The sequence below is a fragment of the Ruminococcus sp. AF17-12 genome, from assembly GCF_003479245.1.
GTDB lineage: Bacteria > Bacillota > Clostridia > Lachnospirales > Lachnospiraceae > Blautia_A > Blautia_A fusiformis.
Genome location: NZ_QUGY01000006.1, coordinates 57,003 through 114,673 on the forward strand (window position 1 = coordinate 57,003; position 57,671 = coordinate 114,673).

Consider the following 57,671-nt stretch of genomic DNA (forward strand, 5'->3'; position numbering starts at 1 on the left):
TATCTGTTTACAGGGGTTAAAATAAGTAAAGGAGAATAGAGATAATGAAGAAAATGTTAGTTGTATATTATTCCTGGTCAAATGGAAACACGAAAAGAATTGCAGAGCAGCTGACTAATGGGACAGGTGCAGATATTGCGAGAATCGAAACAACAGAGCCATACAGCGGCAGTCATGAAGATGTGGTTGAACAGGGAAAAAGAGAGGTAGAGGCAGGCTTTATGCCTCAGATCAATCCGATATCTGTAAATCTTGCTGATTATGATGTGATTGCTATCGGAACTCCAACGTGGTGGTATACGATGGCACCTGCAGTGCTTACATTTTTGACAACAAATGATTTTACAGGAAAGACAGTGATTCCATTTATGACAAATGGTGGATGGCCGGGGCATGTTATAAAAGATATGAAGGAAAATTGCAAAGGAGCTGCCTTTGCACATGAAATGCAGATTCAGTTTGATTCCAAAGGAAAAGATCATCTGGAAACTTCAGAAGAGGTGATTACAGAATGGATTGGGCAGATAAATACTGATATAAACAAATAACCATAAGGAGAGATAAAACAATGAGAATAAATTTTGGAGCAAAGCCATTTTTATATCCACAGCCGGTTATGATTCTGGGAACCTATGATGAAAATGGAAAGGCAAATGCAATGAACGCTGCATGGGGCGGAATTGTAGGTGCAAATGAGATTATTGTAGATTTGTCTGCCCATAAGACAACAGACAATATTATAAAAAATAAGGCTTTTACAGTAGGGGTGGCAGATCTTGAACATCTGGTTGCCTGCGATTATGTGGGAATTGTTTCTGCAAATAAAGAAGCAGATAAGATGAAAAAAGCAGGCTTTACTACAACGAAAGGTGAATTTGTAAATGCACCAATCATCAATGAACTTCCATTGACTCTTGAGTGTGAACTTGTAAAAGTTATTGATGGCAGCAAGTATCTTGCGGAAATTAAAAATGTAAGTGCAGATGAGAAATATCTCGGTGATGACGGAGAAATTGATCTTAGTAAGTTTACACCAATTACATATGATCCGGTACATCACGGATATTACAGACTTGGAGAACGTGTGGGAAATGCTTTTAAGGATGGAGCAAAGTTAAAATAAGGACAGGTGATTAAAGTGAAAAAAATTGTACAGACAGCAAGAAGAAACGCACTGAATGAATTTGCACCACAGTTTGCACATTTTAATGATGATGTTTTGTTTGGAGAAAACTGGAATAATCAGGATATTGATGTAAAGACAAGATGTATTATAACAGTCACAGCACTTATCGCTTCAGGAATGATTAATACATCTTTAGTACATCATTTTGAAAATGCAAAAGCTCATGGAGTGACTCAGAAAGAAATTGCAGCCGTGATTACCCATATAGCATTTTATGCAGGGTGGCCAAAAGGATGGGCGGCATTCAATCTTGCAAAAGATGTCTGGAGTATAGACGAAGGTGATCTTTCATATGAAGATGAAGCAATGAGAGCTCATGCTAAAAAGATGATATTCCCGATTGGAGAGCCAAATGATAAATTTGCACAATATTTTACAGGGAAAAGTTTTTTGGCTCCTGTGTCTACGTCACAGGTTGGAATTTTCAATGTGACTTTTGAACCTGGTTGCAGGAATAACTGGCATATTCATCATGCAAAAAGCGGAGGCGGACAGATTCTTATCTGCATTGCAGGACGTGGATACTATCAGGAAGAAGGAAAAGAAGCAGTAGAAATGAAACCTGGAGATTGTGTCAATATTCCGGCAGAAGTAAAACACTGGCATGGAGCAGCACCAGATGAATGGTTTTCACATCTGGCAATTGAAGTACCGGGAGAAAAAACATCATCCGAATGGTGTGAAACAGTAACGGATGAGATATATGGAAAATAAACTTGATGCAGTCCAGTACTATCAGGATCACAAAGATCTCGGAGTACGTGGATGTGCAGAAAATCTTGGCATCGGATACAGCACATTAACAAAATGGCTAAAAGACTTCCGGGAATCAGGTGATATTCCTGTTCGTGGTTCTGGTAATTATGCATCTGATGAGCAGAAGGAAATTGCCCGTCTCAGACGTGAATTACGTGATGCCCAAGATGCACTTGATGTGTTAAAAAAAGCAATCAACATTCTGGGAAAATGACGGAAGTCATTTATCTTGAAGTGTCTGAGAAGACGGAAGCTGCCAAAAAGGCTGGACGCCGGGTTTCCGTCTCCGGGATGTTGAAATTTTTAGGTGTCTCTCGCTCAGGATTACATGTAAGTATAGATGATGTTTGGGATGCAACATGATAGAAGAGCTGTAAGATTTTGAAAAGAAAATCTTATGGCTTTTTTTGCAAACAAATAGAAGAGGAAAATAGCGCTAAAATGTAAAAAAATATTTTACAATAATAAAAAAGAAAAATGCTGATGAGGTATCAATTACGATTTAATCTGAGCTAATATCATGGTATTACCCTGAAACAAAGACACTGACTATATATTCTCAAGAGGGTAATACATTGTACAAGATTCCAATATACTAAAAAAGTTATTGACATACACCACAAATATAGTTATAATTCCAAATGTTTGAATTATAACTATTTATATGATAAAAGAAGGAGCTAAATAATAAATGGATGATTCATTTCACTACCTGTCTATGATAAACCATATGACTGTCCAGAAAAAACTAATGGAACAGCTGGCAGACACAGGCCTTACCTTGGGACAGCCCAAAGTATTGGATTACCTGAAAGATCGCGATGGTGCCAGCCAGAAAGAGATTGCGGCAGGATGCCTCATCGAGGCAGGATCTTTAACGTCCATTTTGAACCGTATGGAAGAAAAAGGTCTGATCGAAAGAAAAATGCTCAATGGAAACCGTCGTACTTTTCATATTTTTATGACAGAATCCGGAAAGAAAAATCAGAAGCTTGTGGAGGAGGCTTTTAAGAAAATAGAAAAAACTGCATTAAATGGTATTTCCGAAGAAGAGCAGAAGTTGTTTATGGATATTTTTTGCCGGATCTATCGAAATCTTGCAGATATGAAATGAGGAGGAAATAAAAAATGGAGAAACGAAAACGATATTTAATATTTCTGGTGGGATTGTTTGTAAACTCCCTGGGAGTCAGTCTGATCACAAAGGCAAACCTAGGAACATCCCCGATTTCATCAATTCCTTACGTATTAAGTCTTAATTTTCCATTTACACTTGGAAATTTTACCATCTTTTTCAGTATCTTTCTGATCGTACTGCAGTTGATCATCCTGAGAAAGAACTTTAAATTGGAGCACATCCTTCAGATTCCGGTATCCATCATATTTGGATATTTTATTGATCTTACCATGATTCTTTTTTCCTGGGTCAATCCGGAAGCGTACATCATGAAGATTGTATATCTTCTCATCGGATGTCTGATTCTTGGCGTAGGTGTATATATGGAGGTCTTGGCAGACGTTGTCATGCTTCCGGGAGAATCTTTTGTCCGTGCTATTGTTCTTACATGGAAAACAAATTTCGGAACAACCAAGATCTGTTTTGATGTATCCATGTCAGTGATCGCTGCTGTACTTTCTTTCGTATTTGCAGGAAGACTGGCTGGTGTAAGAGAAGGTACCGTTATTGCTGCCCTTCTGGTAGGCTTTATCGCCAGACTCATCGGTAAGAAACTTGTATTCCTGAAAGATATGATTTTCCCGGAAAGCGTATCTGCAGAAAACGAGAACGAAGCAAAAGAACAGACAGCAGGAACCTATGGAAAAAATGTTATCGCCATTGGAAGACAGTTTGGAAGTGGCGGCCACGATATTGGCAAGATTCTTGCAGAAAAGTTGGGATATGATTTTTATGATGCGGAGATTATCCAGATGACAGCAGGAACCACCGGATACACACCGGAATTCATCAAGAAAAACGAAGAGATCATGACAAACAGTCTCATCTATGATCTGGTTAATCAGATGTATCTGAATGCGGATATGCAGGATGAAGCACCGAAGGATAAGATTTTCGAGGCAGAATGTCAGGTTGTACGTAATCTTGCGAAAAAAGGCAACTGCGTGATAGTAGGCCGTTGTGCAGATTACGTTCTCAGAAATTCCGGAAACTGTCTGAAAGTATTTTTTTCAGCGCCTCTTGTGAGCAGAATTAGAAGAGTGGCACAGAGACAGAATATCTCCGAGGGAGAAGCCAAAGCTACGGTTCAGAAAAATGAAAAACTCCGTGCAGATAACTACCGTTATTACACCCGCCGTATGTGGGGTGCAGCCGGAAACTTTGATCTCAGCCTGAATACAGATTTGGGAGAAGAATATATTGAGAACTGCATCCGCAGTGCTATGAAACTGTAAAAATATATAAAGCCTTATAATATTTGTCGTAAATGATATAGCCCCTTAAGGAACAGTCAATCTAAAAATCATATTTGAGGGACATATCATTTGCAGTAATATTATAAGGCTTTTTCTTTTCTACTGTATACAGATAAGACATATACAGGACTTATAAAGTATTTCGGTATTCCGCTGGTGTCATATGGAACTTTTTCTCAAAAATTTTATAAAAATGCGTAATGTTGGAATAACCGATCTCTTCCATGACAGCAGTAACAGAACGATCAGGCTGCTTTAACATTTTCGCCGCTCTGGACAGACGGATATTCTGGATAAGAGAAGAAAAAGTCTGTCCCGTATAATTTTTTAGGATAAAAAGCAGGAATCCTCGGCAATTCAATTACCGAGATGAAAGCGTAAACTGTGCATGTCTACACTCATAATAAATGAAAGATTGCAGAAAAGTACAACACAACACCAGAAGAGGTACGCAGAGAAATGCAGATAGCCATAGATGCAGGATTTGATAATCCTGATCCGGCTGTGCGAAGTATTTATGGGAAACCTGAATCCGGTCATAAGGAAGGTGAACCGGATGTAGTAGGAACATTTTCCGTAAATCGGGATGAAAATTTAACCGTGATGGCTAACCGGGGAGATATTGAGGATTGATGTTCGCTGATAATAGGTATCTATGATATCCTGTAAAGTAATCGTATTCATTTTTTCTTCAGCAGTTTTTTGGATTTCATTATAGAATTCCTGTAAAGACAACTGAATATTAATGCCAACGCCGCAATCAGGGTTGGTATGAGTATCTAAATGGAGCAGCGGCTTCTCACCTTCAACTGCTTTATAAATATCCAGCAATGTAATCTGATCCGCAGGTTTTGAAAGAGAAGGACGAGCATGTCCGGCTACACTGGTCATAAGTCCGGCTTTTTTTAGTTTTAACATAAGCTGGCGTACAAAGCCGGGATTTGTATGGACACTTTCTGCAATTGAGGCACTGGAGAGAGATTTTTCCTGGTTGATAGCAATCAGAACCATCACATGAACAGTATCGCTTAATTTTGTTGAATATTTCATGATAAGAAACTCCTTATAGTATGATATAATGATTTTTTTCACATTTTTGAGACAAAAATATTTCTGGTTTGTCTAAAATATTTCAAGTTCTCAACAGTTCTTTTTAATGTGTTGAGAAACTGTGCATATTTATTATTTTGATGATTGTAAATAATATAATTACAACTATAATGAAATTTAAAGGAAAAGTCAACACAGTAATGAAACTTACGGCAAAGGAGAGCTTATGGAATACAAAAATCAAACAGAAAATCGTGCATTTCAGGAAATGTTGCAGGCAGCAGTAAAACGGTTGCAAAATCGTTCCGGAGAGGATCTTGCTGCAAAAAGTGGGGCTGTTTTTCATAGCAGTCGAAATGTGCTTGAAGTACTGAGTTTTTATGAAACGATTGAAATTCAACTCCCTGAGTTTCGTATTAACTCAAACATGGACGAATGGCATTATCTGACATTGCTGCATTATCTGGATATGGCCGATGGAACAGATGGTTCACAGAAGCTCATTACTTTTGGTAACCTGAAAGATGGATTGATTCGAGGAACCAAGTTTGACCGGACTGCAGAGCAGAAACTGGAAAAGCTTTTGCAGGATAAAGATCCTGAGAAAATTCAGAAAGCATGTAAAAACCTGGGTGCAGAATTCACAGAGACAAAGGCGGATTTGTGTGCTGTTTTTCCAGTCCTGCCAAGATATCCGGTAACTTTAAAGATATGGTTTGCAGATGAAGAATTTCCTGCATCTGGCAAAATATTTCTTCAGGATCATGCCGATCATTATCTGAGTGTAGAAGATGCGGTAACAGTTGGAGAAATTTTGCTGCAAAAATTATCGGAAGCATTTTCTTCCCTCTGATCATGGATCAGAAAACTTTCCAGTCCGGCTTTGATAAATTTGTCAATTGTTGTCTGAATCTGTTTCCAGTCATTACAGTGATTGCGTAGCATCAGTCTGTTGATGGAAAGGCAGCCATTCATTTGAAAATAAAAAACCGATTCTGCCTGCTCAAAGGTCAGGAGGCTGTGTGACATAAGCCAGGTCACATAGCCTTCTTTTGTATTTTCTGCTAATTTTTCCAGAAGAATGGGGGCAATTGCATCATCCAGAAACAGTGCCCTGTATTGTGATTCCATCTGTATTTTCTGACAGAACGGATAAGAACAGCTTTTTTGATTTAGACAGAATAAATGATCTACAGTTGTTAACATATCCTGAGTCATATCATTAAAAATATCTGATAATACATCATGGATATCGTAGTAATGAAGATAAAAAGTGCCACGGTTGATTTCAGCATTTTTACAGATCTCTGTAACTGTAATTTTCGTAAAACTCTTCTGCTTTAACAATTCTAAGAACGTATCTTTTATGGTTTGCCTGGTATAGCGGGTACGGCGATCTTGTTTTCTCGTTTTTTCTGACATTATATACTCCTGTATGAATTGATATCATATGATTCCTCAACAATTTTTCTGATGTGTTGAGTAGCCATACAAATCTCACAGATTGATTATTGTAATTTATATAGTAACAACTATAATGAGATTTAAAGAAAAAGTCAACAGATTGTTCAGAATTTTAGGAGGAAAAACATGGGACATGTAATTGCTGTATCAGGAAAAGGCGGTGTAGGGAAAACAACCCTTTGTGGATTGTTGATTCAATATTTATGTGAAAATGGAAAACATCCGGTTTTAGCTGTAGATGCAGATGCAAATGCGAATTTGAATGAAGTGCTCGGCGTTGAACCGGAGATTACACTCGGAGAACTGAGAGAAGAGATTGAACGTGCAGGAGTTGATCCACGATATCAGATTCCGACAGGAATAACAAAACAGGCTTATCTGGAAATGCGTCTCTCCGATGCAATTGCAGAAGAAGATGATTATGATTTGATGGTAATGGGGCGAACCCAGGGACAGGGCTGCTATTGTTTTGTAAATGGTCTTGTGCAGACCCAGGTTCAGAAACTGCAAAGCCATTATCCATATATTGTGGTTGATAACGAAGCAGGTATGGAACATATCAGCAGGGGAATCCTGCCAATGATGGAAGTTGCGATTCTTGTAAGTGACTGTTCCAGAAGAGGTGTTCAGGCGGCTGGACGTATTGCAAAGCTGATGAAGGAGTTAAACTTTAAACCACAGAAAACCGGATTAATCGTGAATCGTGTTCCAGATGGAAAACTGGATGCCGGAACTCTGGAAGAAATCCGAAATCAGGGACTGGAACTGTTAGGGGTTGTACCACATGATGACCAGGTATATCAGTATGACTGTGCTGGAAAGCCGATCATACGGCTTCCGAAAGATTCTCCTGTAAGAAGTGCACTGGGAGAAATTGTAAAGAAGTTAGGATTGTGAGCTGGAGGATTGAAAGTTTGAAGATTGAGTAAACAGAAATATTATCTGATTTGGTATAACCAATTGCAAAGAAAGGAAAATCCTCATGAGAAATCATTGGACAGAAATAGAAAAATATTTAGAAGACCAGAAGATAGCGCAGGAACTGATTGGAGAACTGAGAGATTTTCACATGCGTTATGAGGTAAAGGATCAGGTAAAGGAACGGGTAGAAAAACCGGATATCTTATTTTATGGGAAAAAGATTCTGGAAATGTCAATAGCAGCGCTTCTTCAGGGAGATAACCTGTTACTTTCCGGTGCGAAAGCTACAGGAAAAAATGTACTATGCGAGACACTGGCATGGATATTCGGAAGACCGGAATACGACATTTCTTTTCATGTAAATACAGACAGTGCTGATCTGATCGGAACGGATACCTTTATAAATAATGAGGTTCGCCTTCGGAAAGGCCCCATCTACCAATGCGCGGAATTTGGAGGATTTGGAATCCTGGACGAAATCAATATGGCAAAAAATGATGCGGTTTCTGTATTGCATGCCACACTGGATCATCGGCGCAGAATCGATATTCCAGGATATAACAGGATTTTACTTCATCCGGCAACACGATTTATCGGCACGATGAATTATGGTTACGCAGGTACCAGAGAGCTAAATGAAGCATTGGTTTCAAGGTTTATGGTAATTGATATGCCTGAAATGGATGAGGATAGTGTCCTTTTTGTATTAAGACAACATTTTCCAGATGGGAAAAAAAGTGCACTGAAAGCATTTGCAGGACTGTTTCTGGATTTGCAGATCAAAGCTTATCATGGAGAAATCTCAACAAAATCTCTTGACCTGAGAGGATTGGTTTCTGCTGTAAAAGCAACAAGAAGCGGACTTTCTCCAATTGATGCAATCCAGATGGGGATTATAAATAAAAGTTTTGATGTATTTGAAAAAGAGATCGTAGAAGATGTGGTTTCTACCAGAATCCCATCTTCCTGGACCGGAAAAGATATATGGGGGTAAGCTTGTATGGAGGATGTCAGATGGCCGGCGGAACAACTGGAAGAACATCGTCTGGAGATCAGTAATCGTATCAGAAATCTTTTTTGGACAGTCAGTGGTGATTATGATATGGAATTTGAACCGGATACAGAAAAATATGTTTATTCAAAACAAACGGTTCTGTATGAGGCAGTGAAGCAGGGTGCCTTTGCACGATATTTTGATCAGAAGAAACTTGGCATGTATTTGATGAAAAAATTACATTTTTCTGCTGGAGAAGATATGCTTTTGCCTCTTGCCGGATTATGCATGGATGCTGCAGTGAATCGTTTTATCATTCGAGAACGTTTGGGAACAAAGGAAATCAGAGAACAGGCGTTCAGAGAATTGGAAAAGGCCGAGGAAGAGCAGGTATCAGACAAAGCTGGAACAGACCTGATTCACAGGATTAGGCTTCTGTATATAAGGCATGTTCTGGAGAACACAAACGATGAGGGAATGGATCCACAGGCAGAGATTGCATTGTACAAGATTCTTTCTTTGAAGGATGCGGAAAATACGGAAGAGGTCATAAACGTGATAGATGAGATTTATAATCATGTTCTGGATCCCTCTTTTGAAAAAAGGAATGGAAATCTGGAGAAGATTCTGAATTTACCGGATATGGCATTGGCCAATGACGCGTGGCAGGAATGCATGACGGATGAACAGATGGAAGACATCATTCAAAAATATCTTTCTAATCTCAAAAAAAAGATGATGAGTCTGGATATCAGAAACAAAAAGAAAAAAAGATTTTATTTCTCGCCGGAAAATGAAGAAGTTCCGGAAAGCTCGGAGAATATAAATCCACAGGCAGTGCGACGGATACGGGAATATGTGGAACTGAATTACGGAAAATCGTATCTAAGTGAATCGGAGCAGGCCAGAGTCAACCGTAAATTTTGTACAGGAATCCACAAAAACTGTATCCTGTATCTTACAGATGGAATTTTACAGAACCCTGTGATAAAAAATAATCAATACCGTTTTTCACAGCTGCAGTTTGAAAAAAATAAAGCCTATTATGGAAATAATCACTGGATCATCAAAAGAAATATTTCTGAGTTGGCAGAGTCACTGAAACGGGCATTTATAATCCGAAAGGATGATTTTGTCAGCAGATCTGATGCAGGGCAGCTTGTTCCTGAAAGGTTATGGAAAATTGGAAGAACAGATGATGACAAGTTATTTAATAGAAAAAAGAGAGCAGAAGATTCTGAGTTTGTAATAGATGTCTTGATTGATTCCAGTGGTTCCCAAGCTGGCAGACAGGCTCAGGTAGCGGCGCAGGGATATATTATCAGTGAAGCATTAAGCCAGGCAGGAATTCCTCATCGGGTGACAGGATACTGTGCTTTCTGGGGATATACAGTACTTCAGAGATTTCGGGATTATGAAGATCCAAGGGAAACAAATGAAAGAATCTTTCAATTTCGGGCATATGCCAATAACAGAGATGGGCTTGCCCTGAAAACCGTTTGTTCCTCTCTCATGGAGCGACCGGAAAAAAATAAGATTTTAATCGTATTAAGTGATGGAAAACCCTGTGATATGAGCATACAACGACCAGGAACCCGCCAGCCCAAGATCTATGACGGAGAAGGAGCTGTGAAAGATACTGCATATGAGGTGCGTCGTGCCAGAAATCAGGGAATTTTCGTAATTGGTATTTTTGTAGGGAATGAAGAAGAGCTCTCCGTGGAAAAGAGAATCTATGGAAAAGACTTTGCCTATATTCGTAATATCAGCAATTTTTCCCGTATGGTAGGAACTTTTTTGCGAAGACAAATTGATATGGAATGAAAATGGAGGAATCACTATGGGTAAAATTGGATTTTCCAATTGCCAGGATGTAAGAAATCAGAAAAAGATACGGGAATTAGATTGTCCACGCTGTCATGAACCGGGAGGCATTGAAGCCTTTGTGAAAGACGGGATACTTGCAGAGGATGGAGTATGTGATAACTGCGGATATATTCTTCCAGAAGGAACAGAACTGGAGGAAGTGGAGTAAGAAGCATTTGAGGAGATAACAGATGAAAATTGCTGTAACTGGAAAAGGCGGAGTAGGGAAAACCACGATATCTGCAGTATTAGCACGGCTGTATGCAGAAGAAGGGAAAAAAGTATTTGCTGTAGAGGTGGATCCAGATGCAAATCTTGGACTTGCACTGGGTTTTTCAGAGGAAGAACTGGAGAGTATTACGCCTATCAGTAAAATGAGAAGGTTGATTGAGGAGAGAACAGGTGCAGATAAAAGTAATACTTTTTATAAAGTCAATCCAAAAGTGGATGATATTCCTGAAATTTACGGAAAAGAAAATAATGGTGTTCGACTTCTGGTTCTGGGAACTGGTCCTATGTCAAGATTTAGTACAAGTTAAAAAAACAAAATATCTGCTGTTGGAGCAAACTCATTATACATCAGAAAGCCCTGTACGATATTTTTTTATGAAAAAGTTGTAAAGTGGTGTAAAGATTAATGATCTTTGTATTGGCACCGAAAATATATTTATTTCTCCGCGGCTTTTCTTCCAGGATGTGAGAGTGCCGCGGAGAATTTTTTGCGAAGAAAGAATTGCTATAGCTTTTGTAATTCCGGGAAAACCTTTATCTAAGAAAAAAATACAATATTAACATGAATATCATGAATATAATATTGGAGGCTGTGAATATTCCCAAATACTTCCCTCTCAGATTCCTGTTTTCTTTTGCAATATATTTGAAACTTATCAGGCTTGCCATGGATGCAATCAGAGTGCCGAGACCTCCAATATTGGTTCCGACAATTAAAGCCCGGTAATTATCTGTAAAGCCGGATAAAAGAAGCGCAGCGGGAACATTGCTCATAATCTGACTGGCAAGAACAGCAGTAAGTGTTTCCCTTCCTGCCATGATTCTTTCCAGAAAACTGCTGAATTGCGGAATCCTTCCAAGATTGCCGATAAAAATAAATAATGCGATAAAGGTGGCAAGCAGGGAGTAATCCACCCTGCTTATATTTTCCCTGTTTCTTAGCAGCATATATATAAGAACCAATACAAGAGGAATCTGGTATGGAATGATACGTGCAACAGTGAGCAGGCAGATTGTAAATAAGATCAGGTAAGCGGCCAGGTATTCCATGTTAAGTTCTTTTCTGTCAGAGAATCCCAAAAGAGTTTTATCTTTTTCGGAACCGCATACGTGAGGTGCTTTGGCAGCGGCTACCTGTATCCATATCAGAAGAAGGATAAGTGCTGTGGCGGAATAGGGAAGCATCAGGGTTATTAATTCTGCCGCGGACATCCCTGCTCTGGCATATAGATAAAGGTTCTGCGGATTTCCGATTGGTGTGAGCATGCTTCCGAGATTAGCAGCGATTGTCTGCATGGCTACTATTTTAAGAAGCCAGTAATTGCCCAGTTCCTTTGGCAGTTTATGCACAATGATCAGTGCAAGAGGAACAAAAGTAATCAATGCCACATCATTGGTGATCACCATTGACAGGAAGAAACATAAGAGTACCAACAGCCTGATCACACCCACAGTTCCCGATGTTCCCATAAGCAATTTTTTGGCAAGTATATCAAAAACACCAACAGCCTTCAAACCAGCTACAATTGCCATCAAACAGAATAGGAGCCCGAGAGTCCTGAAATCGATATAAGTAAAATAAGCCTTATCCGGTCTGACCCAGAACATAGAAAGAAGCGCCAGGATCACTGCAATTGACAAAACGGTTTCTTTCCTGAAAAAAACATATAATTTTTGTAACATAATATTTCCTTTCCGGTCTGATACGATCGCGTATAAGTATATCACAGAAACATCCAGAAAAAAAGAATATCATTTTGTATTGTGGATTGTGTTTGCGATTACCGCCTCATTCCTGTATAATAAAAATGTTATCAATGGCGACATCATTTCAAAAGTTCAGAATATGAAAGGAAAACGTTTTGGAAGAACTATACAGAAAATATCAGGGAAAAACAATAAAAGATGACTATGGGAAAAAATTCCAAGGAATTTATAGATTTTGCAAATGACATGAAAAAGAGCATGAAAATTAATGCCGCAAAATATGGATTAAGGCTTATTACTTTTGAGACGGGGCATTACGATATGTGCGGATATTTTAAGGACAACGAAACAAAAAAAGTATGCATATTTTTCATTCCATGAATGCAGGAACCACCCCATAGATTTCGACATGATGAACTCTAAGGGATTTCTCGTCCGTTCTGCAAAAGGATTGAACGATTGCACTGGAGGATACAACAACTTGTTGCGTATCTGCGTCATCAGAATCTTTATGCGATAAAAGAAAAGTGCCAGTACGGATCCATTCAGGTTCCATACAGTTACTATGACTGCGGTATACCGGATTATTTTACGAGTGTACCGCTGCACTGGCACAGTGAAATGGAATTAAATTACATAAAATCTGGAAATGGTTTTTTCAAATACGAGGATCAGACCATCTCTGCCAAACCAGGAGACATCGTTCTGATCCAGCCCAACGTCCTTCATGCTATCATGTCGGATGAGCACAGCTCTTTTTTTTATGATACCATTGTTTTTCATCAGAATACGCTGGTGGGAAGTTACGATGACCGTTGTTATACAGATATTCTGCTGCCGATCTTTTCTTCCAGACGAAGAGTTCTGGTCCCTGTATCTCAGGCCCCCCCCGGGGTATCATGAACTCCATGATTCGGTCCGGACTATTATGCAGTGTGCGCACAAAAATCTTGCAACGTCTGATCTGTTACTGAAAAGCGAATTGCTTCGCTTATTTTATCTGCTGGCATCGACACCGGGACTCTGCACCGAACACACGGTTTCGACAGAATCTCGGATGACCGAAACACTTCGGCCTGTTCTCACTTGTATACAGAAACATCATTCTGAATCTGTCACCATAGAGCAGCTGGCAAAGATCGCTCATATGAGCAGCAGTTACTTTATGAGCTGTTTCAAACAGAATTTCGGTCTCGGAGCCATTGAATATCTGAATCAGGTACGTATCCGATCAGCATGCGACCTTCTGCGCAATACGGATCGCAGTATCTCCGACATTGCTTTCGATACCGGATTTCATAACCTTTCAAATTTCAATCGACAGTTTCGCACCAAGGTAGGATGTTCTCCTCAGACTTACCGAAAAGAATCCGTTCTTTCCTGATAGATCCAGTAAGTGATCATCAACATGATCCAGGCGCCGATCCAGGCAGATACTTCTGCCAGAGCAACACCACGAAAAGCCAGATATGGAGTCAGCAGCTTTACCATGACCACTCGAAGAGACACTTCCAGGACTCCTGAAAGCATCGGAACAAACGTATGTCCCATGCCCTGACACCCGTTGCGGAACACAAACAGCCATCCCAGAGGAAACAGACAGATGCCTGTAACCGCCAGAAAATCTCTTGTGTAAGAAATAATCGACGCATCATTCAACATGAAAGAAGTCAGAAACTCAGGAATACACAGCAACATCAAAGCCAGTGGAATATTTATCAGGATCGTCAGGATAACTCCTTCCCGGATACCGGTACGTATCCGCTCCTTTTTTCCGGCACCATAATTCTGTCCCACAAAAGTAAGAAGTGCCAGGCCCACTGTATTTGCCGGCTGTTCAAAAAGACTGAGGATCTTGGTGCATGCCGCATAGGCAGCCACATAGCTTGTTCCCATATTGTTGACAAATGTCTGCAATACCATTCCACCCACTGCAGTGACAGAATTCATAACGGCAACAGGCAGACCTTTCAATGTCAGTCTTTTGATGATTACACTCTGTGGTTTCCAGTCCGTTTTTTTCGGGATCAGATTTTTTTCCCTTCCTATGTAGTAACAGCAGTAAAGCGCAGACAGAACCTGTGCCAGAACAGTGGCTAACGCTGCGCCAAAAACACCCATATGCAGCGGAAAAACGAATAACAGATCCATCAGAACATTAGCAATGGCGGAAATTATCATTGCAACCAGAGGCACCCGGCTGTTTCCGACGGAACGCAGAAGTGTCATGGCAAAATTATTAAAAATTGTAATGGTGGTTCCCGCAAGAATTGTTCCGAAATATTGCAGTGTTTCCGTCATCAGATCTTCCGGTGTATGGAGAAATGTAAATAATTGCCGCATGAAGGCCAGACTTACCACTGTGATCAAAATCCCAATAGCCAGACAGATCCAGACAGACATTGCCAGCTCCTTACGAAGTTTTTCATAATTGCCACTTCCAAAAGACTGAGAAATACAGATTCCCAATCCTCCTGTCAGCCCAATTGCGAAACCAATGATCAGAAAATGTACGGAACCGGTATTTCCGACTGCTGCAAGTGCCGTATCGCCAATTCCTTTTCCCACCACCATAGAGTCTGCAAAGCTGTATAACTGCTGAAACAGATTTCCTGCCAGGATCGGCAGAAAAAACTGTACCAGTAAACGCATGCAGTTTCCCTGCGTCATATCATTTGTCGTGTTCTTACCCATTATGTTACCTCCTGATGTCTAAACGGTACTCTCCAAATACTGTCTGCTTTTAGCCAGTATTTTACTACTGAAATGATACTTTTTCTATGACATTACTATGCTGAAATATTAGCAGAAAGTTTCTTGTTTAAATTTTTTATGATGTTTTCAGAGTTATCTTTTGAATAATATCTCATTTTTGCTGCCGATAAATAGTCCATAATAATACCTCCTCTTCAAAATTAATTCTATCATAAAATGACATATAAATCTAATAAAGATATGCTTAAAAGACAAGAGTTCATAATGATTAGTGAACATCATAATATTTTTAGAGTAGCATCCAAATATCACAAACCGATTTGATGAGGAGAAAATACCAGAGCAAGATCCACCCGTGTATTACAGTATTGTCATTTTGACAATTTTGTATTACTTACGAGTAGCAGACTTGATGGGGATTACGTCCCCATACCCACGTGAAAATATAATTGCTGGCAATTATATTTTAGCAGATACGCGAGCATATCTGAGTAAGCGTCACAGACAACAAAATAAGGAAATTTTGATAAGGCATTCACCTGGAATAGGTGAGTGTTTTTTTGTTTTTAAGTATTCAATTAACCGAAAAAATAAAAAAATTTCATCAGGGGGCTGTAAAGATGCCTCTCAGCGTTTCGTTTTATGTAAGGGTGTTTTTGACAGGAAAAAATAAAAATTTTTTCATCAAGAGGCTGTATTTATGCCCTTCATCTTTTGTATAAGTGTAAGAACATTTTTTAGCCGGCATAAAAATGATTTTTACAACAATTAGAAACAGAAATGAGGCGAGAAAAGAATGAAATATGAATACATGAAGGAGTCAGAGCAGATGCTTCAGTACTTCCAGTTTCCGAAGTTTTTGCTCAAACTGCGCATTTCCCAAACTGCAAAATTTCTTTATATGATTTTGTATGACCGGGCACGGATATCGAGAATGAATGAAAGAGCTAATCCCCCAGCTATGCTGGGGCGAATAGTGTAGTAGTGACGTTGTAGAATGTATAATAAAGCCTCCTATGATACAATAGTAAAGGTGTCTCAAGCCAATACTAAAGAGAATAGGAGGCGGTCCAACGTGGACAGTAGTAGTTTATCACATACGAGGTATAAATGCCAGTATCATATAGTGTTTATACCAAAGTATAGAAAACGAATTATGTACGGAAGATTAAAAGCAGATGTAAGAGAAATAATAAAAAAACTGTGCGATTACCGGAACATAGAAATAGTAGAAGGTGCAGTATGCGCAGATCATGTACATTTGTGTTTAAGCATTCCGCCAAGCGAAAAAGTGTCAGATGTGGTAGGGTACATAAAAGGAAAAAGTGCATTAATGATACACGATAAATATCCGGAAAGTGTAAATGGATGGTCAAAAGCTTTTTGGGCAGAGGATATTATGTCGCAACAGTAGGCAATATCACAGAAGATGCGGTAAAGGAATACATTCAGCAACAAAAAGAAGAATCGAAAAGAGAAGATACTAGAAGATAGCCTCTTTTAGAGGCCGGCCGGTATAAGTGCTTGAGGCATCCGCCTTTCAGGCGTTGCAGGCATAGGCCCCTTATAGGGGCATAATCAAACCACCAGTTGAACTGGTGGTTCATGACTTAGTTGGATAGACAAGTATGGAAATGTTTATCTGATTTTTCCGATAGAGGAATTGTCTGCTCAAATCGGCAAATGTAAATCTTCTGTAAAAACAGCATTGAAGGAATTAGATGATGTGGGACTATTGGTTCGCAGATCTGGTGGTTTTTCAAAACCCAATCATTTATATGTAAAAAATCCATCTGATGAGATAGGTTTACAGCCGGTTGACGATAAGGCGGTTGAAAAGATGGTTGCAACAGAGTCGGAAAAGCAACCTTCATCTGGTCGTAAAAATGGCTGTGCAGGAGTCGGAAATGTGGCACCTAGTAAAGTAACTGAGAAATATAAAAGTAATAAATATCATGAAGTAAATTATTGCTATGGGGAAGAAGAGAGTTTGTGATGAGAGAAGAAGATACCGTATGTGTAGGCAGTGATGGTTTGCAATACTGCAAAGTCTGTGGGGAAGCGAAAGAAGCTTTTTTCCCCGAGGGTGGCTTTATGGGGATGAAGAAACATTCCAGGCAATGTGCCTGTGACAGAAAAGCATATGAAGAAGAACAAAAATATTTTAAAGAGAAAGAACACCGGGAATTAGTCAGTAGAAATATGAGCATCTGTTTTGACGAGAGCAGGATGGAAGAGTGGACATTTGAGAATGCAGATATGTCAGATGCAGTAATGCATAAGGCAAAAAGCTATGTTGATAACTGGGAGGAAATGAAAAGAAATCATATAGGCTGTTTGTTCTGGGGACCGGTTGGCACTGGGAAAAGTTATATTGCCGGGTGTATTGCCAATGAACTTCTTAAGCGGGAAGTAACGGTAAAGATGACCAACTTCAATACCATTATCGATGATATATTTCCGTTGGCAGACAAAACGGAATATATCAATGCATTGGCTTCTTACCAGCTTTTGATTATTGATGATCTTGGAGTGGAACGAAATTCAGAATATGCGTTAGGAATTATTTTTAGTGTCATAGATCGCAGGATCCGTTCGGGACGACCTTTGATCATCACAACGAATCTTCCGCTGAAAGAAATAAAAAGCGAGACCATGTTGGATAAAAGGCGTATCTATGACCGTATTTTAGAAATGTGTACGCCTATGTATGTTGGAGGCACAAGCAAACGAGAAGTGATTGCAAGTATGAAAATGGAGAAAGCGAAAACGCTGTTGAACACAAACAGAGGGAAGGAGGAATGCGAATGAATCATACAGAAAAAACAATACCTGTTTGGAAGAAATATTCTTTAAATGTTTCCGAAGCAGCAGAATATTACGGAATTGGAGAAAAGAGATTGAGACAAATCGCAGGTGAAAATGAAGGAGCAGATTTTATTTTGGAAGTTGGTTCGCATATCCGGTTCAAAAGAAAATTATTTGAAGATTATCTGGACACAGCCAGTACAGTTTAAGTGACAGAATAGAAGAAATAGTAATGAAAATAATGTTCATTTTATCTTAGCGAAGAGAAGGTCTTGTGGTATAATGAATAAACCGAGACGGTCTTCCAAGTTAAATGAGCATTTAATGAAGGAGACGAAATATTATGAGTGAAAAAAGGAGAGATCATAGAGGACGTATATTACACAATGGAGAAATACAGTTATCTGATGGCAGATATCGATTTAAGTATGTCGATGAGATGGGAAAGGAGCGCTGCGTATATAGCTGGCGCTTAGACCATAACGATGCAACTCCGAAAGGAAAGCACCGTACTTTGTCGCTTCGAGAGATGGAGAAGAAAATTCAGGCGGATCATTTCGAGCAGATTGCAACAAATGGCGGAAATATGACAGTGCTGGAACTGGTTGAAAAATATATATCAACCAAAACCGGTGTCAGACCTACTACAGTTGCAGGATACGGAATAGTTATCAATATATTGAAGAAAGATCCATTTGGAAAAAGAAGGATTGATACGGTTCGGATTTCGGATGCAAAATGTTGGCTGATACATCTTCAGCAGGTAGAAAAGAAAAGCTATAGTTCCATCCATTCGATCCGAGGAGTCCTTCGTCCGGCATTTCAGTTGGCGGTGGACGATGACCTGATCAGGAAAAAACCATTTCAGTTTCAGCTAATGGAAGTGGTCGTGAATGACAGTGTGACAAGAGAGGCAATCAGCAGAGCGGAGGAGCGTAAGTTTTTACAATTTGTGAAGGAGGATCCTCATTTTTGCAGGTATTATGAGGGAATCTACATATTATTTAAAACCGGCCTTCGAATCTCGGAATTTTGTGGTTTAACGATTTCTGATATTGATTTTAAGGAGCATACGATCAACATCGATCATCAATTGCAGAAAAAATCAAAAATCGGATATTATATTCAAGAGACTAAAACAACCAGCGGAACGAGAAAGATACCTATGACTGCGGATGTAGAGGAATGCTTTCAGAAAATAATAGAAAAACGAAACCCGCCCAAAGCAGAGCCTATGGTAGATGGAAAAAGTGGATTTTTATACTTTGATAAAAATGAAAGTATCTGTTATTCCCTGCACTGGGAGCATTATTTTCAACACATCATTCAGAAGTATAATAATACTTATAAAGTACAGATGCCTGTCATTACACCGCATGTATGTCGGCATACCTATTGCTCAAATATGGCAAAAGCGGGAATGAATCCAAAGACATTACAGTACCTCATGGGGCATTCGGATATATCGGTCACAATGAATGTGTACACACATATCGGATTCGATGATGCAGAGGAAGAACTGAAACGAATGGAAGAGTTTAGGAAAGCGCAGGCGGAGATTGAACAGAAGAAAAAGAAACCAATGTCGCAGAAGATGTTCAAGGCAATTTAATATGGAAGATGGGTAACGCTCTGGCTTAGGGCGGAGCGTTATTTTGGTGGAAAAATGAGATGTTCTGAGATATAATTATTGTGTTAAGTATATTTATGAAACATTGTATAACACACATAAGATTTAATGCTGAGAAATTACAAATTTGTCATTGTTGAAAATAGATTTTCACATTAACGAGAAAGGGTGACGAAATGGAAAAAATACAAGTAGTGCTAGCTTCTCCATCGGATTTGGCTGATGAACGTCAAATGATTAAAGACTTAGTGAATTCATTAAATCCATTATATATGAAAAATGGAATATGTATTGATTTAAGAATGTGGGAAAACAGTACACCTGGAATGAATGCTGATGGACCGCAAGGTTTAATTGATATGGATTTAGAAATTACCAATGCAGATTTATTTATTTGTATGTATTGGAAAAAAATAGGTACAAAGTTAGCTAACGAAGATGTTGCAGGTACAGAGCATGAACTTAATTTGGCATTGGATAGTTATCATAAACGTAGAAAACCTGATATTAAAACTTTTTTTAAGGTGATTGATGAATCTGAAAAAAATGATGATACAAGGAAAATTTCTGCAATATCAAAGAAACTACAACCTTTAGGTTTATATACACCATTCAAAGATATAAGTGAACTAAAAGATAATGTAAGTAAAATCTTACAAGCTGAAGTAATGAATTTGATTCGTAAGCAAGGGCAAGTTATGCCTGAAATACATAAATATATTGAAATTTCAGACACAAATGAATTTATCAGTAATTTTTCATCTAATAATAAATTAGTTTTAAATAAAGGTTATTATGATATGTTGGATTTTGAAAGGGAAAATACAGATAATATTTTTAAAGAAGAAGTATTTGACGGAAATCAACTTGTGGTATCCAACATATCAAATGTTACTGTTGTGGGGGATAATTCGACATTGCTTGTTAATCCGAGATATGCAAATGTGATTTGTTTTCGTAAGTGCTCTAATATAAAATTGATTGGATTAACACTAGGCCATACGCCTCGAAAGGGAAGTTGTATGGGATCTGTCTTGCGGTTTGAGAATTGCAACAACATACAATTAGATTCGTTAGAATTATTTGGATGTGGAACATACGGAATTGAATTAGAAAACTGCACTAATATTCGAACCAATGGGATTAAAATTTTTGAGTGCTCTTATGGAGCATTAAGTATAATAAATTCAAATTTAGAATTTTCAAATAGCATGATATATGATTGCAATAAAACTGTAGGTTGTATTATTGAAGCTACAAATAGTCAATTAGATTTTAATAATGTATCGATTTTTAATAATTATATAGATAACTATCTGATTTCTTTGGAATCTTCTAGTTTGTTTTGCAGTGGTGTTTGTGTGTATTCTAATTCATTTGCTGGCTTATGTAATCAAGCGATTCCATTTGGATTATTTGAAGAAAATAATGTAATTCAAAGAGGGGAAGAGTTTAATATCACAATTTCTTCTTCAAAAAAAACTACAAGAGATGTATATGAAGAAATTAAAGAATTTGTTTGTATATATGGGAAAATAGAAGAATCTGTTTTTGATGATGGACAAATCTATATAAATGTTATAACGTCTAGATTTGAGAATATTTCCCAAATAGAAAGCTTTATAGAGGGGTATGATAATCTGGCAACGGCATGCGGTTAATTACGATTCCTTAGTAGTAACCCATTCCCTTTTACTACTAATTTTACTACTAACAAATAGTAACAACATGCTCAATTCTGCTCTGTTTTGCCACAATCTGTAATTTCAGAGCATTTTACCATACCCCCCATAACTCCTTGCAAAACAGGGCATTCCGGGGCAAAAGAAGGAGAAATAAAACTATGATTAAAGTGCTTTTCATCTGCCACGGCAATATCTGCAGATCAACCATGGCCGAGAGTGTTTTTACGCACAAGGTAAAAATGCTCGGCCTTTCAGATCAGTTTTTGATCGACAGTTTTGCAACAAGTACAGAGGAGATTGGGAATCCACCTCACAGAGGAACAGTGAACAAGCTGCGAGAAGTGGGAATACCACTGGTTCCGCACAGAGCGAAGCAGATTACGTGGGCGGATTATGAAAAATCCGATTATATTATTGGTATGGATTCTGCTAATATGCGTAATCTTAACAGGATGCTGAAGAATGACCCGGAAGAGAAGCTTTATAAGTTTCTGACTTTTGCCGGATCAGGACGGGATATTGCGGATCCTTGGTATACAGGAAATTTTGACAAAACTTATGAGGATATACAGGAAGGTTGTGAGGGATTTCTGGATTATCTGGAGAAACATGGAGAAATCCATTACTGATATTTCGGAATGAGACACAAATCTGAAACAATACAAAAGGTATGACAGCAAAAGGCAGCGGAAGCTGCTTTTTCTGTCGATGAAAACTTCTTTACAAATCTGAAAACTTCTATTATACTTGTCCATACAGCAGGCAACTCAAATTCAGCAGAGAAATCTGCTCTCTGCAATTCTACAGTGGAAGTTCTTTCCACAGAAATATCTAATCATGTTATCAGATCAGAATCATTTTGTGCGTCGTTGTGAGAGCGCACAGGATTTTGTCAGGACATTCGTCCGCTTTGTTTCACAGAAAGGAAATTAAATATGGAAAAAAGTTATGAAACTTTTGTCACGGACCTGAGAAAGCTTCTTCTTGCGGCTATGGACCTGAAGGAAGAAGAAATTTATTTTTCAAACGATGGAGAAAAATATGGCTGTTTGGGAGATAGGCTATTTGTAGAGAGTGGTCATATGGAAAAGGCAAAAACAGTCTGCGGGTTGCATACAGAAGAACTTTATAAAAGGTACTGTCAGGAACATTCTTTTGAAAATATCGTTCATGATTGTGTTAGGGAGATAAAAAAAGTCAGTGAAAATTGTGTGCTATGTGATTTGGACGATCTGAAAGATTATGAGAAGATAAAAAGCAGACTTTTTATTCGACTTCTGAATGCAGATAAAAACAGGACTATACTGAAGGAGTTGGTTCATCACAAAATCGGAGATATTGCTTTAGTGGTTTATTATCTTGCAGGAGAAAAAGAGGGATATGTTCTGAGTGCAAAGATCAAGAAAAGCTTTGTGGAGAAATGGGGAAAAGATGCGGATACTGTTTTCGAAGCTGCTCTAATAAATACATATTTTATCAGTCCACCAAGAATCTATCATTGGGAAAAAATGCTGTTTGATAAGACATATGAAGGAGATAATTTCATGGATATCCTTGGAACATACCATCCAAATAAAGGGATTGCCGGGAATTGCCTGAGTACAGAAAAGCGTACTAATGGAGCGGCAGCAATCTTTTTGCCCGGGGTAGCCAGACGTCTTTCTGAACTTCTGGGGACAGACCTGTATCTGGTTTTTACCAGTGTTCATGAAGTAATGGTCCATAATGCGGATGTGGTTTATCCGGAAGATTTGAAAGAAGTTCTAAGTGATACGCTCGAGAAAGCAACTCCGGAAGAGGATTATCTGACATCTTCCATTTATCGATACAGCAGAAGGAGTGGTGAATTCTCTGTGGAATTGAAATGAGCTAAAGAGAGGTGACATATGGAAGTGCTTTGAGTTTATCGTTATTTGGGCATTAGAACAGAAATTAAGGCCGGAATCCATCATAAAGAATGAAATTCCGGCCAGGTTCTTTCCATGTGTTATGCTGTTTGTCTAACTATTATAAGAGTTCTTTTTTTGTGGTTTAGCTGAGAAGTGCGGAATCGTTGGAAAATTCTTCACCGCTGGCTTCTTCGAATTTGTCCAGGAGATCTTTGACTGTAAGCTTTTTCTTTTCTTCGCCCTGGATATCCAGAATGATCTTTCCCTCCCACATCATGATCAGACGATTGCCGTGAGTGATTGCATCACGCATGTTATGGGTGATCATCATGGTTGTCAGATGATCGCGGTTTACGATCATGTCTGTGATCTCGAGAACCTTGGCTGCAGTCTTCGGATCAAGAGCAGCAGTGTGCTCATCCAGAAGAAGAAGCTGAGGCTTCTTTAAAGTTGCCATCAGAAGTGTCAATGCCTGACGCTGGCCACCGGAGAGGAGTCCGACTTTGGAAGTGAGCCGGTCCTCAAGACCAAGACCGAGAATCTTCAGGAGTTCGTGGTATTCTTCCCGTTCCTGGCGGGTAATGCCCGGACGGAGAAGGCGGGATTTTCCGCGGCGTTTGGCAAGAGCGAGATTTTCTTCAATTCCCATAGTTGCAGCAGTTCCGGTCATAGGATCCTGGAATACACGGCCAAGATACGCGGCTCTTTTATATTCGGAAAGTTTTGTGACATCGGTTTCACCGATAATGATCTTTCCGGAATCTACAGGCCAGGCACCTGCAACTGCATTCAGCATAGTGGATTTTCCGGCGCCGTTTCCTCCGATGACTGTAACAAAATCACCTTCGTTCAGATGAAGATCCACGCCGTTTAAAGCAACCTTTTCATTGATAGTGCCCGGATTAAATGTTTTATGTATATCGATCAGTTTCAGCATGATCATTTACCTCCCTGTTTGGCTTTTGTAAAGTATTTGCCCTTCCAGTATGGGAAAGCAAGGAACAATGCAACGACGAGTGCGGAAAGCATTTTCAGAAGGTCTGTATCAATTCCCATCCAGATAACAATCTGAAGTACCAGATAATAAAGAATAGAACCAAATACAACGCTTAACAGCTTCAGTGCAAAGTTGCGGAAAATACGGCTGAAGATCGCTTCACCGATAATTACTGCAGCAAGACCGATAACGATAGAACCACGTCCCATGTTGATATCTGCAAATCCCTGGTACTGTGTGAGAAGAGCGCCGGAAAGAGCAACAAGTCCGTTGGAAAGCATCAGTCCCAGAACCTTATTGCGGTCTGTGTTGATACCCTGTGCACGGGACATGCTTGGATTACATCCGGTCGCACGCAAGGAACATCCGAGTTCAGTTCCGAAGAACCAGTAAAGGACTGCAATCAGAATGATGATCATAATTGCTACGATAAAAAGCGTATTCTGTGTCAGAGCAACACCTTTGACACGTCGAAGGGATACCAGAAGATTAAATTTATCAACATTGATCGCCTGGTTTGCTTTTCCCATGATCTTCAGGTTGATAGAATAAAGGGAAAGCTGTGTCAGGATTCCGGCAAGGATAGCCGGGATGCCCATAAAGGTATGAAAAATACCGGTGGCAAGACCGGCCAGAAGTCCGGCTCCTGTTGCAACCAGCATGGACACCCATACATTGTGTCCGCTGAGCATCATCATGATACAAACAGCGCCGCCTGTACATAAAGTTCCGTCAACGGTAAGATCCGCAATATCAAGAATGCGGAATGTAATGTACACACCGATCGCCATGATTCCCCAGATAAGCCCCTGTGCGGCAGCTCCTGGAAGTGCGGTTATTAAACTCATAATCTGCATGTTAAATTATCCTCCTCTTTTTTATGCACGAACAGCGAGAAGGGGAACTCCCTTCTCGCTGTATCAGTGTATAATAGGTTTTTTACCGATTATTCAGCTGTTTTATCTGTTTCGATTGCTTCATATCCATCCGGAATTTTAATACCAAGCTCGTCACAGATGTCTTTGTTGTATTCTTTTGTGAATTTTGGTGCATATTCAATCGGCATTTTGGAGATATCTTTACCATCCTGAAGGATGCTGACTGCCATTTCGCCGGTTTTGTATCCAAGATCATAGTAGCTGATGGAAAGTGTTGCAACACCACATGCCTGGCAGATACCTTCTTCACCAGCGATTACCGGAACCTTTGCCGGAAGACAGATGTTGTTGATGATCTCAGTATTGGATGCTACAGTATTATCTGTAGGTGCATAGATCACATCACTGTCATTGGCAGCTGTGGTAACAACGGATGAAAGATCGTTGGAATCAGAGAATGCATAATCTTCACAGGTATAACCAAGCTTCTCAAGAGCATCTTTTACTGTATCTACCTGATACTGGGAGTTTGGCTCTGCTGAGCAGTAGAGAAGTCCGACATTTTTTGCATCCGGGAAAAGCTCATGGAGCATATCGGCCTGCTCATCAAGAGGAGCAAGATCAGAAGTACCGGAAATGTTCCCGCCTACTGTTCCGTCAAAGTCATCGATTCCGAGAGCGACACCATATTCGGTAACGGCTGTTCCAAGGATCGGGATATCGGAAGTTCCGGCAGCTGCAGCCTGAAGAGATGCGGTTGCGTTTGCAAGGATCAGGTCTGCCCCTTCTGAAACAAAGCTGTTGATAATGGTAGAACAGGTATTAGAATCACCCTGTGCATTTTGCTCGTCAAATTTTACGGAATCACCCATCTTTTCAGTGATGGCATCCTCAAAACCCTTAGTTGCGGCATCCAGTGCGTCATGCTGGACCAGCTGGCAGATACCTATTGTGTAAGTCTTTTCTTCTTTGGCGCTTACTGTGGCAGCACAGGTTCCTGTTACAAGAGCTGCTGCGAGTACAGCTGTTAAAATACGCTTTTTCATATTGTTTTCCTCCTCACGATGTTGCTGCATTTTTGGATTATTTAAAAATACAACACTGATTGTGTTAATATAACACTTTAACGCTTAAAAGTCAAGAAGAATTAACGTGAAAATATGTTGAGTAAACAGATCCGGAAAACAAAATAAAGCATGAAATGAAATGCAGGCACAGGAAAAAACATACAGTCATATCATATTGTGAATGAAATTCTCAAGGAGAAAGAACATGGCATATAAAATCGTTCTGGATGCCGGACATGGTGGAGAAGATCCGGGTGCTGTTTATAAAGATCGCAAGGAAAAGGATGACAATCTGAAACTGACCCTTGCAGTAGGAAAGATCCTGGAAGAGAATGGCGTGGATGTGGTTTATACCAGGACTACAGATATTTATCAGACTCCTTTTGAAAAAGCGAAAGCTGCAAATGAAGCTGGAGCAGATTTTTTTATTTCTTTTCATCGCAACAGCAGTTCCAAGCCGGAACAATACAATGGAGTTGAAGTACTGATCTATGATAAGAAAGGCATTAAATATCAGATGGCACAGAATATCCTGGGAGCATTGGGAGAACTGGGGTTTCGGGAACTGGGCGTAAAAGAACGTCCGGGGCTGGTAGTGCTCCGGCGCACAAAAATGCCGGCACTTTTGATCGAGACCGGATTTATAAACTCGGAAAAGGATAATCAGCTTTTTGAAAAAAAATTCGAAGAGATTGCCAGAAGCATCGCAGATGCCATTCTGGGAACATTGAATGAGGAAACGGTGGAAGAGCCATTGTATTATCGGGTACAGACAGGAGCATTTCGAAATCGGGAAAATGCAGACAGGATGTTGTATCAGCTGACAGATCAGGGATTTCCGGCGTTTATCCTGAGAGAGAATGATCTTTACAAAGTTCAGGTAGGAGCATATATGCAGCTTGGAAATGCGGTCAATATGGAACAAAGGCTGAGGGACAGTGGATATAGCACAGTGATCGTTACAAAATAGAAAACAGATGATCTGTTAGTGCATCTGCCACGAAAGAGTGATATGATTAGGCAATACAGAAAGCTGGATAAGGGATACCTGTCAGATAAATATCTTTTGATCCGGGATTTAGCTGCAGATGGTAAAGAAAGGACATAGAAAATAATGTACGAAGAGTTTCTGAAACAGATAGAAGATTTCATGTTTATAGAAGATAAGCCGGAAAAAGCGGATGTGATCTTTGTTCCGGGAAACGGATATCCTCAAATGGCGGAAAAAGCAGCGGAGCTTTACAGGAATGGGTTTGCACCAAAGATCCTGCCCAGTGGAAGATACAGTATCACAGCAGGGAGATTTACAGGAGTTCTTGACAAGAAAGAATGTTATTGTGGGACATACAAAACGGAATGGGATTTTTTGAAAGATGTTCTGATGCAGAATGGTGTACCGGAAGAAGCGATTCTGAAAGAAGATCAGGCAACCTACACTTATGAGAACGCAATTTATTCCCGGCAGGTAACAGACAGAGAATACCTGGATATCAAAAAGGCGATTCTCTGCTGTAAAACCTGTCATGCAAGACGTGCGTTGATGTATTACAAGTTGCTTTATCCGGATACGGAATTCTTTGTGAGTTCGTGTTGTGTGGATTCTATAGATAAAAATACGTGGATTATGACAAATGATGGAATTGATGAGGTAATGGGGGAAATAACTAGAATAATTAAACAATTTTCATTGATGCTCAAAAAAAATTAATTTAGGGGTGTCGTAAAAAAAAGAATTGTGTTATAATGCATTTGACGAAAAAAAGAAATATCTGTTACGAAAGATTAACAAGATATTAATTTTTGGAGAAATATTGGTTCGAGCGCATGTTACATGCGTTCGATATTTTATATAACTGAATTTTTTGACAAAAGGCAAATATGAATCTTAGATTTTGAATATAGAGGTGCAGATTATTATGAAAAAGAACACAAAGAATACATTTAGCAGAAGCTTTTCAATACTGGCAGCAGCGGCATTATCCATGACACTGATCGGAGGACAGACCTTTCCGGCATATGCGGAGAACTCTTCAGGTATAGAATCCGGTGCTGTGATCCCGGATAATATAACTATCGACAGCCCTACAGCTCTTGCTAACATTGCGCTTCCATCTAATGCGTATGGAACTCTTTCCTGGGCAGATAGTTCTTATGTTCCGGACAAACGTGTACAATCCTGTGGGGTAGTATTCAAACCTGCTGCAGGGGCTGACCTTTCAGGGCTTCCAGGGTGGGACAGTAATTCAGGAACACTTACAGGTTCCGTGACAGTTGTGGTCAGCAGCATTGACAGTACAGAGGAAAATTCCGGAAGTGAGGAAAGTTCCGATTCTTCTGATTCAGATTCAGGAGAATCCTATGGAACCGATGATAAAGAGGAAAATGGAACCGACGTCAATGAGAGTGATGCAGATACTTCTGTAAAAGAAACAGAGGACAGCACTGCAGAGAATGAGGAGAAGAACGAAGGTCTGCAGGATGACAGTGCCCAGGAAAATAAAGAAGATCCGGAGACAACAGGAAAAACGGAGCAGTCTTCTTCAGATTCTTCAGATACAACAGATGCAGCAGATGCCAGCGGAGAGGAAAAAAGGGATCCGGAGATAACAGAAGCTCCGGAGGTAACAGCTGCACCATCTGAGGATAATAAAACTCAGGATGGGGAAGAAGCAGAAGCTGTGGAAACTCCTGCTGTAACGATGACTCCGGCGGCAGAAGATGGTATGGATCCCGATGCAGCATCTGAGAATAGAGACGATGAGAATCATGAAAAAAATAACGATGCTGAAATTACCGCGATCCCGGAAATTACGGAGACTCCTGATACTGAAGAAAACAAGGATAATATTTTTGACAGGAAAGATGATACAGAGGATAAACGCCCTCAGAATGCAGCTACCGATCTGACAGAAACAGAAAAAGAGGAAATTGCGTCTCAAAATCATACCTGTGATGGAATAACTGTATCAGGAATCGAGCTTCCGTGGTATGTACAGTTTCGTGTTTCTGGTGGTGAGGACTATCAGTTTACCAATGAAGAAGATGCAACAATCTTTAAATCCTATGAGTTTGAACTCTGGGATACACAGAATAATACAGAGTATAAAATTCCGGATGGGGAGTATATCAGTGTGACTGTACCTGTAAAGGCAGGCTATACATATTCGATTGAACACCTTCTTGATAATGGCGCAATGGAGACCATCATTCCAAGCATGGATGGTGATACAATGACTTTCAGTACACATTCATTCAGCCCATTTGGCATCGCTGGAAGTAAATCTCTGGTAGGGCCAGATGCTGAAAGCAATACCGGTGCAACGGTTACACCTGCAGCTGATGCTTCATCTTCGGATACTGCATCTTCAGGTACTGCAGATTCTGCAGAAACAGACAGTACAGACACCAATACGGCAGAGACATCTCAGAATCTGACTTCAGATAGCACAGATCAGGAACAGTCTTCTTCTCAGAACAGTGATACGGCGGAGAATGAGGCTGAAGAACAGTCTTCTGCAACAACATCCAAGAAACAGGTAAATACCGGAGATAACACTCAGATCCTTCCGTTTGTGATCTTGTTTGTGGCAGCGGCAGTTGTAGCTGGTGTAGCAGTGTTTTTTAAGAAAAGAAAGAAGTAATGAATAAGAGAAAAAGCTCTCCCATATAATGACTGTGGGAGGGCTTTTTTATGAAGGGAAAAGCAATATTACGATCATTGCTGCTAGCCTATGGAGTGACAGGACTTTTTCTTCTGATACTGGCGTTTCTGCTCTTTCAGTTTGAATTTGGAGGAGGGACGGCGGCGGTGGGGATCATTATTATTTATGTAGTATCCTGCCTGGTCGGAGGTTTTATGGCGGGAAAGATCATACGGAAAGACCGATATATATGGGGGATCGTTACCGGGCTTTCCTATTATGTTCTGCTGCTTCTGGTATCTTTTCTGGCACAGGGGAAATGGGATATGACCTTTGCCCATGCGTTGACTACTTTTTTCATGTGTCTTGGTGGCGGAGCCATTGGTGGGATGCTGTCGTAAAAGCTTACAAAAAAATGCTTTGAAAATCGATGATTTTATGCTATACTAGGCGAAGAATAGAATACATAAAGGAGGATATATCATGGAACATATCAAGACATTAAATACAAAGAACCTTCAGAACACGGTTAAGAAGGGTGGATGTGGCGAATGTCAGACATCCTGTCAGTCTGCTTGCAAGACTTCCTGTACAGTAGGAAACCAGAGCTGCGAGCATAAATAAGAAGCAGCCGTTGAATGAGTGGAAAGCAGCGGGAGATCCGCTGCTTCACTTGTTTTATCTGAAAGTAACAGGTATCCAGCAAAACGCGCCGGAGGGCGCGTTTTGTCGGGTTATAAAAGAATTTTAGAAAGGATTGCGGGAAGATGAGTCTGATTCACCGTTATCAAAGTAATGGATATAATATTGTGCTGGATATCAACAGCGGCTGTATCCACCTAGTAGATGAAGTAACCTATGAGGTGCTGCCGTATCTTGAAGAAGGCATGGAAGCGGCTGCCATTGCTGAGAAGCTTGGCGACCGTTTTAAGAAAGAGGATGTGGAAACCTCTGTAACTGAATGTAAGAAGCTTCAGGAACAGGGAATGCTTTTTACAAAAGATATTTATGAGAATATCATTGATGAATTTACCAAAAACCGCCAGACCGTTGTAAAGGCTCTTTGCCTTCATATTGCTCATGACTGTAATCTGGCATGCAGATATTGTTTTGCAGAAGAAGGAGAGTATCACGGAAGACGTGCGCTGATGTCTTTTGAGGTAGGAAAAAAAGCGTTGGATTTCCTGATCGCTAATTCCGGCTCCAGAAAGAATCTGGAAGTGGATTTCTTTGGCGGCGAGCCTCTTATGAACTGGCAGGTTGTAAAGGATCTTGTGAAATACGGAAGAGAACAGGAGAAACTTCATAATAAAAAATTCCGCTTCACACTGACAACCAACGGCGTTCTTTTAAATGATGAGGTGATGGAATTCTGCAATAAGGAAATGGGAAATGTTGTCTTAAGTGTGGACGGTAGAAAAGAAGTTCATGACTACATGCGCCCGTTCCGTAAGGGTGCAGGAAGCTATGATCTGATCATGCCGAAATTTGAGAAATTTGCGGAATCCAGAAATCAGGACAAGTATTATGTAAGAGGAACTTTTACTCATCATAATCTTGATTTCTCTCAGGATGTTCTGCATCTGGCAGATCTTGGCTTCAAGCAGATTTCTGTTGAGCCGGTCGTGGCAGCAGATACAGAAGAATATGCGATCCGTGAGGAGGATATCCCACAGATCCTGGAACAGTATGATATTCTTGCAAAAGAAATGATCAAAAGAGAAAAAGAGGGAAAAGGATTCAACTTCTTCCACTTTATGATAGACCTTACCGGTGGTCCGTGTGTATACAAACGACTTTCCGGATGCGGCTCAGGAACCGAGTACCTGGCTGTTACTCCGTGGGGAGATTTTTATCCATGTCACCAGTTTGTGGGTGAGGAACAGTACCTTATGGGTAATGTAGACGAGGGAATCACAAAGCCTGAAATCGTAAAAGACTTTGGAAGATGTAACGTCTATACGAAACCGGACTGTAAAGACTGTTTTGCCAGATTCTACTGCAGCGGCGGCTGTGCGGCAAATGGTTACCATTTTGGCGGAGATATCCGGGGGAATTATAAGATCGGATGCGAACTCCAGAGGAAGCGTGTGGAGTGCGCTATCATGATAAAAGCCGCTTTGGCGGAATAAGAGAGGAAAAAGAAAATGAAGAAAAGTAGAGGAATTGCAGTGCTGCTTCTGACAGCAATTGTCACAGTATTCTTCTGCTATGTGGCTGCGGTAGGCATTGGTCCTACAGGAACAGGTTCGGCTAAGAATATCAACACCGGACTTGATCTTGCCGGCGGTGTCAGCATCACATACCAGGCTAAGGACAGCAATCCGAGCAAGGAAGACATGTCCGATACTGTTTACAAGATGCAGCAGCGTGTTTCTCAGTACAGTACTGAGGCACAGGCATATCAGGAAGGCTCCAACCGTATCACCATTGAGATTCCAGGAGTATCAGATGCAAATGCGATCCTGGAAGAACTTGGAAAGCCAGGTTCTCTGTATTTTATCGATCAGACAGATGCAGACGGAAACCAGAATTTTACAACAGGAAACAGTGAGAGTGGATACGTTCTTGCAAGAAGTATTGAGGATATCCAGAAAGCCGGATCTGTTGTACTGGAAGGTACAGACGTTGCAGACGCTGAGGGAGGTGCTTATCAGGATTCATCCACAAGCTCCCAGAAATATGCAGTCAGTCTGACTCTTACAAAAAATGGAAAAACCAAATTTGCGGAAGCTACCAAGGCAAATGTTGGAAAGCAGATCGCAATCGTATATGACGATCAGGTTTTAAGCGCTCCGAATGTAAATGAGGAGATTTCCGGCGGAAAAGCTCAGATCACCGGAATGGCAAGTACAGAAGAGGCACAGAATCTTGCTTCTTACATAAGAATCGGTTCCTTAAGTCTTGAGCTTACCGAGCTTCGTTCCAGCGTAGTTGCTGCACAGCTTGGTGAAGAAGCCATCGCAACAAGTGTAAAAGCCGGAGCGATCGGTCTTGTGATCGTTATGCTGATCATGATCATCGCATACCGTATCCCAGGTCTGGTTGCATCTGTTGCACTGGTTCTTTATACAACCTTAATGCTGATCACACTGAATGCCTTTGATATCACCCTTACGCTTCCGGGTATTGCAGGTATCATCCTGGGCATTGGTATGGCAGTGGATGCTAATGTTATCATCTACGCCAGAATCCGTGAGGAGATCGCGGCAGGCCTTTCTGTCCATGCAGCGATCAAAAGTGGATTCAGCAAAGCATTTTCCGCTATTTTTGATGGAAACATCACAACACTGATCGCGGCTTGTGTGCTGATGTGGCTTGGTTCCGGTTCTGTTAAGGGATTTGCCTACACGCTGGCAATGGGTATCGTGATCTCCATGTTTACAGCACTGGTTATATCCAGGCTTGTTATTAATGCGGTATACGCAATTGGTGTTCGTGACCCGAAATTCTATGGCATTGCCAAGGAACGTAAGGTTGTGGATTTCGTTGGAAAGAGAAAAATCTTCTTTGTTGTTTCCATTATCCTGATCCTTTGCGGACCTGTAGGAATGCTGGTCCACAGTAATGTGATCGGTGACAAAGCCATGAATTACAGTCTGGAGTTTTCCGGCGGTACTTCTACCAATGTAACCTTCAATAAAGAGATGGATATCAAGGAGATCGATTCCAAGGTAACACCGGTTGTTGAGGCAGTGACAGGTGATAAGAATGTACAGCCGACCAAGGTGCAGGGAACCAATCAGGTAGTGATCAAAACACGTTCTCTGGATCTCAAGGAACGAGAAGCACTGAATAAGGCATTGGAGGAAAATTTTGATGTAGATACAAGTCTGATCACATCGGAGAATATTTCCGCTACTGTCAGCAATGAGATGAGAAGAGACGCTATCGTAGCGGTTATCGTAGCTGCGATCTTCATGCTTCTTTACATCTGGTTCCGCTTCAAGGATATCCGCTTTGCAAGCAGTGCAGTACTTGCACTTCTTCATGATGTTTTGGTCGTACTTGCGTTTTATGTTATTTCCAGAACATCTGTGGGAAATACATTTATTGCGTGTATGCTGACAATCGTAGGTTATTCCATCAATGCTACCATTGTCATTTTCGACCGTATCCGTGAGAATATGAGAGGCAGAAAGAAAGTTGAGGATGAGAAACTGAAAGAGATCGTAAATACCAGTGTTACAGAAACTCTGACACGAAGCATTTACACATCCCTGACAACATTTGTAATGGTTGCAATTCTTTATGTAATGGGTGTTTCCTCAATTAAAGAATTTGCAGCACCGCTGATGGTAGGTATCGTCGGTGGAGCATATTCTTCTGTATGCATCACTGGTGCTCTGTGGTACACCATGAAAACATTCAGAAAAAATCGTGTTGCAGCACCGGCAGCTGTAGCAGCTTCCGCAAAGATTTCTTCCGAGAAATCTGAGAAAAAGGTAAAACAGCCATCCGGACAGCAGACAGCTCAGCAGCCGAAGAAGAAAAACCGTAAAAGAGTTGCCGAGCGCCTTGCAGCGCAGGAGGCAGCAAAGCAGCAGAATGATGAGGAGAAATCTGAATAAAATTGCTGAATAACAGAAACGTTCCGTACCGGGAAAGAATATTTCCTGGCGGAACGTTTTTTTGTGTGGCATAAAAAACTTGCAGCTATGCAGGAGTATGAGTTACAATACGGTTATTGTGTTGCTTTGAAGAAAGAAAACGGCAAAGCATCAAGGAGGAAACAACATGGAACGATGGGTTGTTGCTGCAAAACGGGCGGATTTTGCTGCAATTGGAAAAGAGTTCGGAATTGATCCGGTGATCGCCAGACTGATCCGAAACCGGGATGTACAGGACAGGGATGAAATTCGCAGATATCTTTATGGAAAGGTGGACGAACTGGCTTCTCCACATTTGATGAAAGATGTGGATAAGGCAGTGGAGATCCTGCGGAATAAAATAAAGGAAAAAAAACGCATCCGTATTATAGGCGATTATGACATTGATGGGGTAATATCGACCTTCATTCTGATCAAAGGACTGAAGCGTGCAGGAGCTCTGGCAGATACATATATTCCGGACCGTGTGGCGGACGGATATGGAATCCATGAGCACCTGATCGAAAGAGCAGTGAATGATGGGATTGACGTAATTGTTACCTGTGATAATGGAATTGCGGCGTACAATGAAATCACTATGGCTAAAGAGAAGGGAATGACGGTGATAATAACCGATCATCATGAAATTCCCTATAAAGAAACGGAAGATGGAAGAGAACTGATCCTTCCGCCGGCTGATGCCATTGTAAATCCAAAACAGCCGGACTGTAATTATCCGGAGAAAAGATTGTGCGGAGCAGTTGTTGCGTTGAAGCTGGTGACAGCTCTCTATGAGGCATGCGGGATTCCGGAAAAAGAGCTGGAAGATTTTCTGGAATTAGGAGCCATTGCCACGGTGGGAGACGTGATGGATCTTCAGGGTGAAAACCGCATCCTTGTAAAGGAAGGCCTGAAACGACTTTCCCACACTTCTAACAAAGGTCTCCGTGAACTGATCCGTGCCAATGGCCTGGAGGATGGGCCGATCACTGCCTATCATGTAGGGTTTGTGCTGGGACCATGTATCAATGCCAGTGGAAGACTGGATACCGCTGCACGTTCCCTGAAACTGCTCTGTGCGGAGACGGAAGATGAAGCAGCAAAACTTGCTGGCGATTTGACTGCGTTGAATCAAAGCAGAAAAGCTCTCACGGAAGAGGGAAAGGAAGCAGCGATCCGTATTGTGGAAGAGACAGAAATCGGACAGGACAGGGTTCTTGTGATCTATTTACCGGACTGTCACGAAAGTCTGGCCGGAATTATTGCGGGACGTATCCGAGAAAAGTACAATAAACCGGTCTTTGTTCTGACAAAAGGTGAAACAATGGTGAAAGGCAGCGGACGTTCCATAGAAAGCTATTCCATGTTTGAGGAACTGGTAAAATGCGGAGATCTGATGGAACAGTATGGCGGTCATCCTATGGCGGCAGGATTATCTATTAAAGAAGAAAATGTGGAAGAGTTCCGCAGACGGTTAAACGAAAACTGTACTCTGACAGAAAAGGATCTGGCTCCAAAGATCCTGATCGATGTGCCAATGCCGGTTTCCTATATAAATAAGGAACTTGTGGAAGAGATATCCCTGCTGGAGCCTTTTGGAAAGGGAAATACCAAACCGATTTTTGCACAGAAGGGACTTCGGGTTTTAAGCAGCCGTATTCTTGGCAAAAATAGGAATGTGGCAAAGCTTCAGCTGTCAGACAGTACCGGCTGTGTAGTGGAAGCAGTATATTTTGGAGAAGCAGATGAATTTGTTGATAGAATAAAAAACTGTGGAAGTATTGCGGTCACATATTATCCTGAGATCAACCGTTATCAGGGAAGAGAGACCTTACAGATCGTAATCCGAAATTATATTACAGAATAACAGGAGAAGTTATCACTAAAATGCAGATCCTGACAGCGAGTAATTGACTGTAAAACAGGAAAGAAGGCTCTGTACTGGGCAATATGCAGTCCAGGGCCTGTCGTAATTCCGCGAGTTCTGTCGGGTTGCACATTGATTCCCTACAGAAAAAGTGCTATACTATCTAACATCTGATTGACAAATTAAACCATTGGAGGTTATTATGAAAAAAATAGAAGAATATGTAAGAAGTATCCCGGACTTTCCAGAGCCAGGGATTATTTTCCGTGACGTTACCAGCGTCCTTCAGGATGCGGATGGATTACAGCTTGCCATTGATTCTATGCAGGATTGTCTGGAGGGTGAGGAGTTCGATGTGATCACAGGTCTTGAATCCAGAGGATTTATCTTTGGTATGCCGATCGCATATAATCTTCACAAACCCTTTGTTCTGGTCCGCAAAGCAGGAAAACTTCCATGTGAGACCATTTCCAGAACTTACGATCTGGAATATGGAAGTGCAACGATCGAGATGCATAAGGATTCTATCAAGCCAGGACAGAAGGTTGTAATCGTAGATGACCTGATCGCTACAGGCGGAAGCGTGGAAGCAGCTATTAAGCTTGTGGAAGAGCTTGGCGGCATCGTTGTGAAAGTTGTTTTCCTCATGGAGCTTGCAGGCCTGAAAGGACGTGAGCGTCTGAAAGGCTATGATGTAGCATCTGTGATCTGCTACGACGGAAAGTAATTTTTGTCGGTGGAAGGGGATGTGAACTGTTGTAGTCATACGGCAGTATGAAATTGTGCACAGGCAGGTGGGATTTAATGGCAGAGACAAAAAATACGGAAAAACAGAACATTGAAATACAGAAGGAAGAAGAAAAAGAAAAAATGGAATCTGTCCGGAAGGCAGATGCGGCGGTAAAATCCATGCATGATTTTACAAGCCCTGAGGTCCTTTATCAGGAGCTGATAAAAAGCGTGAAAAAATATCATCCGTCTACAGATATCTCCATGATCGAAAAGGCCTATAAAGTGGCTAGTGAGGCACACAAGGATCAGAAACGTAAATCCGGTGAGCCCTATATCATTCATCCTCTCTGTGTAGCGATCATCCTTGCGGATCTTGAGCTGGATAAGGAGACCATTGTGGCAGGTCTTCTTCATGATGCAGTAGAAGATACCTGGATGACGTATGAAGAAGTGGAAAAGGAATTCGGTTCTGAGGTAGCACTTCTGGTAGATGGTGTTACCAAGCTGGGACAGCTGTCCTATTCCAAGGATAAGGTAGAGGTCCAGGCTGAGAACTTAAGGAAGATGTTCCTTGCAATGGCCAAAGATATCCGCGTTATTCTGATCAAACTTGCAGACCGTCTTCATAATATGCGTACCTTGCAGTATATGAGACCGGAGAAACAGCAGGAGAAGGCAAGAGAGACCATGGATATTTATGCTCCCATTGCCATGCGTCTTGGTATTTCCAAGATCAAGGTAGAGCTGGATGATCTTTCACTTAAATATCTGAAACCAGATGTTTATTATGACCTTGTAGAAAAAGTAGCCCTTCGTAAAAGTGCCCGTGAAGCGTTTGTCAATTCTATTGTGAAGCAGGTAAAGCAGCACATGGAAGATGCCAACATCAAGGCGCAGGTGGATGGCCGTGTGAAACATTTCTTCAGTATTTATAAGAAAATGGTCAACCAGGACAAGACCATTGACCAGATCTATGATCTGTTTGCCGTGCGTATCATTGTGGACACCGTAAAAGACTGTTATGCAGCACTTGGTGTTATCCATGAGATGTACAAGCCGATCCCGGGTAGATTTAAAGATTATATCGCAATGCCGAAAGCCAACATGTATCAGTCTCTGCATACAACACTGATTGGCCCCAACGGACAGCCTTTCGAGATCCAGATCCGTACATTCGAAATGCATAAAACCGCAGAATATGGTATTGCAGCCCACTGGAAATATAAGGAAACTTCCGATGGCAAGAAACCTGGCAAGAGCGAGGAGGAGAAGCTGAACTGGCTGCGTCAGATCCTGGAGTGGCAGCGAGACATGTCCGATAACCGGGAGTTCATGAGCCTTCTGAAAAACGACCTGGATCTTTTTGCAGACAGTGTTTACTGTTTCACGCCTCAGGGTGATGTCAAAACTCTCCCCAATGGTTCCACACCAATCGATTTTGCATACAGCGTGCACAGTGCAGTAGGAAATAAGATGGTAGGTGCCAGAGTCAATGGTAAACTGGTTCCTATTGAATATAAGATCAAAAACGGCGACCGTATTGAGATCATAACTTCCCAGAATTCTCAGGGCCCCAGCCGTGACTGGCTGAAGATCGTAAAGAGTACACAGGCTAAGAATAAGATCAACCAGTGGTTTAAGAAGGAACTGAAGGAAGATAATATTCTGAAGGGTAAGGACATGCTGAATCAGTATGCCAAGACCAAGGGCTTTAAACTAGGCATATATACCAAGCCACAGTATATGGAATCGGTAATGCATAAATATGGTTTCCGAGACTGGGATTCTGTACTGGCAGCTATCGGACATGGCGGCCTGAAAGAAGGTCAGGTGTTTAACAAGCTGGTAGAAGCCTATGAGCGGGAGCATAAGAAGAATCTTACAGATGAACAGGTTCTGGAGGCAGCTTCCGAATCACAGGAGAAGCTTCATATTGCCAAGAGTAAGAGTGGTATTGTAGTAAAAGGTGTCCATGATGTGGCAGTTCGATTTTCTAAATGCTGCAGTCCGATTCCGGGAGATGAGATTGTGGGCTTTGTAACAAGAGGAAGGGGAATCACCATCCATCGTACAGATTGTGTGAATGTGCTCAACATGCCTGAGATTGACAGGAAACGTTTCATTGAAGCAGAGTGGCAGATGCCGGACAGAGCGGATTCCGAGAAATACGAAGCTGAGATCCAGGTTTACGCAAATAATCGTACCGGACTTCTGGTGGATATCTCCAAGATCTTTACAGAGAGGAAGATCGATCTTCGTTCCATTAACAGCCGTACCAACAAGCAGGAACGCGCCACGATTTCCATGTCCTTTAATGTATGCAGCAAACAGGAACTGAATTCTCTGATCGAAAAGATCCGTCAGGTTGAAAGTGTTCTTGATGTAGAGCGAACAACGGGCTGACCCGATAAACGGAGGAATTTTTATGAGTAAACTTGAAATGCAGCAGTGTGTGCTGGGCCAGGTGTTTACCAACTGCTATTTTTTGAAAAATAAAGAGACCGGAGAACTGCTGATCGTAGATCCGGGAGACTATGCAGAAAAAGTTTTTCAGAAAGTATCTCTTATGCAGGGAAAACCGGTGGGAATCCTTCTGACACATGGTCATTTTGATCACATCATGGCTGTAAAGAAAGTGAAGGAAAAATATCAGATTCCGGTTTATGCATGCAGGCAGGAAGAAGCAATGCTGGCAGAGCCCACGATAAATATGACTGCTGTTTATGGAAGTGCCTGTTCAATTAAGCCGGATGTCCTTCTGGATGACGGGCAGATCTTCGAAGCGGCCGGATTTTCCATCCAGATGTTCCACACACCGGGACATACCAAAGGAAGTTGCTGCTATTATATCAAAGAAGAGGGTGTGCTTTTCAGCGGAGATACATTGTTTTGCGGCTCTGTGGGAAGAACCGATTTTCCTGGCGGAAGTTCTGCTGAGATCGTAAGAAGCCTTCACAAGCTTGTGGATACTTTGCCGGAGGATACAGAAGTATTTCCGGGGCATGACGCATCCACAACAATTGGTTACGAAAAGAGGTATAATCCATTTGTATAAGATTGGAATTTTGTTTCAGAACAGAGATTTTGAGCATGATGTGTATGAGCTGATCAAAGCGTTTTATCCCGGGAATGAGATCATTTCTCTTTATGAAGAGGATGATGCGGATTATGATATCCGCTTCCGGGTTTCACGTGATGAAGAAGGGTATACCATCAGTTACAACAACGGAATAGAGAAAAAAACAGCTCATGGGGCTGTGATAGAAGGGCAATCCAGTGGAGAAGCTTCGGATGCCCTTATTTCTTGCAATGATGCCCATGATATCCGCAGGAAAAATAAAGACGCGATCAAATACGCCCTGTATCAGATGCTTTCCAAAGCTACAGGCAAGAAACTTCCATGGGGGAATCTTACAGGCATCCGTCCTGTGAAAATGGCTATGGGAATGCTGGAGTCCGGAATGAAAAATACGGAGATCGCCAGATATATGAGAGATCAGTATCTGGTAAGTCCGGAGAAAACAGCTCTTGCGGTTACCATCGCAAATCGTGAGAGAGATATCCTGAAAAACATTGATTATGAAAACGGTTACAGCCTTTATGTTGGCATTCCTTTCTGTCCGAGTATCTGTCTGTACTGTTCATTCAGTTCCTATCCGCTGGAGAGATGGCGTAAATATGTGGAGGCGTATCTGGACGCTTTGGTAAAGGAAATCCGGGCTGTTTCCGGGATGATGAAAAACCGGAAGCTGGATACGGTCTATATCGGCGGAGGAACACCTACCACGCTGGAGCCGGATCAGCTTCGGAGACTTCTTGGCGCGATCACAGAATATTTTCCCTGTGAGGAGCTGGAAGAATTTACGGTTGAGGCAGGAAGACCGGACAGTATAACCTTGGAAAAGCTTCAGGCGATCCGGGAGTTTCCGGTTACCAGGATTTCCGTAAATCCACAGACCATGAATCAGGAAACCCTGGATATCATTGGTAGACGTCATACAGTAGAACAGACAAAGAATGCGTTTCATCTGGCAAGAAAAGCCGGATTCGACAATATCAATATGGATCTGATCGTGGGTCTTCCCGGCGAAGATATCACAAAAGTGCAGCATACACTGGATGAGGTAAAAGACCTCGGGCCGGACAGCCTGACCGTACATTCGCTTGCTGTGAAGCGTGCGGCAAGACTGAATATTTTCCGTGATAAATACCAGGAGATGACCTTTGAAAACAATCAGGAGATCATGAATCTGACTATGAAAACTGCCTACGAGATGGGAATGGGCCCCTATTATCTGTACAGACAGAAGAATATGAAGGGAAATTTTGAGAATGTCGGGTATTCTGAGGTTGACAAAGCAGGGATTTACAATATACTGATTATGGAGGAAAAGCAGCCGATCATCGCACTGGGTGCAGGTGGTTCCTCCAAGCTTGTGTTTGATCACGGACAGCGCATTGAGCGTGTGGAGAATGTGAAGGATGTTGTCAATTATATCACACGTATCGATGAAATGATCGAGAGAAAACGCGAGGGCATTGCAAAATGGCTGTAGACGGAAAGGAGAGACGGATCCTTGAAAAGCGTACAGAAGATAAGTGAAACTACGCAGGACCGGATCCTGGAAATGGATCTTTCCGCAGAGCTGAAACATGGGACTGTTGTCAGTAACCTTGCCTATGATGTGGCAAAGGAGCTTGGTCTTGGTGAGAAAGAATGCTATCAGCTGGCCATTGCCGGAATGCTCCATGATATAGGCAAGCTGAAGCTGGAAGGATACATTAATGGCCAAGAGCAGAATCCGATGGTCATTGAAGAACTGAAATATGTCCGCATGCACTCCACATTAGGTTATGAGATCCTGAAAGACCAGGGATATTCCGATTATGTTCTGGAAAGTATTCTTTATCATCATGAGAATTTTGATGGCAGCGGTTATCCCAGCAACAGAAGCGGAAAGGATATCCCTATGGGTGCAAGAATACTGAGAGTATGTGATGTATATGCGGCTTTGAGTATGGACAGACCATATCGGAAAGCTCTGGAAAAAGATGAAGTTTTAAGACTGATGATCGATGAGATTAAAAACTTTGACATGCAGGTGTTTCTTGCATTTCAGAGGGTGATTCATAAAGGAGGAAACTATGGCATTAAAAAAGAAACCGGTTACAGGAATGAAGGACATTTTACCGAAAGAAATGGCAATCCGTAACTATGTGATGAATATGATCAGAGAGACGTATGGAACCTTTGGTTTTTCCGCGATCGAGACTCCCTGTGTAGAACATATTGAGAATCTCTGCAGCAAGCAGGGCGGTGAAAATGAAAAGCTGATCTTCAAGATCATGAAGAGAGGCGAGAAACTGAAACTGGATACTGCAAAAACAGAGAATGATCTGACAGATTCCGGACTTCGTTATGATCTGACCGTACCGCTTTCCAGATATTATTCCAATAATGCAAACGAGCTTCCGGCTCCGTTTAAGGCACTTCAGATGGGAAATGTATGGAGAGCTGACCGTCCGCAGAGAGGTCGTTTCCGTCAGTTTATGCAGTGTGATATCGATATCCTGGGTGAGCCGACCTATCTTGCCGAGATCGAGCTTGTACTTGCAACAACAACACTTCTTGGAAAACTGGATTTCCATAACTTTACTATCCGTATCAATGACAGAAGAATCCTGAAGGCAATGGCTCAGTACAGCGGATTCCCGACAGAGAGCTTTGATACTGTCTTTATTATTCTTGACAAGATGGATAAGATCGGCATCGAGGGAGTTGCAGAGGAACTTGAGAAAGAGGGCTTTGCTAAAGAGAGTATTGACACTTATCTTGGACTTTTCCGTGAGATCACCAACGATGTTGAGGGTGTCCGTTATATTAAAGAAAAACTTTCTGATGTTCTGGATGCGGGTATTGCAGAGGATCTTGAAACTATCATCAATACTGTAGAATCTGTAAAAACAGCAGACTTCAAAATGTCCTTTGATCCTACACTGGTACGTGGAATGTCCTATTACACAGGTCCGATCTTTGAGATTTCCATGGATGAGTTCGGCGGAAGCGTCGGTGGAGGCGGACGTTACGATGAGATGATCGGTAAATTTACAGGAAATAATACCTGTGCCTGTGGTTTCTCCATTGGATTTGAGAGAATCGTTATGCTGCTTCTTGAGAGAGGCTATGAGATTCCAACCAAGAATGGCAAGAAAGCATATCTGATCGAGAAGAACATGCCGGCAGACAAGCTTCTGAACATCCTGAAACAGGCAACTGAGGAAAGAAGTGCAGGTACACAGATCAATATCTCTATCATGAAAAAGAACAAAAAATTCCAGAAAGACCAGCTGGCAGCAGATGGTTATACAGAGTATGTAGAATTTTTCAACAGAGACTGAAACTGCCCCGTCTGAAAACGGAGATAGCAGAGTAAATTAAAATGACTATGAAAAAATAGTCAGAGGAGGATAAAGAGATGGCTGAAAGCATGCAGGGACTGCACAGAACCTGCCGATGTGCAGAAGTGACCACAGAGATGGTCGGAAAAGAAGTAACATTAATGGGATGGGTGGCAAAAGCCAGAAATAAAGGAGGTCTTGTATTTGTAGACCTTCGTGACCGTTCCGGGATCATGCAGCTGATTTTTGAGAATGGCAGCATTGACGAGGAAGGTTTTACAAAAGCCGGTAAACTGCGTAGTGAGTTTGTTATTGCTGTAACCGGTACCGTAGAGAAACGTGGAGGAGCAGTAAACGAGAATCTTGCAACTGGCGAGATCGAGCTTCGTGTAAAATCCCTCCGTGTCCTTGCTGAGGCAGATGTTCCTCCATTCCCGATCGAAGAGAATAGCAAGACAAAAGATGAGATTCGCCTTAAATATCGTTATCTTGATTTAAGAAGACCGGATCTTCAGAGAAATATCATGATGAAGAGCAAGGTTGCCCAGCTTACAAGACAGTTCTTTACAGAAGAGGGATTTCTTGAGATCGAGACACCGATGCTTGGAAAGAGTACTCCTGAGGGAGCCAGAGACTATCTGGTACCATCACGTGTTCATCCGGGAAGCTTCTATGGCCTTCCACAGTCTCCGCAGCTGTACAAGCAGCTTCTGATGTGCTCCGGATTTGATCGTTATATCCAGATCGCAAGATGTTTCCGTGATGAGGACCTTCGTGCTGACCGTCAGCCGGAGTTCACACAGATTGATATGGAGCTTTCCTTTGTTGATGTAGACGATGTTATCGATGTTAACGAGAGATATCTTGCATTCCTGTTCAAAGAAGTCCTGGATATCGATGTAAAACTTCCAATCCAGAGAATTACCTGGCAGGAAGCTATGGATCGTTTTGGTTCCGACAAGCCGGATATGCGTTTCGGTATGGAACTTCATGATGTCAGTGATATCGTAAAAGACTGCGGATTTGGTGTGTTCACAGGTGCGCTTGAGAACGGCGGAAGTGTTCGTGGTATCAATGCAGAAGGTCAGGGCGCAATGCCGAGAAAGAAGATCGATAAGCTTGTTGAGTTCGTAAAAGGTTATGGTGCAAAAGGTCTTGCATACATTGCCATTGCAGAGGACGGAACCAGAAAGTCTTCTTTCGCCAAGTTTATGACAGATGAAGAGATGGATGCTCTTGTAAAAGCTATGGACGGTAAGCCGGGAGATCTTCTTCTTTTCGCAGCAGATAAGACAAAATTGGTATACGATGTACTGGGAGCACTCCGTCTTGAGCTTGCAAAACAGATGGATCTTTTAGACAAAAATGAGTATCGTTTCGTATGGGTAACAGAGTTCCCGCTTCTTGAGTGGAGTGAGGAGGAGAATCGTTTTACAGCAATGCACCATCCGTTCACCATGCTTATGGAGGAGGATCTTCCGCTTCTTGACACAGATCCGGGAAAGGTTCGCGCAAAAGCATACGACATCGTTCTTAACGGAAATGAGATTGGCGGCGGCAGCGTGCGTATCCATCAGGATGATATTCAGGAAAGAATGTTTGAGGCACTTGGCTTCACAAAAGAAGCTGCATATGAACAGTTCGGATTCCTTCTGGATGCCTTCAAATATGGAGTTCCGCCACACGCAGGACTTGCATATGGCCTTGACAGACTTGTTATGCTTATGGCAAAGGCAGATACGATCCGTGATGTTATTGCATTCCCGAAGGTTAAGGATGCATCCTGTCTGATGACTCAGTCCCCTAGCCAGGTAAGTGAGGCGCAGCTTCATGAGTTGGGACTTGACCTTGAGCCGCAGAAAGAAGAGGAAGAATAAAAGATCATGCAGCCGACAATATATACATTTCTGATCGTTTGTCCACTTGTATTTCTTGCCGGATTTGTAGATGCTGTAGCAGGCGGGGGAGGACTGATCTCCCTGCCTGCTTATCTTTTGGCCGGAGTTCCTGTACATAATGCTGTTGCCACTAACAAGCTGTCATCAGCAACAGGAACATTGATCTCAACTGTCCGTTTGTGCAAAAATAAATTTGTGGACTGGTTCTTGGTGCTTCCATGTATTCCAATGGCACTCCTGGGATCTTCCATAGGAGCTCACCTTGCTCTTATAGCCAGTGATAAACTCCTGCGTTATATGCTGATCCCGGTTCTTCCGGTGGTTGCTTTTTATGTGCTGCGCAAGAAAAATATGGATGAGAAGGGTGGTGAGATCGCCAGAAAAAAACAGATCCTGCTCTGTGCCGTATGCTCTCTTGCTGTAGGATGCTACGATGGCTTTTATGGACCAGGAACAGGAACTTTTCTCTTGCTTTTGTTTACAGGATTGGGAAAAATGAGTGTGGCAAAAGCTTCCGGTACCATGAAGGTTACCAACCTCTCTTCCAATGTAGCGGCTCTTGTTGTGTTTCTGCTCAGCGGAAAGATTGTGATCATGCTTGGAATTGCAGCGTCAGTGTTCTCAATCGCAGGACATTATACCGGCGCAGGTATGGTGATGAAAAACGGAAGCCGGATCATACGGCCTATTATTCTTATAGTCCTTGCATTGCTTTTTATAAAGATCATATCCGGAATATAAAAAAGAAGAATATAAATAACCCGTGAAGATCACGCTTTCCTGTCAGAGAAAGCAGATATTCACGGGTTTTCTTGCTTTTATCCTTTATTCGTTATCTTCGGCAGAATCTTCAGGAACCGGTGAAGCGGTAAGTGTCCCGAAGATAGCATTGCCAAGTTCGGTACCGGCATTCTCAAGCTTCCAGGATGCACCATCATTTATGAGATGGAAGGTAGCAGTAGCAGTTATGGTTGCCTGATTATTTCTGATACTGTCCAGAAGCAGTTCATGTGATTTGTTGTAACGCTTCTGGGAACCATCGATCACTGCATCAGCAGAAGCCAGATAAGTATTCAATTCTTTTTCGTATTGTGTAAGAATGGAATCACTGTCAAATGTGGTGAGCTCTGCGTCCACCTCAGCAAGATATCCGGAAACAGAGGTGCTTGATATTTTGTAGTTAAAACAGGAGTGAAACTGTTCCATAAGGGCAGAAGCAATGGCATTTTTTGCCGAATCTGAAGTGTTCAGAATGGAATCCAGCCCCAAATAATTAGCCATCTGCTGTACATCCATCTCCTGAAGTGTTTTCAGATAGACGGTAAGCGTTTCGGCAGGCGGCACAAGATCAGGATCGGACAGATAGGTGATAAGGCCACCGACCAGCTCATTTTCGAGAGAGGAGCTGTGCGTGATCTCCCAGTCAGGTTCTGAAGAAGATCCAAGATTGTTTAGTTGGATGGAAGTATTACGTTCTACAGAACTGTACGTGTTATTCTTGAGAAGCTTGTACAGGAGCAGATAACGCTGCTCCAGGGAATTCCCATTATCATTTTCTTTACCGGAGGCGGTTTCCAGTATTTCTTCCTGAAGGCTTGCAGAAACAAAATCACTGGCAAGAGTCTCAGCGTCCAGAGTAGTAAGCTTAAGCTGCGCAGAAGCATTTTTTCCGTCACTATCAACGGATATACCCAGGATTTTGTAATTGAAATTCTGAAAGAAGAGAGAAAATACTTCCTTTATATCAGCAGAAAGCTCTGTGCTGTCATCAGAATCCGGAAACAGTTCCTGATAGGATATGTACTGCATGGTTGTTTCAGAGTCCAGATTTTTAAGAAGATCCAGATCTTTTTTGATCGCCTTCTCCGCCTGAGCTTTGGCCGACTGGGAGCAGCTACATAAAAAAACTGAGAGAAGAATGATCATTAAGAAAGCCAGCAGATGTTTCACTGTCTTCATATTGTTCTTTCCTTTCAAAAAAGTTATATTATAATATTCTAGCAGATAAAGCACTGAAAGTCAAAATATCGCAAAAAAGGAGAAATTAAGAAAAATGCAATATAATTACAAATATGTTACACAGGTTGAAATCGGATTATTATGGTGCTATAATAAAACCCGTTTTTGCGGAACTTTTTTATCCGCTTGATTCAAAGCAGAGCTTATAACGAATGAAATATAGGAGGGGACAGGATGTCAAAGAAAACAGCAGTAGTGCTTAGTTGTGTGATATTTGTGCTTCTGATAGTGTTGATGATCTGTGAAGTAATGAATCCTGCAGGCGGACCAGCACTTTTAAGGAAGATTTTCTGATAAGAAGATACATCCTGCTGAACATAAAGTATTAAAAAACTGGAGTGAGATTTATGTCCCAATACAGAAAAAAACAGGACAAAAAAAGATTGTACAAAGGTATAGCGATCGCAGCGGTGGTTCTCGCAGCAGGAACTGTTTTTGTCAATATTATACTGGGAATGGCAGATCATCATACTGTAGATCAGAACAGCAGTATTGAGGCAGAGGAAACAGTTACATATAAAGATCAGATATATGTTCCGAAGGGAAATCTGGAAACATATCTGATAGCCGGAATTGATGATCCTGGTAAAGTACAGGAAGTAACTGAATATGACGGTACCGGCCAGTGTGATGTTCTGGTTGTTATTGTGAGAGACAGAAGTACAGACACATGCAAGCTTCTTTCTGTTGACCGGAATACTGTCACACCTGTCAGAAGCCTTGCTGATGACGGAACCTATCTGGCAACAACAGATATCCAGCTGTCCCTTGCGCATTCCATGGGGCTTGATCAGAATATGAGGGCTGAAAACACGGTGGATGCAGTGTCCACTCTTCTGAAAGGACAAAAGATCGATGGCTATGCAATGATCAACATGAGCGCGATCCAGGTAGTGAATGATATGGTCGGAGGTGTGACTGTTACCATCGAGGATGATTTTTCGGAGAGAGATCCTTCTCTAAAAAAAGGTGAAACAGTTAAGCTGATGGGAGCGCATGCTGAAAATTATGTTAGAGGCAGAATGGATGTTGCGGATGGCACTAACCAGAACCGCATGCAGCGTCAGAATGATTATGAAGAGGCATTTAAACCTGCTTTCAGATCCAAATGTGATTCGGACAGTAAATTTCCACTGCAGGTATATCATGCACTTGAGGACTATATGACTACCAATATCGGCGCAAAGAAGTTCTGCCGTCTGGCACTTCTTCTGTCAGATGACAAAAAAGATGACAGAGTTTCCATAAGTGGAACTTACGGTTCGGACGAGGAAGGCTGGCAGACATTTACGCCTGATGAGGACAGTCTGCAGCAGGTTGTCCTGGAGCTGTTTTATAAAAAAAAGGATTAAAAGAAAAATCCAGGTGCAGGCCACCTGCGGAAATATAAAACAAGGAGAAAAGCTATGAATCAGAAAGATATGAATGACGAGATGGAAATAGATCTTTTGGATCTTGCGTATATGCTTATGGATCACTGGCACCATTTGCTTCTCTGTCTTCTTGCCGGGGCACTGGCTTTGAATGCATTTGCATTCTTTTTCATTGAGCCAACCTATGAATCAACGGCAAAACTTTATGTGGTTTCAACCTCTGATGATTCAGTTGTCAATCTGAATGATTTGAATCTGGGAACTTCGCTGACATCCGATTATGAAGAGCTGATGTTCAGTTACCCGGTGCTGAACCGTGTAATCGAGAAACTGAAACTCGATATGGATTACGAAGATCTTGCGAAGCTGTATACACTGAACAATCCGTCTGATACGCGTGTGCTCCAGATCACAGCAACAACAACAGATCCTCAGCTATCTATGGACCTTGCAGAGACAATGGCAGAGGAAGCTGTTTCCTATCTGCCGGATACAATGAGTACCAAGGCCCCGAATATTGCACAGCATGCAAAACTACCTGAACACAAGGCTGCACCAAGCTATTTCAAGTTTACGGTGATAGGAGGACTTCTGGGGCTTCTCATCTGCGCAGGTATCCTGAGCGTCAGATATCTGATGGATGATACGATCCATACGGCAGAAGAAATGGAAAAATATTTTGGCCTTGTGCCGCTGACTACGATTCCTGAAAGCAGTAAGGTGAAAAGCTATGACGGAGAGGAAGAGTATAGCAGCAGAAAAAGGAGAAAGAGAAATGAATAAACTGAAAGTAGTGTTTCCGGATCTTCCCTATGCAGTAGAAGAGGCAATGAACCGTCTCAGGATCAATGTTAAATTCTGTGGCAAAAACACAAAAAAGATCCTTCTTACAAGCTGCATGCCAAATGAAGGTAAAAGTACTGTTTCCTCATATCTCTGGAAGATGCTTGCAGAAGCAGGTTTTTCTACTGTTATGGTGGATGTGGATCTGCGTAAATCTGTTCAGATGCAGAGAATGCAGGTGGAAAATGCGTCAGAAACAAAGGGCTTGAACCATTATCTCTCCGGCATGGCAGAATATGAAGATGTAGTCTATAAAACAAATATTGAAAATGCATACATAGTTCCGTGTACACAGCTTCTTGAGAATCCGTCCCCTCTTCTTGAGGATGCCAGATTCAGAGAACTGCTTGACAGACTTGCCGGAGAATATCGTTTTGTGATCGTAGATACACCTCCCCTTGGAAGCGTGTCAGACGGAGCACTGATCGCTTCCATGTGTGATGGCGCGATATTGGTGGTCAGAGCCGGTCAAACACCGAAGGCAATGATAAAACAGTCTTTATATGAGATCGAACAGTCCGGATGTAAGCTTCTTGGCACAGTGCTGAACCGCGCGGAAGTTTCTACCAGAGGCTATGGTAAATATGGAAAATACGGAAACTATGGATATGGATACGGTTATGAGCCGGATACGAAACATAAGAAGCACTCAGAGAAATGATTGTTATCTTTTTATATCGTTATAAAGGATCAGACGTGGCGGGATCGTTTATAAATAAATCAAAAACAACAGGCGTATACCTGTGATAATTTAAGGGAGAGGTGAATCAAAATGAAGTCTATCAAAAAACTTGCAGTTATTATGCTTTCAGCTATGGTTCTGTTCGGAACAATGACCGTTCCGACAATGGCAGCTGCAAAATCACCAACAAAGCAGACTTTCAACACTGTGTCACTGAAAAAGAAAACTACAACTTACAATGGAAAAACCCAGCATCCGGTATTAACTGTAAAAGCTGGTAAAAAAACTCTGAAAAATGGTAAAGATTATGTTATAACATACAAGTATGGACAGAGTATGAAAACCGCCGGTAAAAAAATAGTTTATATCAACGGTATCGGCCGTTATGCAGGTTTCTATAAAACTGTAGCATATACGATCAACCCTGCTGTTCAGAAAAATGTAAAAGTTTCCAGGAGCAGTGTTGCAGTTAAAAGAGGAAAAGCTACAACCATCAAGCTTACAAAGGCAAAAGCTGCAAAAGCAACATGGACTTCCAGCAACTCCAAAGCTGTAAAAGTAAGTAAAACAGGTAAGATCATAGTAGCAAAAAATGCTAAAAAAGGCAAATATACTGTAAAAGTTACTGTTAAGCTGGCTAATCACAAGACTGTAACAAGGACAGTTAAAGTAACAGTTAAATAATCATTATTACATAAAAAATCTCCTGGCCACGAAGGGGATTTTTTTTTATGAAAAATCTGTGAAATCTGCATCGTTTTCTTCAGGGACTTTTCTTTTTAGAGTGAATCTGCTATGATGTTTGAAGCAACAGATAGTTTTAGTACGATGCTGAGAAAAGGGGACAGATATGAAAAAACGTATTTTGATCGCACTTGGAGTCCTTGTACTTGCAGCCGGTATCGGAGCCGGTGGATGGTATTATTATACACATCATGCAGGGTCCGCAGGAGGTAGCGATATTGTATATGTAACAAAGATAGGCAAGCTTTCGGAAATGGATTCCGGAGTGGAAAACCGATATGCAGGTGTTGTGGAACCGCAGGAAACGGTTCAGGTAAAGATCGAAAGCGGCCGAAAGGTAAAAGAAGTTCAGGTAAAGACCGGTCAGGAAGTCAAGAAAGGGCAGCTTCTTTTTCAGTATGATCTTGGAAGTATCCAGCAAAGTCTTCAGGAAGCACAGCTGGCCTTGGACCGCCTGAAAAACGAACAGTTAAGTATATCTGATCAGATCACTACACTGGAAGCTGAGAAAAAGAAAGCTACAGCAGATAATCAGCTTTCCTATACAATAGAGATCGAAACACAGAAAATGAATCTCAAGAAGAATGAATATGATCAGAAAAGCAAACAGGCAGAGATCGATAAGCTTTCCCAGGCAACGCAGAATACCGAGGTGCGCAGTGAGATCGATGGAGTGATTCAGAAGATCGATACCTCCAAGATGGGCGGTGATGATTCTGAGGGCGTGGAGGATACGCTGACAGAAGGCACGACGGATTCCACAGATTCCAGTTCCGGAAACAGCTCCGGCAATGCATTTATCACGATCCTGAGTACAGGTGCTTATCGTGTAAAGGGAACGGTAAATGAAATAAACCGTGATTCGATCATAGAGGGAACTCCTGTGATCATTCGTTCCAGGGTGGATTCTTCAAAAACCTGGAAGGGCACCATGGGCTCTGTTGACCTAGATAATTCTACCAGCAACAGCAGTTCGGATATGGCAATGTTCGGAATGTCCAGTGCCAGTGATGATCAGACATCATCCAGTACCTATCCGTTTTATGTGAATCTGGATTCATCTGAGGGTCTGATGCTGGGGCAGCATGTGTATATTGAACCGGACGAAGGACAGGATGAGAAAAAGTCCGGTATCTGGCTGAACGATTATTTTATCGTGGATGCGGATACAGACAGCCCATATGTCTGGATCGCAAACGGTCAGAACAAGCTGGAGAAGAGAGATGTCATATTAGGACAGTATGATGAAGATCTTGGGGAATATGAGATCGCAGACGGACTTACCGAAAAAGATAAGATCGCATTTCCGACAGATGAGCTGAAGGAAGGTATGTCTGTCGCAGAAGGTACTGCAGATCAGACTACAGCGGCTATGTGGGATGATTCTGAGGATGATGAAAGCTCTGATGATTCTGCATACACGGAAAGTGATGGCTCAGAGCCCGAAATGATCGAAGATGGAGCTGTAGACAGTGATATGATGGATGCGACAGACGACATTTCTTCGGGAGATGACCTTGTTCCGATGGAAGGAGCGCCGACAGAATGATTTTGGATTTAAAAGGAATATATAAGGATTATCAGCAGGGGAAAATGACAGTACCTGTATTAAAAGATGTAGATTTTTCCATGGAGGAGGGAGAATATGTGGCGATCATGGGACCTTCCGGTTCCGGAAAGACTACACTGATGAATATTATCGGATGCCTGGACAAACCTACCAAGGGAACTTTTCTCCTGAATGGAGAAGATATTGCCAAATGTACAGAGAATGAGATGTCAGATATCCGTTTGAAAACGATCGGATTTGTATTTCAGAGCTTTCATCTCCTTCCAAGGCAGAGCGCGCTGACAAATGTGGAACTGCCGCTGAATTATGCAAGGGTTCCCAAAAAGGAGCGCCGGGAACGTGCACGAAAAGCTCTGGAGCGTGTAGGCCTTGCCGACAGGGTGGATTTTAAGCCCAACCAGCTTTCCGGAGGACAGATGCAGAGAGTGGCTATTGCAAGAGCGATCGTAAACAATCCCAAGCTTTTGCTGGCAGATGAGCCTACAGGGGCACTGGATACGAAATCGGGAGCACAGGTTATGGAACTGTTTCAGAAGCTGAACGATGAGGGAGTTTCTGTGCTGATGATCACACATGACCCGGAGATTGCGGCACATGCCAAACGGGTTGTTATGATCCGTGACGGTGAGCTGCAGGAAAAGAGGTGATAGAATGAAAGTGGTGAAGAGAGTGATCGTTGGTGTACTGGTTGCGGCATTGGCAGCCGGAGGAATCTACACAGGGCTTATGCATGTGAAAGAATCCAAGGTAACAGAGGTGCCGGTAACCAGCGTCAGCAATCTTCAGACGGACTGGTATTCGGAGACAACACTGGATGGAACCATCACCACGAATGTTTCTCAGAATGTAAATATGGATAAAGATATGATCATCGAGAAAATATATGTATCCCAGGGTGATGATGTAAAAAAAGGCGATAATCTGATCTCCTTTGATATGACACTTGTAGAGATGGAGCTGAATATTGCAAAGCTGAAACAGCAGAAGCAGGAGCAGGATCTGACCAAAGCACAGAACCGTCTGACAAGTCTTCAGAATGGAGGTCCCATCGAAGACAGTACAGACAGTACTGATGATACGGACCTGAATCCTACAGGTGGTGATAAAGGAAATGATGGAGAAATGACAAATACGGATACACCTTCCGGAAGTGACGGAGACGAGGATATGCAGTCAACTACCGGTTCCGCGGCTACTGCAGATGGCAGCTATCTTGCAGTGGTTTCCTCCAGGCCATTACTTCTCAGTGCCCTTACAGATACAGAAGGAGATCTTGAAGATTCTGCAGAGAAAGTTACCGAAGAAATGCCGTCCGGAGAAACGACGGACAGTGAAACAGAGCAGATGACCGGAGATGATACAGCGGATATGGAAGAGGATACAACTGCATCCGATGAGGATCTGATCATGGATCCGACCTACCAGGATCCTACTGCCAATGATATTACAGACGGAGAGACTACGGACTGGGGTTCCGGAGAAGATGACACCCCAACGGTATCTCCGACACCGACTCCCACACTGGGACCCAATGAGCTTCCTGATCCCAATATAACAGAACCGGAAATTCCGGGGATCACAGATGGTGAACCGGAATTTTATCAGAAGCTGGATTATACTTCTCAGCCGTTTACAGGAACCGGTACGGAAGAAGATCCCTATGTTTTTCTTGTAAGCAGTGCCAAAGGCAAAGTTACGGTGATGGGATCCTTCTTTAACAGAATGGCGGGATACAGTGAGGATGGAACCAAAGTGGTCCAGAAAGGCGGCAGCTGGTTCCAGCTGGAGTTTCATGAGAATGATACCATTGCTGATTTTCAGGACAGAACACTTTCCTGTACAGGATATTATCTGATCGATGGAAGTCTTCTTGAAAATCCGGTATATATGTATGCGGAAACAGAATTTACACTGGACGAGGCTTCCAAATATGACAAAAATGATAATGAGATACCGGATGACAGCGGTGATGGAGATGACGGTACTGATGGCACAACCATGTCAAGAGAGGATGCGATCAAGATCCAGAAAAACAAGATCGCAAGTTTGAAACTGGATATTGAGGAAAATAATCTGAAAATCACTAAGCTGGAGAACAAAATAAAAAACAAGCTGATAACAAGCAAACTGGATGGAACGGTTGCTTACATCGGAGATGAAGTCACAGGTTCTTATAATGGAGATGCTTTTCTGAAAGTAAAAAGCAAAGATGGTTTTTATGTTACCGGAACGGTCAGCGAACTGATGCTGGATCAGATGAAGGAGGGAACACTTCTTCAGTGTACCAGTTATAATTCCGGCAGCTTTGAGGCGAAGGTACTGAATGTATCCGATTACCCGGTGGATTCTTCAAATGCTTATTATGGTGGAGATTCTAATCCCAATGTATCGTATTACACCTTTAATGCAGAGATCACAGATCGTTCATTGCAGTTTACCGACCAGGATTATGTGACGGTATCTCTGAAGTCAAATAAACTTGCCGAAGGCAGTATGGTTGTGATGAAGGCATTTATCCGTACGGAAAATGGAACCAGCTATGTATACAAAGACGTGAAGGGAACACTGAAAAAGCAGCAGATCACAGTGGGAAGCATTGTGAACAGCGGATATTATGCAGTTGTAACTTCAGGCCTGAAATCCGATGATCTTCTTGCTTTCCCATATGGTGATGCCGTGAAGGAGGGAGCCAAGACAAAAGAAGTGACTTTGGATGATATGTACAATGAATAAATAACAGGAAGGAGAAATTTCATGTTTGAAAATATACGCCTGGCTTTTCAGGGAATATGGTCACATAAGATGAGATCCTTTCTGACCATGCTGGGTATTATTATTGGTATTGCATCTATTATTGCAATTGTATCTACGATCAAAGGTACCAGTGAGCAGATCAAGGAAGATCTGATCGGGTCCGGAAACAATACCGTACAGGTTATGCTCTATGACGGAGACAGTACATACGATATGGATTATGGTTCTTACGGAAGCTCGGCCACACCGCCGGTTATTTCTGATTCCCAGAAAACGGCGATCGGAGACTTGGATCATGTGATCAGTTCTACATTTTATTACAGCAGCCAGTCTGCCAGTGTTTATTATAAAAACACAAGCTTTCAGGGCGGAACCGTGTACGGGATCGACAGCAATTATCTGAAAACGAGGGGATACCTGGTCCAGTCCGGGCGGGGATTTGTACAAAAAGATTATGACAGCTACCGAAAGGTTGCTCTTGTGGATTCCAATGCTGCACAGAATATTTTCGGAAGTGAGAGCCCGGTAGGGAAAACCATTGAGGTGGGATCAGAACCGTATATCATTGTAGGTGTGATTACTCAGAGTGAGGACAGCATGCCGAAGATCAATACGATTTCTGAGTATGAGGAATATTCGCAGACGATCATGGGAAGCGTGATGATCCCGGATACTACCTGGCCTGTTGCATTTAAATTTGATCAGCCGCAAAATGTGACAGTCCGTGCAGACAGCACAGATAATATGAGTTCTGTAGGAAAAGCAGCAGAGGATATTCTGAATACAGGGATCCAGAATGAAAAAAACAAATCGAACTTTAAATATAAAGCGGAAGACATTATGGAGAAGGTCAAGAATCTCCAGAAGCTCAGCGAAAGTACCAATCAGCAGCTGATCTGGATTGCAAGTATCTCCCTGCTTGTTGGTGGTATCGGTGTTATGAATATCATGCTTGTATCTGTCACAGAACGTACCAGCGAGATCGGACTGAAAAAAGCTATCGGAGCAAGAAAAAAAGTGATCCTGGGACAGTTTCTGACGGAAGCTTCGGTGCTGACCAGCATCGGAGGAATCATTGGTGTGGTCCTTGGAATCATCCTGTCAAAAATGGTGTCTCAGGTGTCTGGGGCACCAACAGCCATCAGCGTTCCGGCTATCATCGGTTCTGTGGTATTTTCCATGCTGATCGGTCTGATCTTCGGACTTCTCCCATCTGTAAAGGCAGCTAATCTTAATCCGATTGATGCCCTTCGCAGTGAATAAAAAGATATACATACATATAGCATCTGCAATTGCCGGAAGGATTCCGGCGGCAGATGCTTATTTTTATATCTGAAAGTATTGTTCAGGTTTTATGAAGCTCTGCGGTCTTTATTTTGTCACTTTTGCTGTATATATGACAAAAAAAGAAAGTATAAATAGAGTTTTTACAGGTTTTTTAGAGATCATAAAAAAATCGTGGCAGAATCTTTGGATAGTGTGATATAATACATCATAAGTGGGCAAATATAAAAACAGAAGGAGATAATTTCATGAAGGTTTTGGAAGGTAAATCTGTATTTTCCGGTATTGCGATCGGTAAGATCTCAATCCTCCAGAAAGTTGACGCCAGTGTTAAACGTGTTCACGTGGAGGATCCGGAAGAAGAGGTAAAGCGTGTGGAGGCAGCCAGAGAGCAGGCTGTGGCACAGCTTCAGAAGCTTTATGACAAGGCTCTTCAGGAAGTTGGAGAGTCCGGAGCGGCAATCTTTGAGGTTCATCAGATGATGCTGGATGATGATGACTATCTGGATTCCATCCACAACATTATCCGTACAGAGTCTGTAAATGCAGAATATGCGGTTGCAACAACTGGTGATAACTTCTCATCAATGTTCGCACAGATGGACGACGATTATATGAAAGCAAGAGCAGCTGATGTAAAGGATATCTCAGACCGTCTGGTACGTGTGCTTTCCGGCCATGGAGATGGAGAGCTTGAAGCATCCGAGCCGGTGATCGTAGTTGCAGAGGATCTTGCACCAAGTGAGACTGTACAGATGGATAAGAGCAAGGTTCTTGCTTTTGTCACAAGAAAAGGTTCTTCTAACTCACATACTGCGATTCTTGCGAGAACCATGAATATTCCGGCGCTGATCAATATTGAATACGATGAGTCCATGGACGGTAAGATGGCAGTCGTAGACGGAAAGAGCGGAAATCTGATCGTTGAGCCGGATGCAGAGACCCTTAAAAAATATGAGGATATGCGTGCCGATGAACTTGCACAGCGTGCAATGCTTA

The 57,671-nt window shown here is 41.8% G+C and carries 57 protein-coding genes and 1 pseudogene (1 of these 58 only partly in view); 49 read left to right on the forward strand and 9 right to left on the reverse strand.

What is annotated here, in order from left to right:
• Positions 1-44: 44 nt before the first annotated feature.
• The 6 genes from DWW77_RS08170 to DWW77_RS08195 all read left to right on the forward strand — a co-directional run bounded on the left by DWW77_RS08170 (position 45) and on the right by DWW77_RS08195 (position 4,354).
• A complete protein-coding gene (locus DWW77_RS08170) occupies positions 45-548 on the forward strand; it encodes a flavodoxin (protein WP_118608477.1) in 504 nt (167 codons plus the stop codon).
• Positions 549-568: 20 nt separating this feature from the next.
• Positions 569-1,123 carry a flavin reductase family protein gene (locus DWW77_RS08175; RefSeq protein WP_118608478.1) on the forward strand — a complete coding sequence of 185 codons (555 nt, stop codon included), beginning with the start codon at positions 569-571 and terminating at the stop codon, positions 1,121-1,123.
• A gap of 15 nt (positions 1,124-1,138) precedes the next feature.
• A complete protein-coding gene (locus DWW77_RS08180) occupies positions 1,139-1,900 on the forward strand; it encodes a carboxymuconolactone decarboxylase family protein (RefSeq protein WP_118608479.1) in 762 nt (253 codons plus the stop codon).
• Positions 1,890-2,156 carry a helix-turn-helix domain-containing protein gene (locus tag DWW77_RS08185; RefSeq protein WP_244094811.1) on the forward strand — a complete coding sequence of 89 codons (267 nt, stop codon included), beginning with the start codon at positions 1,890-1,892 and terminating at the stop codon, positions 2,154-2,156. Before DWW77_RS08180 ends, DWW77_RS08185 begins: the two co-directional genes overlap by 11 nt.
• A gap of 477 nt (positions 2,157-2,633) precedes the next feature.
• Positions 2,634-3,056 carry a MarR family winged helix-turn-helix transcriptional regulator gene (locus DWW77_RS08190; RefSeq protein WP_110102401.1) on the forward strand — a complete coding sequence of 141 codons (423 nt, stop codon included), beginning with the start codon at positions 2,634-2,636 and terminating at the stop codon, positions 3,054-3,056.
• Between the two features lie 14 nt (positions 3,057-3,070).
• Entirely contained in the window at positions 3,071-4,354 is a 1,284-nt protein-coding gene (locus tag DWW77_RS08195) for a cytidylate kinase family protein (protein ID WP_118608481.1), read from the forward strand.
• 151 nt (positions 4,355-4,505) lie between these two features.
• On the opposite strand, the gene DWW77_RS18490 is transcribed toward DWW77_RS08195, so the two are convergent.
• Entirely contained in the window at positions 4,506-4,736 is a 231-nt protein-coding gene (locus tag DWW77_RS18490; protein ID WP_118608482.1) for a helix-turn-helix transcriptional regulator, read from the reverse strand.
• Between the two features lie 98 nt (positions 4,737-4,834).
• On the opposite strand from DWW77_RS18490, the gene DWW77_RS18030 reads away from it, so the two are divergent.
• A complete protein-coding gene (locus tag DWW77_RS18030) occupies positions 4,835-5,008 on the forward strand; it encodes a hypothetical protein (protein ID WP_182431210.1) in 174 nt (57 codons plus the stop codon).
• Here the strand turns inward: DWW77_RS18030 and DWW77_RS08205 are convergent.
• Positions 4,970-5,425, reverse strand: coding sequence for an Rrf2 family transcriptional regulator (locus DWW77_RS08205; RefSeq protein WP_118608483.1), 456 nt, complete (start codon positions 5,423-5,425; stop codon positions 4,970-4,972). The two genes, DWW77_RS18030 and DWW77_RS08205, sit on opposite strands and share 39 nt — an antisense overlap.
• 226 nt (positions 5,426-5,651) lie before the next feature.
• Between DWW77_RS08205 and DWW77_RS08210 the strand changes: the two genes are divergently transcribed.
• Positions 5,652-6,278, forward strand: coding sequence for a DUF3786 domain-containing protein (locus tag DWW77_RS08210; protein ID WP_118608484.1), 627 nt, complete (start codon positions 5,652-5,654; stop codon positions 6,276-6,278).
• On the opposite strand, the gene DWW77_RS08215 is transcribed toward DWW77_RS08210, so the two are convergent.
• Positions 6,200-6,847 (reverse strand): TetR/AcrR family transcriptional regulator, encoded by a 648-nt coding sequence (locus DWW77_RS08215; protein WP_059085498.1) that lies wholly within the window; start codon positions 6,845-6,847, stop codon positions 6,200-6,202. The genes DWW77_RS08210 and DWW77_RS08215 overlap by 79 nt on opposite strands.
• A gap of 168 nt (positions 6,848-7,015) precedes the next feature.
• Here DWW77_RS08215 and DWW77_RS08220 point away from each other — a divergent pair, with 168 nt between their 5' ends.
• The 5 genes and pseudogenes from DWW77_RS08220 to DWW77_RS08240 all read left to right on the forward strand — a co-directional run.
• Positions 7,016-7,786: an ATP-binding protein gene (locus DWW77_RS08220; protein WP_092070354.1), complete on the forward strand. Its 771-nt coding sequence runs from the start codon at positions 7,016-7,018 to the stop codon at positions 7,784-7,786.
• Positions 7,787-7,871: 85 nt separating this feature from the next.
• A complete protein-coding gene (locus DWW77_RS08225) occupies positions 7,872-8,804 on the forward strand; it encodes an AAA family ATPase (RefSeq protein ID WP_015524504.1) in 933 nt (310 codons plus the stop codon).
• 6 nt (positions 8,805-8,810) lie between these two features.
• Entirely contained in the window at positions 8,811-10,628 is a 1,818-nt protein-coding gene (locus tag DWW77_RS08230) for a cobaltochelatase CobT-related protein (RefSeq protein WP_118608485.1), read from the forward strand.
• A gap of 16 nt (positions 10,629-10,644) precedes the next feature.
• On the forward strand, positions 10,645-10,839 hold the full coding sequence (locus DWW77_RS08235) for a hypothetical protein (protein WP_118608486.1): 195 nt from the start codon (positions 10,645-10,647) through the stop codon (positions 10,837-10,839).
• Between the two features lie 22 nt (positions 10,840-10,861).
• Positions 10,862-11,179: pseudogene (locus DWW77_RS08240) on the forward strand (nucleotide-binding protein); the annotation flags it as partial.
• Between the two features lie 256 nt (positions 11,180-11,435).
• On the opposite strand, the gene DWW77_RS08245 reads toward DWW77_RS08240, so the two are convergent.
• Complete coding sequence (locus tag DWW77_RS08245; protein ID WP_118254229.1) at positions 11,436-12,584, reverse strand: SLC13 family permease; 1,149 nt, start codon at positions 12,582-12,584, stop codon at positions 11,436-11,438.
• Between the two features lie 222 nt (positions 12,585-12,806).
• On the opposite strand from DWW77_RS08245, the gene DWW77_RS08250 reads away from it, so the two are divergent.
• The 3 genes from DWW77_RS08250 (at position 12,807) to DWW77_RS18035 (ending at position 13,992) form a co-directional block, all read left to right on the forward strand.
• Complete coding sequence (locus DWW77_RS08250; RefSeq protein ID WP_092070323.1) at positions 12,807-12,989, forward strand: hypothetical protein; 183 nt, start codon at positions 12,807-12,809, stop codon at positions 12,987-12,989.
• Between the two features lie 78 nt (positions 12,990-13,067).
• Complete coding sequence (locus tag DWW77_RS08255; protein ID WP_118608488.1) at positions 13,068-13,511, forward strand: cupin domain-containing protein; 444 nt, start codon at positions 13,068-13,070, stop codon at positions 13,509-13,511.
• A 154-nt stretch (positions 13,512-13,665) separates the two neighbouring features.
• The gene (locus DWW77_RS18035) at positions 13,666-13,992 is read left to right on the forward strand and encodes a helix-turn-helix domain-containing protein (protein WP_274602525.1); all 327 of its coding nucleotides are present in this window, start codon (positions 13,666-13,668) and stop codon (positions 13,990-13,992) included.
• Here the strand turns inward: DWW77_RS18035 and DWW77_RS08265 are convergent.
• Positions 13,965-15,302 (reverse strand): MATE family efflux transporter, encoded by a 1,338-nt coding sequence (locus DWW77_RS08265; protein WP_118608490.1) that lies wholly within the window; start codon positions 15,300-15,302, stop codon positions 13,965-13,967. The genes DWW77_RS18035 and DWW77_RS08265 overlap by 28 nt on opposite strands.
• A gap of 1,096 nt (positions 15,303-16,398) precedes the next feature.
• On the opposite strand from DWW77_RS08265, the gene tnpA reads away from it, so the two are divergent.
• The 8 genes from tnpA (at position 16,399) to DWW77_RS08315 (ending at position 23,314) form a co-directional block, all read left to right on the forward strand.
• The gene (gene tnpA, locus DWW77_RS08280) at positions 16,399-16,737 is read left to right on the forward strand and encodes an IS200/IS605 family transposase (protein WP_330603400.1); all 339 of its coding nucleotides are present in this window, start codon (positions 16,399-16,401) and stop codon (positions 16,735-16,737) included.
• Between the two features lie 204 nt (positions 16,738-16,941).
• Positions 16,942-17,319 carry a replication initiator protein A gene (locus DWW77_RS08285; protein WP_330603409.1) on the forward strand — a complete coding sequence of 126 codons (378 nt, stop codon included), beginning with the start codon at positions 16,942-16,944 and terminating at the stop codon, positions 17,317-17,319.
• Complete coding sequence (locus DWW77_RS08290) at positions 17,319-18,134, forward strand: ATP-binding protein (RefSeq protein ID WP_118608491.1); 816 nt, start codon at positions 17,319-17,321, stop codon at positions 18,132-18,134. The genes DWW77_RS08285 and DWW77_RS08290 overlap by 1 nt, the downstream gene beginning before the upstream one ends.
• On the forward strand, positions 18,131-18,340 hold the full coding sequence (locus DWW77_RS08295) for a MerR family transcriptional regulator (protein ID WP_004844954.1): 210 nt from the start codon (positions 18,131-18,133) through the stop codon (positions 18,338-18,340). Before DWW77_RS08290 ends, DWW77_RS08295 begins: the two co-directional genes overlap by 4 nt.
• Positions 18,341-18,474: 134 nt before the next feature.
• Positions 18,475-19,743, forward strand: a complete 1,269-nt coding sequence (locus DWW77_RS08300) for a site-specific integrase (protein ID WP_118608492.1) — start codon at positions 18,475-18,477, stop codon at positions 19,741-19,743.
• A 194-nt stretch (positions 19,744-19,937) separates the two neighbouring features.
• Complete coding sequence (locus DWW77_RS08305; RefSeq protein WP_118608493.1) at positions 19,938-21,422, forward strand: right-handed parallel beta-helix repeat-containing protein; 1,485 nt, start codon at positions 19,938-19,940, stop codon at positions 21,420-21,422.
• A gap of 182 nt (positions 21,423-21,604) precedes the next feature.
• Positions 21,605-22,075 carry a low molecular weight protein-tyrosine-phosphatase gene (locus tag DWW77_RS08310; protein ID WP_118608494.1) on the forward strand — a complete coding sequence of 157 codons (471 nt, stop codon included), beginning with the start codon at positions 21,605-21,607 and terminating at the stop codon, positions 22,073-22,075.
• A gap of 306 nt (positions 22,076-22,381) precedes the next feature.
• Complete coding sequence (locus DWW77_RS08315; RefSeq protein ID WP_118608495.1) at positions 22,382-23,314, forward strand: DUF5688 family protein; 933 nt, start codon at positions 22,382-22,384, stop codon at positions 23,312-23,314.
• Between the two features lie 163 nt (positions 23,315-23,477).
• Here the strand turns inward: DWW77_RS08315 and DWW77_RS08320 are convergent, their stop codons facing one another.
• The 3 genes from DWW77_RS08320 to DWW77_RS08330 all read right to left on the reverse strand — a co-directional run bounded on the left by DWW77_RS08320 (position 23,478) and on the right by DWW77_RS08330 (position 26,256).
• Positions 23,478-24,272: an ABC transporter ATP-binding protein gene (locus DWW77_RS08320; RefSeq protein ID WP_118608496.1), complete on the reverse strand. Its 795-nt coding sequence runs from the start codon at positions 24,270-24,272 to the stop codon at positions 23,478-23,480.
• Positions 24,273-24,274: 2 nt separating this feature from the next.
• The gene (locus DWW77_RS08325; protein ID WP_022427133.1) at positions 24,275-25,189 is read right to left on the reverse strand and encodes an ABC transporter permease; all 915 of its coding nucleotides are present in this window, start codon (positions 25,187-25,189) and stop codon (positions 24,275-24,277) included.
• An 89-nt stretch (positions 25,190-25,278) separates the two neighbouring features.
• A complete protein-coding gene (locus DWW77_RS08330) occupies positions 25,279-26,256 on the reverse strand; it encodes an ABC transporter substrate-binding protein (RefSeq protein WP_044960660.1) in 978 nt (325 codons plus the stop codon).
• Positions 26,257-26,482: 226 nt separating this feature from the next.
• Here DWW77_RS08330 and DWW77_RS08335 point away from each other — a divergent pair, with 226 nt between their 5' ends.
• The 16 genes from DWW77_RS08335 to DWW77_RS08410 all read left to right on the forward strand — a co-directional run bounded on the left by DWW77_RS08335 (position 26,483) and on the right by DWW77_RS08410 (position 46,144).
• The gene (locus DWW77_RS08335; protein ID WP_044960663.1) at positions 26,483-27,247 is read left to right on the forward strand and encodes an N-acetylmuramoyl-L-alanine amidase; all 765 of its coding nucleotides are present in this window, start codon (positions 26,483-26,485) and stop codon (positions 27,245-27,247) included.
• 144 nt (positions 27,248-27,391) lie between these two features.
• Positions 27,392-27,985, forward strand: a complete 594-nt coding sequence (locus tag DWW77_RS08340) for a YdcF family protein (RefSeq protein ID WP_021650371.1) — start codon at positions 27,392-27,394, stop codon at positions 27,983-27,985.
• 208 nt (positions 27,986-28,193) lie between these two features.
• Complete coding sequence (locus DWW77_RS08345; protein WP_118608497.1) at positions 28,194-29,918, forward strand: hypothetical protein; 1,725 nt, start codon at positions 28,194-28,196, stop codon at positions 29,916-29,918.
• Positions 29,919-29,968: 50 nt separating this feature from the next.
• Complete coding sequence (locus DWW77_RS08350) at positions 29,969-30,319, forward strand: TIGR04086 family membrane protein (protein ID WP_021650373.1); 351 nt, start codon at positions 29,969-29,971, stop codon at positions 30,317-30,319.
• An 82-nt stretch (positions 30,320-30,401) separates the two neighbouring features.
• On the forward strand, positions 30,402-30,542 hold the full coding sequence (gene scfA / locus DWW77_RS08355; RefSeq protein WP_015524633.1) for a six-cysteine ranthipeptide SCIFF: 141 nt from the start codon (positions 30,402-30,404) through the stop codon (positions 30,540-30,542).
• A gap of 149 nt (positions 30,543-30,691) precedes the next feature.
• Positions 30,692-32,050 carry a thioether cross-link-forming SCIFF peptide maturase gene (gene scfB / locus DWW77_RS08360; protein ID WP_059086868.1) on the forward strand — a complete coding sequence of 453 codons (1,359 nt, stop codon included), beginning with the start codon at positions 30,692-30,694 and terminating at the stop codon, positions 32,048-32,050.
• A gap of 15 nt (positions 32,051-32,065) precedes the next feature.
• Positions 32,066-34,489, forward strand: coding sequence for a protein translocase subunit SecD (gene secD, locus DWW77_RS08365; RefSeq protein ID WP_118608498.1), 2,424 nt, complete (start codon positions 32,066-32,068; stop codon positions 34,487-34,489).
• A 166-nt stretch (positions 34,490-34,655) separates the two neighbouring features.
• Entirely contained in the window at positions 34,656-36,374 is a 1,719-nt protein-coding gene (gene recJ / locus DWW77_RS08370; protein ID WP_118608499.1) for a single-stranded-DNA-specific exonuclease RecJ, read from the forward strand.
• 202 nt (positions 36,375-36,576) lie between these two features.
• The gene (locus DWW77_RS08375; protein WP_118608500.1) at positions 36,577-37,101 is read left to right on the forward strand and encodes an adenine phosphoribosyltransferase; all 525 of its coding nucleotides are present in this window, start codon (positions 36,577-36,579) and stop codon (positions 37,099-37,101) included.
• 143 nt (positions 37,102-37,244) lie between these two features.
• Entirely contained in the window at positions 37,245-39,509 is a 2,265-nt protein-coding gene (locus tag DWW77_RS08380) for a RelA/SpoT family protein (protein WP_353616931.1), read from the forward strand.
• 22 nt (positions 39,510-39,531) lie between these two features.
• The gene (locus DWW77_RS08385) at positions 39,532-40,161 is read left to right on the forward strand and encodes an MBL fold metallo-hydrolase (protein ID WP_118608501.1); all 630 of its coding nucleotides are present in this window, start codon (positions 39,532-39,534) and stop codon (positions 40,159-40,161) included.
• Positions 40,154-41,662 carry a coproporphyrinogen dehydrogenase HemZ gene (hemZ, locus tag DWW77_RS08390; RefSeq protein ID WP_330672033.1) on the forward strand — a complete coding sequence of 503 codons (1,509 nt, stop codon included), beginning with the start codon at positions 40,154-40,156 and terminating at the stop codon, positions 41,660-41,662. Before DWW77_RS08385 ends, hemZ begins: the two co-directional genes overlap by 8 nt.
• A gap of 21 nt (positions 41,663-41,683) precedes the next feature.
• Positions 41,684-42,319, forward strand: coding sequence for an HD-GYP domain-containing protein (locus tag DWW77_RS08395; protein ID WP_330689549.1), 636 nt, complete (start codon positions 41,684-41,686; stop codon positions 42,317-42,319).
• Complete coding sequence (hisS, locus tag DWW77_RS08400) at positions 42,252-43,505, forward strand: histidine--tRNA ligase (RefSeq protein WP_118608503.1); 1,254 nt, start codon at positions 42,252-42,254, stop codon at positions 43,503-43,505. The genes DWW77_RS08395 and hisS overlap by 68 nt, the downstream gene beginning before the upstream one ends.
• Before the next feature lie 77 nt (positions 43,506-43,582).
• A complete protein-coding gene (gene aspS / locus DWW77_RS08405) occupies positions 43,583-45,382 on the forward strand; it encodes an aspartate--tRNA ligase (protein WP_118608504.1) in 1,800 nt (599 codons plus the stop codon).
• Positions 45,383-45,388: 6 nt separating this feature from the next.
• A complete protein-coding gene (locus DWW77_RS08410) occupies positions 45,389-46,144 on the forward strand; it encodes a sulfite exporter TauE/SafE family protein (protein WP_173753132.1) in 756 nt (251 codons plus the stop codon).
• A gap of 84 nt (positions 46,145-46,228) precedes the next feature.
• Here DWW77_RS08410 and DWW77_RS08415 read toward each other — a convergent pair whose 3' ends face one another.
• On the reverse strand, positions 46,229-47,362 hold the full coding sequence (locus DWW77_RS08415; RefSeq protein WP_118608505.1) for a hypothetical protein: 1,134 nt from the start codon (positions 47,360-47,362) through the stop codon (positions 46,229-46,231).
• A gap of 443 nt (positions 47,363-47,805) precedes the next feature.
• Here DWW77_RS08415 and DWW77_RS08420 point away from each other — a divergent pair, with 443 nt between their 5' ends.
• The 9 genes from DWW77_RS08420 to ptsP all read left to right on the forward strand — a co-directional run.
• Complete coding sequence (locus DWW77_RS08420; protein WP_173745997.1) at positions 47,806-48,774, forward strand: LCP family protein; 969 nt, start codon at positions 47,806-47,808, stop codon at positions 48,772-48,774.
• Between the two features lie 54 nt (positions 48,775-48,828).
• The gene (locus tag DWW77_RS08425) at positions 48,829-49,578 is read left to right on the forward strand and encodes a YveK family protein (RefSeq protein WP_114002601.1); all 750 of its coding nucleotides are present in this window, start codon (positions 48,829-48,831) and stop codon (positions 49,576-49,578) included.
• The gene (locus tag DWW77_RS08430; RefSeq protein WP_114002602.1) at positions 49,571-50,299 is read left to right on the forward strand and encodes a CpsD/CapB family tyrosine-protein kinase; all 729 of its coding nucleotides are present in this window, start codon (positions 49,571-49,573) and stop codon (positions 50,297-50,299) included. Before DWW77_RS08425 ends, DWW77_RS08430 begins: the two co-directional genes overlap by 8 nt.
• Positions 50,300-50,410: 111 nt before the next feature.
• Entirely contained in the window at positions 50,411-51,004 is a 594-nt protein-coding gene (locus tag DWW77_RS08435) for a hypothetical protein (protein ID WP_015524651.1), read from the forward strand.
• Between the two features lie 166 nt (positions 51,005-51,170).
• Positions 51,171-52,613 carry an efflux RND transporter periplasmic adaptor subunit gene (locus DWW77_RS08440; protein WP_118608507.1) on the forward strand — a complete coding sequence of 481 codons (1,443 nt, stop codon included), beginning with the start codon at positions 51,171-51,173 and terminating at the stop codon, positions 52,611-52,613.
• Positions 52,613-53,281 carry an ABC transporter ATP-binding protein gene (locus DWW77_RS08445; protein WP_502685118.1) on the forward strand — a complete coding sequence of 223 codons (669 nt, stop codon included), beginning with the start codon at positions 52,613-52,615 and terminating at the stop codon, positions 53,279-53,281. The genes DWW77_RS08440 and DWW77_RS08445 overlap by 1 nt, the downstream gene beginning before the upstream one ends.
• 4 nt (positions 53,282-53,285) lie before the next feature.
• The gene (locus DWW77_RS08450; RefSeq protein ID WP_118608508.1) at positions 53,286-55,367 is read left to right on the forward strand and encodes a hypothetical protein; all 2,082 of its coding nucleotides are present in this window, start codon (positions 53,286-53,288) and stop codon (positions 55,365-55,367) included.
• 21 nt (positions 55,368-55,388) lie between these two features.
• Complete coding sequence (locus DWW77_RS08455) at positions 55,389-56,651, forward strand: ABC transporter permease (protein ID WP_118608509.1); 1,263 nt, start codon at positions 55,389-55,391, stop codon at positions 56,649-56,651.
• Between the two features lie 269 nt (positions 56,652-56,920).
• A protein-coding gene (ptsP, locus tag DWW77_RS08460) for a phosphoenolpyruvate--protein phosphotransferase (RefSeq protein WP_118608510.1) crosses the window boundary here: on the forward strand, positions 56,921-57,671 show its 5' end (the start). It continues 866 nt past the right edge of the window; only the first 751 of its 1,617 coding nucleotides appear in the window; the start codon lies at positions 56,921-56,923; the stop codon falls past the right edge of the window.

Excerpts from the sequence above, each read along its gene's own strand:
- DWW77_RS08430 (WP_114002602.1), top strand. The coding sequence starts at position 49,571 with ATGAATAAACTGAAAGTAGTGTTTCCGGATCTTCCCTATGCAGTAGAA.
- DWW77_RS08340 (WP_021650371.1), top strand. The coding sequence starts at position 27,392 with ATGTACGAAGAGTTTCTGAAACAGATAGAAGATTTCATGTTTATAGAA.
- DWW77_RS08185 (WP_244094811.1), top strand. The coding sequence starts at position 1,890 with ATGGAAAATAAACTTGATGCAGTCCAGTACTATCAGGATCACAAAGAT.
- DWW77_RS08335 (WP_044960663.1), top strand. The coding sequence starts at position 26,483 with ATGGCATATAAAATCGTTCTGGATGCCGGACATGGTGGAGAAGATCCG.
- DWW77_RS08220 (WP_092070354.1), top strand. The coding sequence starts at position 7,016 with ATGGGACATGTAATTGCTGTATCAGGAAAAGGCGGTGTAGGGAAAACA.
- DWW77_RS08235 (WP_118608486.1), top strand. The coding sequence starts at position 10,645 with ATGGGTAAAATTGGATTTTCCAATTGCCAGGATGTAAGAAATCAGAAA.
- DWW77_RS08425 (WP_114002601.1), top strand. The coding sequence starts at position 48,829 with ATGAATCAGAAAGATATGAATGACGAGATGGAAATAGATCTTTTGGAT.
- DWW77_RS08315 (WP_118608495.1), top strand. The coding sequence starts at position 22,382 with ATGGAAAAAAGTTATGAAACTTTTGTCACGGACCTGAGAAAGCTTCTT.
- DWW77_RS08210 (WP_118608484.1), top strand. The coding sequence starts at position 5,652 with ATGGAATACAAAAATCAAACAGAAAATCGTGCATTTCAGGAAATGTTG.
- DWW77_RS18035 (WP_274602525.1), top strand. The coding sequence starts at position 13,666 with ATGACCGAAACACTTCGGCCTGTTCTCACTTGTATACAGAAACATCAT.
- DWW77_RS08215 (WP_059085498.1), bottom strand. The coding sequence starts at position 6,847 with ATGTCAGAAAAAACGAGAAAACAAGATCGCCGTACCCGCTATACCAGG.
- DWW77_RS08225 (WP_015524504.1), top strand. The coding sequence starts at position 7,872 with ATGAGAAATCATTGGACAGAAATAGAAAAATATTTAGAAGACCAGAAG.
- DWW77_RS08330 (WP_044960660.1), bottom strand. The coding sequence starts at position 26,256 with ATGAAAAAGCGTATTTTAACAGCTGTACTCGCAGCAGCTCTTGTAACA.
- DWW77_RS08375 (WP_118608500.1), top strand. The coding sequence starts at position 36,577 with ATGAAAAAAATAGAAGAATATGTAAGAAGTATCCCGGACTTTCCAGAG.
- DWW77_RS08345 (WP_118608497.1), top strand. The coding sequence starts at position 28,194 with ATGAAAAAGAACACAAAGAATACATTTAGCAGAAGCTTTTCAATACTG.
- DWW77_RS08265 (WP_118608490.1), bottom strand. The coding sequence starts at position 15,302 with ATGGGTAAGAACACGACAAATGATATGACGCAGGGAAACTGCATGCGT.
- DWW77_RS08190 (WP_110102401.1), top strand. The coding sequence starts at position 2,634 with ATGGATGATTCATTTCACTACCTGTCTATGATAAACCATATGACTGTC.
- DWW77_RS08245 (WP_118254229.1), bottom strand. The coding sequence starts at position 12,584 with ATGTTACAAAAATTATATGTTTTTTTCAGGAAAGAAACCGTTTTGTCA.
- DWW77_RS08300 (WP_118608492.1), top strand. The coding sequence starts at position 18,475 with ATGAGTGAAAAAAGGAGAGATCATAGAGGACGTATATTACACAATGGA.
- DWW77_RS18030 (WP_182431210.1), top strand. The coding sequence starts at position 4,835 with ATGCAGATAGCCATAGATGCAGGATTTGATAATCCTGATCCGGCTGTG.
- DWW77_RS08455 (WP_118608509.1), top strand. The coding sequence starts at position 55,389 with ATGTTTGAAAATATACGCCTGGCTTTTCAGGGAATATGGTCACATAAG.
- DWW77_RS08380 (WP_353616931.1), top strand. The coding sequence starts at position 37,245 with ATGGAATCTGTCCGGAAGGCAGATGCGGCGGTAAAATCCATGCATGAT.
- DWW77_RS08310 (WP_118608494.1), top strand. The coding sequence starts at position 21,605 with ATGATTAAAGTGCTTTTCATCTGCCACGGCAATATCTGCAGATCAACC.
- DWW77_RS08435 (WP_015524651.1), top strand. The coding sequence starts at position 50,411 with ATGAAGTCTATCAAAAAACTTGCAGTTATTATGCTTTCAGCTATGGTT.
- DWW77_RS08230 (WP_118608485.1), top strand. The coding sequence starts at position 8,811 with ATGGAGGATGTCAGATGGCCGGCGGAACAACTGGAAGAACATCGTCTG.
- scfA (WP_015524633.1), top strand. The coding sequence starts at position 30,402 with ATGGAACATATCAAGACATTAAATACAAAGAACCTTCAGAACACGGTT.
- DWW77_RS08250 (WP_092070323.1), top strand. The coding sequence starts at position 12,807 with ATGACTATGGGAAAAAATTCCAAGGAATTTATAGATTTTGCAAATGAC.
- secD (WP_118608498.1), top strand. The coding sequence starts at position 32,066 with ATGAAGAAAAGTAGAGGAATTGCAGTGCTGCTTCTGACAGCAATTGTC.
- DWW77_RS08410 (WP_173753132.1), top strand. The coding sequence starts at position 45,389 with ATGCAGCCGACAATATATACATTTCTGATCGTTTGTCCACTTGTATTT.
- hisS (WP_118608503.1), top strand. The coding sequence starts at position 42,252 with ATGGCATTAAAAAAGAAACCGGTTACAGGAATGAAGGACATTTTACCG.
- DWW77_RS08450 (WP_118608508.1), top strand. The coding sequence starts at position 53,286 with ATGAAAGTGGTGAAGAGAGTGATCGTTGGTGTACTGGTTGCGGCATTG.
- DWW77_RS08440 (WP_118608507.1), top strand. The coding sequence starts at position 51,171 with ATGAAAAAACGTATTTTGATCGCACTTGGAGTCCTTGTACTTGCAGCC.
- DWW77_RS08205 (WP_118608483.1), bottom strand. The coding sequence starts at position 5,425 with ATGAAATATTCAACAAAATTAAGCGATACTGTTCATGTGATGGTTCTG.
- recJ (WP_118608499.1), top strand. The coding sequence starts at position 34,656 with ATGGAACGATGGGTTGTTGCTGCAAAACGGGCGGATTTTGCTGCAATT.
- DWW77_RS08195 (WP_118608481.1), top strand. The coding sequence starts at position 3,071 with ATGGAGAAACGAAAACGATATTTAATATTTCTGGTGGGATTGTTTGTA.
- DWW77_RS08290 (WP_118608491.1), top strand. The coding sequence starts at position 17,319 with ATGAGAGAAGAAGATACCGTATGTGTAGGCAGTGATGGTTTGCAATAC.
- DWW77_RS08415 (WP_118608505.1), bottom strand. The coding sequence starts at position 47,362 with ATGAAGACAGTGAAACATCTGCTGGCTTTCTTAATGATCATTCTTCTC.
- DWW77_RS08385 (WP_118608501.1), top strand. The coding sequence starts at position 39,532 with ATGAGTAAACTTGAAATGCAGCAGTGTGTGCTGGGCCAGGTGTTTACC.
- DWW77_RS08320 (WP_118608496.1), bottom strand. The coding sequence starts at position 24,272 with ATGCTGAAACTGATCGATATACATAAAACATTTAATCCGGGCACTATC.
- DWW77_RS08295 (WP_004844954.1), top strand. The coding sequence starts at position 18,131 with ATGAATCATACAGAAAAAACAATACCTGTTTGGAAGAAATATTCTTTA.
- DWW77_RS08305 (WP_118608493.1), top strand. The coding sequence starts at position 19,938 with ATGGAAAAAATACAAGTAGTGCTAGCTTCTCCATCGGATTTGGCTGAT.
- aspS (WP_118608504.1), top strand. The coding sequence starts at position 43,583 with ATGGCTGAAAGCATGCAGGGACTGCACAGAACCTGCCGATGTGCAGAA.
- DWW77_RS08175 (WP_118608478.1), top strand. The coding sequence starts at position 569 with ATGAGAATAAATTTTGGAGCAAAGCCATTTTTATATCCACAGCCGGTT.
- DWW77_RS08325 (WP_022427133.1), bottom strand. The coding sequence starts at position 25,189 with ATGCAGATTATGAGTTTAATAACCGCACTTCCAGGAGCTGCCGCACAG.
- DWW77_RS08350 (WP_021650373.1), top strand. The coding sequence starts at position 29,969 with ATGAAGGGAAAAGCAATATTACGATCATTGCTGCTAGCCTATGGAGTG.
- DWW77_RS08170 (WP_118608477.1), top strand. The coding sequence starts at position 45 with ATGAAGAAAATGTTAGTTGTATATTATTCCTGGTCAAATGGAAACACG.